The sequence below is a fragment of the Pedobacter nutrimenti genome, from assembly GCF_003208655.1.
Classification (GTDB): Bacteria; Bacteroidota; Bacteroidia; order Sphingobacteriales; family Sphingobacteriaceae; genus Pedobacter; species Pedobacter nutrimenti.
In genome coordinates this window covers 1-57,671 of the sequence record NZ_QKLU01000012.1, presented here as the reverse complement: position 1 = coordinate 57,671, position 57,671 = coordinate 1, and the positions used below count along the sequence as shown (strand labels likewise).

The following is a 57,671-nucleotide window of genomic DNA, read 5'->3' as shown; positions in this document are numbered from 1 at the left end:
TCTGGCTTAATGAAGGAATAACATTTATTCAGATGTTAGTGGTTGAATGCAATGAGCCATACGAATATTTGGAAGAAGCTGCTGTTGAACTCATCCCTTATAAAGTAAAACCGGCGAACGCACCATATTGTTATCCCATCCAGTCACCCGATATTACTTGCGTAATTAATGGCATTCCGCTTATAATGTATATGACTAAAAAAAAATATATCAAAGATGTGTTATAATTATTCCCAGTATCTCGATAAAAAAGACTTAGAAGAAGAGGTGGGGAAAAAGATAATTCCCAACGATCAAACAGGTTTAACATCCTTTTACAATGCAAACGGATTTGATTTTCCAAAGATGCCTATAATCACATCAGAAAATCCAGATTTTATTCAAATTGCGGAATGGGGTTTTATACCGAAATGGACATTTGACCCTGAGGATTCAAAAAGTAAGCAAATTCGGAGTGGGACCCTAAATGCTAAAGCCGAAACCATTTTTGAGAAACCAACCTGGAAAGATTCTGCTGAAGATCTGCATTGCTTAATTTTAACCACTGGTTTTTTTGAACCTCACCATGCTCCAGATGGTTCCTGTATTTATTATTTCATCACAACAAAATCAAGAAAAGTTTTTTCTTTTGGCGGTTTATATAAAAAATGGATCAACAAAAAGACAGGAGAAGAACGAAAAAACTTCACCATTATCACTGTCGAGCCAACACCAATGCTCCGTAGATTACACAACAAAAAACCCAGAATGCCATATATACTTGGACCAGGTGAAGAAAATTTATGGCTAACGAGGGGTAATAATAGACTGGATATAGAAAATTTAACCCGAACTTATATTGATGACGATTTGATCGCTTGGCCTGTATCAAAATTAGCGAATCAAAAGCAAAATGTACCTTCAGTAATAGAACCTATTGAGTTTTCGGACTCTTTATTAATTGCAGAAAATAATTGGATTCTTACAGGTGAAAAGCCGAAATCAGAATTGTAAACTGAACTTCGGCTTTTAAATTTTAGAGATATTGACCTACCTCAATTCATTTGTGCATTTTCAGACCCCTATTAAAATCATGAAAACCCACAGATTAAAATGCTCCTAAATATTTTCCATCAACTCTACAATTGCTGATCAGACAAATGCAGCTTCGGACTATAAGTAGGTTTACATTTGGTTAACCAACCATAAATTAAAAATAAGTCAATGTTACTAAGGTAGCCTAAATTTAGTTTTCAGTGGTAACAACAGTTATAAGTATTTTTGCTTACAATTTTATTCTTATCAATTCATTTAGTCGTGTGGTATAACAAGGCGACAACATCTCATTTTTTAATCTCCATTGCCTTGCAAAGCCCTGTGCACCAAATCTAAGCTTATCGGAACCATAAAGGGCATTAATTTTATCAAGTGCTTGCATAATCTTATTTTGCTTCTGATCGTCGATCTGATAAAACAAGTTTTTTTGGCTCTGCGACTGGGGAACAATATCTGTAACCATGACTCCCGCCTTTTTATAAGAATATCCACTTTTGAAAATGTAACACAAGGCTTGTAATGCAAACTTATTTAATTCAAAGCTGCTGTTTGTTGCAACTGGTAAAACAATAGATTTTGAATTATTATATTGTTTAAGGTCAGTCCTAAAACCATTAGTATTTAAAAAAACAGTAATAACTTTACAACTAGAGTTTTGAGCCCTGAGTTTCATAGCACACCTGGCACTATAATTTGCTACGGCTTCAGCGATTGGTTCATAATCATTCAACATTTTACCGAAACTTCTACTGGTGCAAATACCCTTTTTCGATGGTGGATTTTCTTCCATTGGTATACATGGCTTTCCCCTTAATTCATGCCACATCCTTAACCCCGTGATGGTCATTTTCGTTTTAACCCAATCCGGAGGGAGATTAACGAACTGAAGGGCCGTCTTAATGCCATACTGATTCAACATCATTGCATATCTATTCCCTATACCCCACACATCCTGAACAGGAAAATCCAACAATGCGGCCCTAATCTCGTCCCTGTTCATTAGGGCCATCACACCCTGGAATTTAATCGGATCCTTTTTCGCTATCTTATTAGCAAGTTTAGCAAGCGTTTTAGTGGGGGCAATGCCTATACTAATCGGTATCCCAGTATTTTTAGTGGTTGTTTGAACAATTATCCGGGCATAATCACTCAAATTATAGTGATCGAACCCATCAAACAGTAAAAATGCTTCATCTATGCTATAGATCTCTACATTTGGTGAGAACCTGGATAATGTAGTCATAACACGGTTACTCATATCACCATACAAGGTATAATTGGAAGAAAAAACATGAACCTGTTTTTCCTCAATTAAATCCTTAATTTGGAATGCGGGTACACCCATTGCAATGCCCAATGCTTTAGCCTCATTGGAACGCGCAACAACACACCCGTCATTATTGCTTAGAACAACTACTGGCTTATCAATTAAGGCCGGATTAAAAAGCCTTTGACAGCTGGCGTAAAAATTATTACAATCCGCAATAGCAATCATTTTGTCTCATTTATTATGTAGGTGACTTTCCCCCAAATAATCCCATAATTTGATTCATCTATGAGGATAGGTTTAAAGTCATTATTGAAAGCAATCAAATATGTTTTCCCTTTCTCTTTTTTAAACTGCTTTAATGTAAATCCATCATCCACCCAAGCCACAACAATATTTCCGCTTTCAACCCGCTGCGACTTATCAATTATTGCTAATGATCCATCAAATATTCCAATTTCAATCATCGAAACACCACTGATTCGACCAATAAAAGTACTCGAGGGGTTCTTAATTAGAGTATCATTAAGGTCTATTGCAAGTTCCATATAATCAGCTGCAGGTGATGGAAAACCAGCCTGTATACCCCTTTCAAAATATGGAATTAGCATTTGTGTTTTAAAGTCTGCCGTATAAAGCTGTACTAAATGTTCCATAAAAGTAATTTTGAGATTCAAAATTACTAATTATTTTAGCATTTAATCAACGAAATAATTATTGAAAAATTGAAAGTATTATAATCATAAGGGGTTAAAGGCTTCAAAAATACATTCAAATACCCAATAAACAGGATTGTCTAGATACAAGGGGCACTTTAAATAAATTCCATTTTTGTTGAGTATACTAGATTATCATCATTTAAAACATTCAATTCTTTAATGGCATCGGCAGAGATTTCTTTAAAAGTATTGCAAAGATCGATGGCAAATTCTCTTGATTCCTGGTTTAATTGGTAGTCTTTCTTTAATGGCTCCAGAGCTGCTATTAATAGTTTATTCATTTGTTCGATAGAAAGAATGATTTCCTTATCCCCTTGACGCCTTTTAATTATACATGAATTCCAAAATTCACCCTCAAACATAGAGGGCTTTGTTATCTTATTGCGTTTAATGGCGATTGTCAGAAAATTAAAGGCACCATCGGATAGCTTTAACTTTATACTTAAGCTATAATTATAAGAATATACCATCTTTTGATTATATATTATATGATATTATAAGAAATTAGCCTCAAACTCTGGGGAGTGAAAATATGATCCAGATCAAGGATTTGATATTTTGTGGTATTCATCCAAAAGCATCAAAGCTAGTCTACGTTGAGAAGTATTGTCAAATTTATTGGATCGCGCAATTATGGTCAACTTATCTATTATTACGTTATTACTATCCTTTTCATCAAAACAAGCATCGATGAATTTTTCTAATATATCCCTTTTTTTAAATTGATAAAACGAACAAACCATAACAATTAGGCTTCCGACTACAATAGCAATAACAATATAGGGGTAAAAACTAAAGACCTGCCCAACTTTATCTGCACTAATAATGGCAATTAAATTAATCCCGGCTAAGAAAAGTAGTGGAGCTAATAATTTCTTTATTGTGGGCTTGCTTTTTTTAACTTTTCTAATTGCCTCAAATATTTGATCTTGATTTTTGAAAACTGTTTCCATAAAAATTGAATTTAATTGTGATGACAATTATACCTTTCACATATAAAACAAAAATTTCTAAATGATCTACCAAGTGGATCTGAACTATTAATTAATTTTTGTAATGTAAAATAGGTTTCCTTATCTATGAAGTACTCCCTATTTGTTGGACAGCTATAGATCAAACTTAAGATTATTTACGACACTTTTTTATTGTTCTGATAAAACACCTCATTTGGAGTAAGATCCCCATTGGCCTGATGCCTTCTCTCCTTGTTATAAAATTCGACATACCGTTTTACACCCTGGAATAATTCCATACCACCATTGGGCGGATTCAGGTAAATATACTCCTGCTTTAATGACCTCCAGAAGCGTTCAATGAACACATTGTCCAATGCTCTTCCTTTGCCATCCATGGAAATACTGATCTTGTTTCCTTTCAACACCTTAATAAAAATGGGACTGGTAAACTGTGATCCCTGATCGGTATTGAATATCTCGGGTTTCCCATGCTCTTCTATGGTTTCCAGCAGTACATCCCTGCACCATTCTACCGTCATAGTATTTGAAATGCTCCAGCCAACAATCTTGCGGCTATACACATCAATAATGGCAAACATATACATGAATCCCCGGAACATGGGGATATAAGTGATATCAGCCTGCCAAACCTGTCCCACACGGTCTATTTTTAACCCTTTGAGCAGATACGGGTATTTGTAATGTGCAGCATTTGCTTTGCTCAGGTTCTTCTTAGGATATATCGTGCTGAGGTTCATTACCCGGTATAAACGCCGTACACGTTTGGAATTTACATGATAGCCCAAGTCTTTGTTCAGGTATGCAGTCATCCGTTCCACACCATAAAATGGGCAGTCCAGGAATTTACGGTCAATTACATTCATCATCGATTGATTGAACTGGGATTCGCCTTTAGGCCTGAAATAATACTGGCTACGCTGCAGATCCAGCAACTTACATTGACCAGAAATACTCAGCGCATCATCTTCTGGGGAAATCAGGCTACGCCTTTCAATAATGCTCATTTCCCCAATACTTTTTTTAAGAAATCAACCTGGATCTGAAGTTCTCCAATTTTAGAGTATAATTCCTTTTCCTTGGATTCCTCCTTTTCAACGGCCTTCTCTGACCCAAAAACTGTATCCGCTTTTTCCAGAAATTCCCGTTTCCACGCGGTAATCTGCGTCGGGTGAAGACTATACTTACTGGCAAGCTCTTGTAATGTGCTCGCCTCTCTGATCGATTCAAGCACCACCTTGGTCTTGAATACAGGACTGAATTTTCTACGCTCTTTTTTCATTTTTCGACTGTTAAATTTATGAATTTAATCAGCTGTCCAATATTTGGGGAGTATTATACTATGTTTAGAATAGATGCAATGTCTCCAATTGATTTAGTACCGTTATCAATGAGCATTTTAACTTCCCTGGCTAACTTTAGCCTTTCTTCCTCAATATTCATTTCTGAAGTTTGTGACCTTCTTAGAATTCTTAGATAAGCATAACATGTTGCCTGATTAACACCCATCATTGGAGAACAATAGTTCAATTTTAAATCAGAATTCTGTATTACAACTCTTAACTTTTTATTTAATGAAACTTTAATATCGTCACCTATTTCACTATCTACTAACCTATTATGATTAAGTTGAGTTTCATTCGTATTCCTATCAGACCTTTTTGAAAAGGACTTATTTTCTGATTTTTCCTTGTCAGCTTTAAAATATGCCCTAAGTTCTATCAAAGTTTGTCGTAGACGTGTCTTTACTGTACCCAGCTTTAAATTTAATTCTTCTGAAACTTCTGGAAGTGTAAAACCCTTGAAATAGACTAAATCTAGAATTGTATAATGTTTAAGGTTGAGATCCATTATTACTTTTCTAAATCCAATTAAGTCAACATTCAAACCAGGCATATGTAATGATTCTGAGTAAATGTTTATATCGAGTTCCTGTAACATAAGGGCTTTTTTATATTCCTTACTTCGGCGCAAGTCAATTGCATTGTTTTTGGTAACATTTACTAACCAAGTATAAAATCTCCCTTTTTCGGGATCATAGTTGTCAATGCACTTCCAGACCTTTATAAAGGTGTCCTGGATGAGATCATCTAAAAAATGCTCTCTTACATATTCCTTAACAGCATTTCTTAAAGATTTCGAATATTTTGTAAAAACCTCATCAAAAGCATGATCTTTCCTTTGTTTCAATGCTCTGATTAATTTTGATTCATCCGTTAGCTTGATCACCTTTTCTATCATAGCAAAGATTATTTTGTTCTTGAGGAATCCTTGACATCGATCACATTATGGTGTAAAAGCCATGCTTTAAATGTTTCAGCCTTATCAGCGTCAACTTCATAATGAAGTGTTTTGCCGTTTCTAAGGCGCATAGTAAAAAGGTTGCTGGCTTTTGAAAATAGATCGATTTCAGTACCTGGATATTCAAATCCGTCAAAATTAAGTTCATGAGTAACGTTTTTCATAGTAAATAAGTTAGTTGGTTAAAAAGCCCACCGAAAACGGATGGGCTTTTAGGTAACGGTTTGGTTGGTTGGGCGGACCCGAGATTTTTATTTATTTAAAAAAATATGTCTGTACATAATAATGATTTAGAGCAGCTTACCTTATCACTATGCCATTTAGGGCAGTTAAAACCACTTTTTTCCATCTAAAAAGTAAATATAAAAAAAATACAAGTGTTATATTTGGCTATAACGGTTTTTATTTTTTCAAGGGTGATATTTCATCGATGATTTGTGATGATTTAGACACACTGAAGGTACTTCTGGGAAAGCGAATTCAAGAATTAAGAATGGAAAAGGGGCTGAGCATAAGAAAATTTGCACTGATTGCCGAAGTAGAAGATGCACAACTTATAAACATTGAGAAAGGCCGTGTTGACGTAAAATTACAAACGCTCCAAAAATTTTCTATGGCTTTTGGAGTTGAGGTAGGGGAACTTTTTGATTTTAGACATCTAAAATAAATAGGAAGGGGGCTTGGTCGAAACCTCACCCCCTATTAACGCTCTCTATTCAAATTTAAAGAATAAAAAAAGAGAATTGCAAACAAAAGTGTTATATTTAACTATAACACCTATAATAGTTAAAATTCTTAATCATTAATTTTATATTCGTACATTATTTGAAAACCTAGGCTCGGTTATCAAATTCTTTCTTAAAAAAGCGCTTAGAAATCTAAGTGCTTTTTTTATGATATGAAACTCTTTTTTTGCTATCAGTTTGTTTCCGGATCCGATGGGGAATCGGTCCGCTCCGGAAGAACTTTGATAGCAAAATATTCCCCAGGCCTGGCGCCGGCCATGAAGTTTTGCTATCAAAACCTTGTCCTGGAAGTTCTCCAGCTGATCAATCCTGATAGCAATGAGCCTTAAAAGTTAAAATTTAATTTTTGTGAATTATTATAAATAAGCGAGCCCACGTAATAACGTGGGCTTTGATCGCTTACCTACCTACAAGCTCTCGACCCCAGGTATTTTACTGTACTAACATTTAGTTAGATTTGACATTCAATAGGTAAAGGTAAAAAAAATAGGTGTTATAGTTAACTATAACACCTATTTTTTTACCTTATTCTTTCCTTGTTTCATTGGTTAAACACTGACATTAAACAATTTGACTATAAAATGTTTTACATAATTCTATTTTATTTCGTACATTTGAATGTGAAAAATTCAAAATCACATATCGAAAACAAAAAGCAAGGTAATACCGTTGTTAACCCATTCATAAAGATGATAGAGGATAAAAAGCGTATTTCTGAAGCAATAAAAGAAGGTAAAACCTTATCATCATTAAAGGAAATTGCCTTTGTCAAACCTCTATGATCTCGTAGAAGATAATTCCGGCTTTCAATTTATAAATAATGCCGGTGACGAATACAACGTATATTTCGTTGAGTATTATTTAATAGATCCGAATCATTTACCGGATGGGGTTAAGCCAATTTATACCATTGGTTTTAATTGTGTAAGACAAAATCCAAATGCCAAACAACGTTTTGACAATAAAACAAAAAATACAATATTGAATATTTTCAGGTCTTTTTTTGAAAATCATCCTGAGGATGCTTTTATTTTTATCTGCGATAATTCAGACGAGAGGGAACGACAAAGAAGAATAACCTTTGGTAAGTGGTTCAGAGAAGATAATGAAGATGACAAATTTGAACGTCACCACTCTCATATTGTACACTACGGATCAAACTGGTATAGTTCATTAATAATTTCAAAAGATTGCCCCAATAAAGTTGAATTAATAGACGCTTACCGCTTTACAATTAGACAAATGTTAGAAGCCCTATAACAAATTATAGGGCTTCTTTTTTGCTATCAGTTTGTTTCCGGATCCAATGGGGATCTGGTCCGCTCCAGAAGAACTTTGATAGCAAAATACTCTCTAGGCCTGGTGCCGGCTTCAATATTCTGCTATCAAAACCATGTCCAGGATCCGCTGCAGCTGATCAATCTTGATAGCAATCAATACTTAAATCCAATATTATTACTTTTGTATAAGTGGCCTGTAAAAGATGTTCTTGTTAGGTTTCGCTGAAGCTTATACGCCTTGAATAACTTCCAAATCGAAATTAAAATAAGAATTATAAAAACAATTTGATACAGTGAACCGAAACCAGCCACAATAAAAAAACCAATAATATTCCTAATTAATTTTATAAACGCTTCTCTGATCATATCTCATCCAGGGTTAATCTATCATTTAAAAAAAGGTCTATATATTTATAATCGTTCAAACTATAAAAGTTAAATGAAATTTTACTTTTTGTGTTGAAATACAATTTCATTGAATCCGTCGGATAAATATCGTAGACACCTGTTAATTGGTCTTTAAAATTTATTATGATGTTTGGGTCATTGCTTTTAAGTTCAATCCAGTGAATTTGGCCTTTATTGTTAAACGTCATTCTTAAAGTATCTGCTTTACAATTGATATTTTGATATACAATTTCCCGGTTATTTTTAGAAACAAGGCTGTAATCTCCAAAGTATTCACCCAGATTATTTTCAGTAATCTTATATGCACCCTTTTCTATCATCAAAGGTTTGATCTGGGCCGAAACACGACTACAGTTAAATAGTACAAAAATCAACCAGATCCTACGCATAAGTATTAATTCACGTTGAATGTATGAACAAGTTCAAACAGACCATTTGCATAAAACTTTTGAACCCTTATAGTTACACTTTGACCTACTGTTAATTTAGAAAGATCTAAGTTGTGACCTTCAGGTAATACATAAGACGGCGCCCCATCAATACTAAAACTAGTTACGTTTTTGCCGTCTTCTGTTAACTTCACGCTCGAATCCAACCAAGTATTTAAATCTAAAATTGAATTACCTTTTGTAACACTTGCTGGAGCTTTAGTTAAAGCAAATTTCTCGGCATTTACGGTAATTGTTCTGGTTTCAAGTTTAGTGCCTGGTGTTGTCTGTTTATTATAGTCTTTAATTTTCATGGACTCCTCTTTAGGTTGAACAACTAACGGAAGAACAGTTTTAACTTTCCAATATTCAACAGTAGCTTTAAGAGGATTATTAATAGCATTTGCGGTTGATTGTAACGGAAATATAATTGAAGCACCATTGAAATCACTTGGTAATAATATCTGATCAAGCATATAAGGCTTTCTGGTAATAATTGTCGTAAGCTGTTCACCTACCTGATGAAAATCATAATCCATTAAAATTTCTTTTGCTACTTCAGTTTTCCAATCTTGGTTTGCAATGGGCTTAAGTAACCAAACATAACTGTTTTCAGTAGGGCTATTTCCAATTCTTGAATAAATACCTAAAGAACTGGTATACTTGCCGGCATCAGTTTCTAAAGGAGTATTCGCTAGAGGATTAACATTTACATAATAATTAGCTTTTGAAAACATTTCCTCAAAAGCATATTTAAAATTCGATGGGGCTGGATCAGGCGCAACTTCACTGTCTTTTTTACAACTGACAGCAAAAATAGCGATGAATAAAAAAAGAAGAGTTCTTACGTGTACAATTTTCATAATATGGATTTTTAAGTGTTAATTTTTTGTCTTTTAATCTATACTTCAAATATGGGAAATATTTCGCCATATTTGGCAATAAATAATAAGTATTTTAATTTTTTTTCCCCTCAATACATAATTTTACATCTTAAGTATTGATTATCAACTATTTATTTTTTATTGTTTCTGAACATTTCGAAGATGGACATGGCCTCTTCACGAATTTTAACGTAATTTTTTTCAATTGCATCAGGTGTTGCGTGTGTAGAAAAGGCAGGAATATTGGCAATTTTTTCATCTATTATCTCCCTTTTAACCATTCCATGAAAGTAAGGCTCTTCAGTTCCCATTGTTAATCCGTAGAATTCTCCCGTTTTTAGATTCAAAACATCTTTAGGCCGAACTAGGTCCTTTAACTGGTAGCTTTCATTTTTTGCAAGCGAGTTACCTCCCCCACTCAAACTAGAATTAACAGAGGTGTTTTGAGAATAAGTAACCTTTTCCTCCTTACCAAAAAGTTCTGAAACATATCGGGCAGTTTTGGTACTCCTAGTTCTACCATAGATTTGTGTATTTAAATTATCCATCAAGGTTTGAGATCCCTGGGGACCGTAAAGATCCTCATATTGTGATATACTTTGTGCTAGACATATCACCGAGATACCATAACTTCTACAAACAGCAGGAATATTAGGAAAATTAGGAATGTAGAGCTGAGCTGCTTCATCCATTAAAACGACGCTACGCTTTTTGTTTTCAGAAATCATTTTCTTAATAGCTATAGTCATCATGCAAGAAATAATGGGATTTAAAGCCTCAGAAACCTGTGAATCATTACCTATGATTACATGTTTTGGATTTTTAGGGTCATTTACATTTAGCACAAAATCATTACCAGATAGCACCCAAAAAATATTTTTGGTATTAATAACAGCAAAGGCAGTTTGTAAAGTTGAAAGTACACCAGCAATTTGGTTATCAGCATGTCTTTGGATTGCACTATGAATACTGCTGACTAAACCATCAGTTTCCATATCTGACATCAACATATTAACCAACTCTATAGTATCGCCATTATTGATAATGGCAATTACATGTGGTAATGTACAAAACTGAGGATAATTCTTTTTTAGATACCACATAGTACCAGTTAACAAAGCGGTAGAACTTCTCATCCAAAAATCTGGGTTCTTAATTGATTCAGGCATCAAATTACTTACAAGTGATTTTGAATATTGAGTAGCAAATGTGACCTGCTGAAGTAAACTTTGGTGTAATACGTTCGTTCTATGGGTACGGGTAGGATCCATAAAATTTATGATCCAACAGGTTTTTCTATCTTCATTATTAATTTTACCATCAACCTTTACAAGTTCATGATAGATTTTACTAGCTAAAACGGGAAATTTATAATCAAAGGTGATACTTGCAAAATCTTCTTGGGTCATTTGCTCGATAATGGGGAAGGCTATACTTTCTGTTTTACCAGATCCAGCGGAAGCTATCACACTAATTCCAGCGTTGGGGACTGGAATATTTATATACTTATCATTGACCAGGGGAATGACAAATCCCCCCTCTTTATAAAGTGGATTTTGATCTGATTTAATATCAAAATCGTCCTTTAAACCATTACCAATTGTAACTGTTTTTGCAATAAGTACACAACTGGTGATAACTAGGAAAAAAGATAAAGGATAATTAAATCCTATAAATGGCAAATCAGTAACTAAAATAAAGAATAAACTGGCTGGAATGAAGGAAAGCCATATTAAAACCTTATAAGAAAGACTGCGCCTTTTAGAAATTGTAGAAACAGAATACTTCTTAAATAGATAACAACAGATTAACAATCCTAACACAAAACCAATTCGCAATACAAAACCTATTGCTATTGCTGTAGTATGCGCAAAATTGATTTTCGGTAAATAAGAGCTAAAAAAATTATTATCAAAAAGATAATAATAATACTGTAAGCCAAAAAAGACGGAACATATCCCCAAGAAGGAATAAGCAACATTTGCTTCTTTTTTCATAAAGTAACGGTTTACAAAAAAAATATAACTAATAAACTATTTATTTCGACCTTGATCCTGGGATCTTTGATTCCTTCTTCGACGTAATTTATTTAACAAAAGAGTTATTTCCTGATCCCCTCCTTCTCCCATTGCTCCGCCTAAAGATTTCATTGAACCCATCATGTCGGCCAAAGATACATTATTTTCCTTCTCGAATGGGATTCTATTACTGCCCAGGGCAACAAAAGCAATCGGATCAGCCGGTACTGTTCCTTTCTTAAAACCATTTTCAAGTTTCCAGAAATTTTTTGAAAAGTTATCATGGTATCTTTGATCTGCATAAACATTAAACAACTTTTTAGAATCCAAATAGCCGGATGGGAACGCATATTTTAAGTTCATATGATCAATCCGATGTTGAAACATTTTCCAGCGTTTATCAAACAACGTATGCTGTGACTTGGTAAAATTAAAACTCATATTAAATGATTCACTATTTCTTTCAAAAAACTCAACCCGATTGAAACTATTTCTATTTGAATTATTAAGGGTTCTTTTCATTTCTTTATCACGTCTAGAAACTATGATATGAATGTGCCGGTTATCACCTGGTTTAATTTCGCCACTCATAACAGGGCCATTGTCATAGAAATATTCAATATCTCTTTGTGTTGGTTTGTATTTGAGCAAAAACATATCTTTCTTAACTTCTTTGAAAATATCCAATTTGGATAGCCCTTGCTTTTTTAAATCTGTTATACGCAAACTAATTTTTTCGTCTTTCAATTCATATTCCCGTGTATTATGTATTGCAGCATACCAAACCAGTTCAGGTGCCTCCATTTTAGGAGTATCCTTTATTTTTAAAGGTACCTGTTTCCTGTAATCATCAGTTACTACTTCCCATTCATTTCGTAAGACTGTTTTTTCTCTTTCTATGAAACGTCCATCTGCTTGTTTCTCCTTAACCATCACTTTTACTTGAGATTGACCAAGATGATCAATATGAACTTTGTCCCCTTTGACAACATTTGAATTTTCCATGGTACGTTTTAAATCAATTCCCCAGATATACCTTTCTACATTTTTAGAATCTTTAAATTTTACAAAGAAAGATTCTTTATTTTCCTGATCGAATTTATATTTAGCTGAACCAAAATCAAGTAAAATAACTGGTTCTTTTTTTTGATAATTTTTCTGTTTACTATTAAAATTATTGGAATAATTTTTCATGACTTCACATACAAATTCTTTTAATTTTATTTGATCATTTCCAATATGAAGAAGCTCTTCATTTGATGGAGAAACAACTATTGAATCAAACTTTGATTCATCTTCTTTCAATCCATTTACATTGGAATCAATCTTTTTAATTACCTCATCATGCAGAATATTATCTTCCTTTTCGTTAAAAAAAATACCAATATTTTTATCTGCATTTTCTTTATTCATGTAGTTTATGGCTCTCGCTGAGGATCCTTTATTATCATATATTGCTTTATTACTACTGTTCTTTGGGTCAATAATTTTGGTATGCATTCTATATAATGGAAAATTATTTATAGTATTCTTTTAGTTTATTCCGCTCCTTTTCATCAGAAACTAAAACGTCAATAATTAATCCTAACGTTTTAATATAATATAGTTCCATAAGTTTTGGAAGATCATCTACAGTCGATTTTATAGGATTTAGAATATCTTTTTCTTGGGTTTTTATAAAAGAAATTATCGTATTTCTTACTTCAGTAAGATTCATTTTATTGTCCTTTTCAAGTTTAATTAACTGATTTAGTGTCTTAAAATTAGAGGTAAGTTTCGTGCTTTTAAGACTGGATTCATCAGGAACAAAATTCGTTTTGTGACAAAATTTAACGCACATGGAAATGTATTCAGCAGCAGGAATACCAAATTTTTTTGAATTTAGATCAACTAATTCTGCAACAATCGGTGATAATTTATAGGGTTTTGATTTAATAGTATCCATAATATTAAAGGTAACCTAAATAATATTAGTAATCAATAGATTAGACATAAAATAATTGATAATTAACTATAAATAATTGATAAACAGTTAGAAAACTGTTACCCTCTTGCTATAAAAACCGGTAAACCGCATTACCGAACACAGCAATCGCCATAAAATATCACACTAACCTGTAGCCGAACAAGAATAATGCATAATAGTCCATTCCTAGGCACTAACATTCTTAAAGTATACTAGTATACTTTAAGAATGTTAGTGAAATAATATAATGTATATTTATATACTTTTCTACTTTTACACTTATCATCTGTAAACAAAAAATCTAATATGTTTTCTACTTATAGAATAATATACTTTTCTACTTTTACACTTATCATCTGTAAACGAAAACCTATAATGTTTTCTACTTATAGAATAATATACTTTGCTACTTTTACACTTTGACATTTAGTACACTTAAGTATTAATATACTATTCTACTAATACACTATTAAAAGTAGTTTTAACTAAAGTATATTATTCTATTTATATATAGGTATACATATAGAATTGTATACTATACTACAAATAGATAATTCTATATATATATTAATATACCTTAAAATTTAAAAATCCAAAAGAGGGGCAAACAAACTACGAGAAACTCAAAATTAGTAATCTCAAAATTGACTTTCTAAATGCTAAGGAGTATAAACTAATAAAATTATGATTAAAGTATACTTATTTACTTTTACACATTTATATTTTTCTATAAATACTTTTGTATATTAAAATACTTTTCTATTTTTACACTATTATAAAATAAACCGTTACTTTTATGATTACAAAATTTATCTACTTAGTCACTGTCAAAGAACTTCATCAAAGAGATGCCGATATTGACAGCAATCGGTATGACCTAATAGAACATACTGATGATTTAAAATTGTATTGCTCACAAAGGGGAATAAAATTAGAAGCTCAAATGTTGACCTCTTTAAACAGCAATGGCAAAATAAGAATTAACAACTATACTCATGATTGTTTAATTATAAAAAAGGAGCTTTATAATGTATAAGTCTATAATTATGAAAAAACCAGATCAGTTCCAAACAAGAATAATGCTAAGTGGTAATATGAAAGGGGGAGTAGGTAAATCAAGCTCAACCTTAATTATAGCCTCAGAATTAACCCTAAATTATTTTAAAAAAATAATTGTACTTGATTGTGATGAACAATCCACCATCTCAAAAACCAGGTCAATGGATGCTCAATTATTTCCTAAATGGGCAGCTCCCTATGAAATAGAGAAGACTCCATTGAAAAACGTTATTCAGCGAATAAAAGAGTTGAAATCTAAAAATGAGCATCATTTCATTATTATTGACATGCCCAGGATCACAGAGGATATGAATAATCCCTCGATTTCTTTTGATATTGTTCAATTATTAGCTGTTGTCGATTTTCTTTTTATTCCATTTATAGCTGAAACAATGGCTTTACAAACCACCTCAGATTTTATGCAATATGTAAACGATGTTAAGCAATGGAAAGACGAAAAGGGATATCCATTCAAATACATAGGATTTCACAATAGATGGAAGAATGCTGCTGAGAATAAAGATATTCCAGACTGGGCTAATCATATTAATCTTCCTTTGATGAAAAATCATCTGAATGATTCTACATTAATTTCAAGGCATTATTCCTCTTATTTTAGTTTAACTCAAAGAAAAGGAGGGAAGGAAATCATAAAACCCTTTATGGATGAATTAGTTCAATTTTTAAATAATTAAGATATGTCAAAATCTAGAAACTCACGACTTGATGTGCTGATGAAAGTTGATCCTGTCGAACAAATAAATAGTCCAAATCCTATAATTGAAAAAAATGAAACTGATACCGGGATCAATGAATTGATTGATATTCCCCAGGGAATAGACAAAATAACTACAATCGTTAAAAAAATAGATAAAAAGAACCAAAAAAAATTGGAAGTTAGCAGTGATCCTGTGGAATTTAAAACTTTAAAAATTCAAAAATCGCTCCATAGCAGGTTAAAAAGATTTGTTGCAAATAACGAAGATGAAGCAAAAAACCTCCAATTTTTTGTGGAAGAAACCTTATCCAGGGCACTTGATAGATTTGAACAGAAAAAAAAGGCGGGTAATTAATTACCCGCCTTCGGTTAATTCATTAAAAAATAATATTTTCTTCAATAATTCTTCTGGCGTATATTTCAATAATGTAGCCAAACCCTGAATTTGTTTTGCAGTTAACATACTTGGATTTTCTTCTATTTTATTCCAAGTAGGCTGGGAAACTTTGCACGCTTCATAACAGGCTTTTGCTTTTACACCTCGGTCTTGAAGTTCTTCTTTTAGCCAACCCATTTATAATACTATTTATGTTTTGAATGTCTGGGTAAAGATATTTAATTTTTATTAATTTGATAACAAGGCTAAAATTTGAACCAAAAGCGTTTCATAAAAGTCGAATTAAATTTCAATTCTGATTTAATAAAGTAATTTTAAAAGCTTTTAGAGAACTTAAAATTTCAAAAGCAGTATTTGTGTGTCAATTACGGTTTAATTGCTTTAGATCGTCTTATTTTAGCTTAAATAACAAAAAGAGAATGGGTTTCTTTTCCCCTTTATTAATTTTTGTGTATTACATTGTAATCAGGGTATTTTCTGGATATTGTTTAGTATTACGGTTTAATCTTATTTTTCGTTTTGTTATGATTTTGATTTTAATCTTTTTTGCTCTTAATATTTACTCTATTTAGGAGTATTTATATGGGTATTTCAGATTAATGCCAAATTAAAAAAGAGGCCTTTATACTTCTGAAAAGAGGTTATAAAAAAAAAGCGGGGGGATTTGAGATTAATAGATTTAAGTCTAGGGATTTGAGATTAACATTGAGGGATTTGAGATTAACATTGAGGGATTTGGGATTAACATTGAGGGATTTGAGATTAACATCAAGGGATTTGGGATTAACATCAAGGGATTTGGGATTAATGGAACAGGGATTTGAGATTAATGACAATATATTTGGCTTCGGGGATTTGAGATTAATGAGACTTGATCTGAGATTGGTTTAAGGGATCTGAGATTAATAGACGTCGAAATTAGGGATTTGAGATTAATAAAGGGGAAAAAAAACCCTTCATTAATTTTTATAGCTGTTGTTTGCAAATTAATGAAGGGATTTGAGATTAATGGTATTTAAGCTCAGGGATTTGAGACTAATGGTTTTTGTTGAGAAATTGAAATATCATCTTGTGGTATGTATGTATCTCTGCCGGCACCTTCCAATATAAACTTAATGCATTCATCGTCCGTAGGTTGTGGTTTATTTGTAAAAACTGCTTTGTATGCTGCTTTTATAATTCTGATTTTTTCGTTGGTGTCAATTCCTTCTTTTGACATCCATTTTTGAAACTGACCGGTATCAACTTTTTTACTGTCTTTGTTATAATTTTTCAAATAAAAAGATAAACATTCTTTATGGAGTATGAAAAGAAAGGTAACCTCATTACTATCATTTAAAAGGGCATTATCAAACTTCAATTCGACCCAATAGTCTTCTTTATGTATAGTTTTGGAAAAATACCTGTATTCAAAATTAAGGTTGGTTTTAGTTTTTAGTTTATCTAAAAGTCGAGTAACAACCTTTTTCCTGTCCGTTGGTCTCTGATCCATATTTATCAACGCAGCATCACAAAGATCATCAACAGTAGTGATTAATAATGGATTGTCTTTATCATTATTTTGAGCAGATTGCTTTTTTGCAGACATATTAACATGCAGAGCTTGAATATGAAGCGACTTATTGTTCTTAGCCCCCAATTCGAAGTAATCTTCATGATTCATGCCCCAAAAATTTGAAGCTAATATAGAAGGTAGATTATTATTAATTCTAATTTCATAGGACTTGGCTTCATGGTTTTTACGATTAAAATTATAAGATATACTTTCTAGGAGTTTAACGTCTTTTATTTGAAGTTTTTGAACCCCGTCATTAACATAATCATAAACAGGTGATGAGTAGTTCCAACTTCTAGTTTTCATCATCCAAAGGGTATAATCAAGAACAGAAACTAATTTAACACCATCAATTTCAGGATAATTTTTTGTGCCCTTTGGTAACTCAAAACGTTTACATAAAGTAGCTTTTTCAGTTTTAATACCCTTAGAAATATCATCTAAGGTAAAATTAAGCATACCAAAAAAATTAGATTTATATCTTGTACCAATAAAAATCATTATATCAAGCACAAGTTTTGTTTGTTGGCCAAACTGGGCTTCCAAATTTCTTAATCCTTGTGCGGTCATCATATTTTTATCTAACCTGGTAAATGGGTTATCCAAAAAGCTGAATTTGCTATCTTTTTTTATTACTGAAACTCCATCATTATTTTTCATAGTAATTAAACTATTAAATATTAAAATTTGGTTAATAATTATAAATGATCACAGATATCATAATCTCTGATCAGTTAAAAATGGCAGATCATCGTCACTCATCATCCTGGTTAGATTAGTTGTTTCATTGAATTATCAAATATTTTTGCCATACTCAAAAAATCAACTTTTAAAGCCAATGATAGTTTTTGTACGTCAGAAAGTTTGAAACTTTCAGGATGATTAGATTTTACATTACTAAATTTTGTGCCATTAACCCCTATAATTTCAGCCACATCTTTTTTTGGAATGTGTTTATATAGGGCACTAATCGTAGTAATCTTTCCCTCATTAATCATCATACCGGCAAATTTGAATTTATCTTCTTTTGTTACTTGATTCATCGTATACTATTTTAAAACAACAACCAAATATACTTAAAAGTATAGTATAAATATACTTATGTGAGATATAATTTTAACAAATTACAACTAAAGCCCTTTAGGTATAAGGACGAATTATTCTGCAAGTTAGGAGGACTTAATAATATTTAAGTCCAAAAACTCAATCTGTTTATTTAGTAAATAATTAATTCAAAACAGATAAATCTAAATTTGCTGACTTAGATATTATTATTGAAGTTTCATGAACACAAAACTGATCTGGTTTCTTACTTTCTACAATAGAAAAGTTCAATTTAGGAATAAAGAGGGTAATATCGTCCCATAGGTTTTTTATATCCCAAATTATTGAGGGATACAAAACACATTTAATAGTTCTGATTTTTGTTGTTTTAGGATTCATTTGTAACGGTTTAAAATGAAAAAATTAGGTTAAATCAATTCCAAGATGCTTTAATTCAGCAATAAATTCATCTAAGGTAATGTTTAATTCCCTACAAATTTTTATTGCTTCGGCAAGTGTCATTGTATTTGGTTGTGTTATTCTGTTATAAAATGCTCTGTGACTGGAGTAAAATTTTTCCCAGTCGTGATGAGTAATGTCATAGTTATGAAAAAAATTAGCTAATGGCTTTAAATGACCCTTATTGTCTAATTCTTCCTTATTTTTATAAATATCATCCATTAAATACCTCGGGTTTTGGATGGATAAATATAAGTTTTAAATGCTGCTTACGCAAAACAGAGCAAATCTCATTAAATTTTAATACATGATTAGCACCGGCAAAATGTCTAAACTTCACTATTTCAAAAAATTCGATGGATTGATTAACCAGGCGTTTATCAAAAGAATTTTTTGAAATATAAAGTGCAGTAGCATATAGATGCGCAAAGTCATGAGGTAAAGCAAAATACATGTTGAAACGTTTAAATATTTCATGGTTAGAAATTCTAACCATGAAATGATTTGGAAAATGGAATTATTCAATCAGAGAATCATAAAATGACCTGTTCTCATCAGGGTCAGGAAAGGAAAAACCTAAATAAGTTTTTTCTTTGACGAAATCCATTAATGCTTCTTCAGCTGTTATTCCTTCGTATTGGGCAAATCGCCTAAGTTCATTTCGAACATCATCTATATCATAAGTTAAGATGTCAACTTGATCATTCATTTGTAACGGTATTTTAACGGAGTTTATGAATTATGTGAATTTTTGGTAAACTATTTCCTCGACTTAATCGAATTATATTTTTCCCTTGTTTTTTTGAGATTTGCCAAAGCAAAGTTTAAATCTTCAAGGTATGGGGGCTTACCAGTTCCCATGTATAAAGTGGGTGGCTCACGGCCATTATTCAACTTCTCTATTTCAAGTTCGATCCTTTTAATTTCCCTTGTCAAAGAAGACTTTCTACTTTTTAATTCTTGGAATTTTATAACGGTTTTCATAGAATAAAGATACCAATTTATCGCCATATTTGGCAATAAAAATTTAATTATTTTAATTTTTTCCCCCTTTATTACGTAATACTTTGCTATCAAGAATGATCAGCTGCAGCGCATCCAGGATTAAGTTTTGCTATCAAAATTTTATGGCCGGCACCAAGGCCTGAAGCTATTTTGCTATCAAAGTTATTCTGGTTAAGATCATGAGGGCACACCTGGTACCAAACTTGAAAAGTAAAAGATGACCGGACAAAATCCGGTCATCTTTTAAAATAAAATATATTGTCCCTTTTTATTTGCGCCAACATCTTCAGGGATCGTCACATGTGTTGCATCAGATTTAAAAGAGGATTTTTCTAACCTTTCAATAAAAAAGGTCTGTCCGGGGCCGGTTGTAAAATAAGTTGGTAATTTCCCTGTTCCAAAAGGAATAGTTTTGATATGCCATGATTTATAATGCTCCATACTTAAGGTGTCCATGTGCGCAACTTCACCTGTCATCGTGTTTATAATCATATTAAGAGCTGTCATTTTTGCACATAAAGAATCATTATCAGCACCATAAAAATTTAAGTTTCTATTTATTTTTGCCGCTGCCAATAGCGTACGACCCGAACCACAGGCTGGATCACAAATTGACTGTCCATTAGATAATGTATTAACATGGGTTAAGGCAGCCATCATATTACATAATGGTTCTGGGGTAAAAAACTGACCATTACGACCACCGCTTATGTATTCCATAAATATATCTCCTAATCCATCTTTAAAGTCAACGGAATAATCTGCCCAGGATAAATACATTTCTGCAAACAACTTATATTCTGTATCAGTCGTCCACCTTGTTTCCAAATCCGCAAAATCCTCGGGCTTTTTATTAATATCCAACATCAATAATGAGAAATCGACAAAATCCTGAAATACTGTATAATATGATTGTCGGTTGGCTAATTTCTCAAAACATTTTTTCACATTTTTAAAATGGGGATCGTGATTCTCAATACTATTGTTTTTACTCATTGCAACGGGTTATTTTAATGCTTTTAAATAATTGATTTCCTGATATTTATGTTACATAAAGATACCAATTTGTCGCCATATTTGGCAATAAACTAAAAAGAGATAGAATCTATTTTCCCCTTTATTTCGTCTGCTTTTGCTATCAGGTTTGATCAGCTGGAGAACTTCCAGGACAAGTATTTGATAGCAAAACAATGTTGCCGGCACCAGGCCTGGAGAGTATTTTGCTATCAAAGTCCTTCCGGAGCGGACCAGATCCCCTCCGGATCCAGTAATAAAATGATAGCATGTATGAGTAGGGGGGATGTACTAAGAAAATGTAATTGTTATAAATGGTGTTCAGCAAAAAGCTAATCGAGTAGGAAGGTGGCCATTAGTTGGCCACCTGTCCTCTCACACCACCGTACGTACCGTTCGGTATACGGCGGTTTGTTAAAACATTGACATCTGCGCCTTTTTCTTTAGGTAAAATGAGTCCACGAAGCCGAGGTATCCACGTTTCTTGATCACTTTGTTTGTCATAGTTTTCGTGAGTACCCAACTTTTGGCGATTCGGCAGTAGCTTTTACTTGAGTGTCCATGCTCGTACGCATCCCGCTTAGATGCTCCCAATCTTAGCAGTCCTTTAATTCTAGCAGGCGCGCGCTTCCATGCTTTCCACTGGTGCATCCTTAGCCTGACCCTCACATATCCATCTAGGTTGCCCAAGGCCCTGGTGTTCGCTGTTGCCAGTTGAAAGTAGTTGATCCATCCCTCAATCAGTACTTTTAGATTTTCCAGTACTCGTTTTTCTGATTTCCCGTTGCTACGTTTTGTTAATGCTTTACATTTCCTCTTCACGCGGTTGATCGATGTCCACGGTATTTGGATCATCCAGCTTTGGGTTGGACTTTTCTCGAAAGAGTAACCTAATAGTGTACTTTGTTCACCATAGCTAACCTTTGTTTTCTCCTTGTTCACTTTTAACAGCAGTTTGTCTTCGATGTATCTGGTGATACTCGAGGCAGTTCTTTTGGCCGCCCGCTCACTTTTCAAATAGATGCTGCAATCATCTGCATAACGGATGAATGCATGCCCACGTTTCTCTATCTCCTTATCTAGCTCGTCTAAAACGATATTGGATAACAGTGGACTTAAAGGGCTCCCCTGCGGGGTTCCTGCAGTCCTCACCGTTTCAACACCATCTTTCAATATTCCACTGGTTAGGAATTTTCTGATCAGACTTAGAGTAGGTTTGTCTTTGATGGTCAGGCTTAACCTACTCATCAAACGGTCGTGGTTGACTTTGTCGAAGAATTTCTCCAAGTCCAGTTCCACCACCCATTCTCTCCCACCTTTCAGCAGGCATTGTGCCTGAAGTACCGCTTGGTGGGCGTTTCGCTTAGGTCGGAAACCATAACTGCAGGCAGAGAATTGTTCTTCATAGACGGGGATCATCACCTGGCTTATGGCTTGTTGCAACATTCTGTCGATCACAGTCGGGATACCAAGCATCCGTGTGCCGCCATTGGGCTTAGGTATTTCTACCTCTCTAACTGCCTTTGGGCAGTACTTGCCTTCAAGCAGTTCCATCTTTAATACACGCCAGTTGGAGTTCAGGTATTTCTGAAGTTCCTCTGTTAGCATGCCATCAACACCTGCAGCACCCTTGTTGCGCGCAACCTGCAGCAAGGCCTTCTCGATGTTCTTTCTATCTAAGATGCGCTCTAGTGTAACCATTTTACTTTCCTAATTTCTTTCTTGCACAGGGCGGTTTCTTTGATTGTTGCATTACCGGCACAGCCCCTCTTACTTTAAGTCTTCAGTTTCCAACCTTTACTTGTAAGCATAAGTGTTCCTGCTGTTGACTCCTTATAATAAACAATCATCGTTTTTCGCCATATTTTAACATTCAGTCCTTCTGCTTTTGTGAGACCGTCCCTGTTTTAGGGCTCGTCGCTGGCATACTATGACCTCTGCTGACTCCTGTAGATGCACTATCTCCATCACTGGAATAGTCCGTCTTGTATTAAAACCGCATATACAGGTCTCCCAGGGTAAGGATCATCCGCTTTCCGTTCATCTAACCGCTGTATCTACGTCATCATATTTCGTACAGTATAGGGCTTTTGTTTCTTTTGCAACATCACCCATATGACACCGCCTTGGTATACAGTTCCTGTTCGTCGGTCCGAACTTTTGTCGCCTGCTTCCTTCAGATTCGCAGTCACCCACGACACCCTTGCTCTTGACTAACACTTCCTACTGTAAAGGCGTGCTCGGGACTTTCACCCTATAGCGCATACCCATGCCTGGCACACAAAAAGGGGGCTTTAGCCCCCCGTATTTATTATTGTTCCTTTTCTTTACTAATTGTATTTTTAATCTCCGTAACCCAATCAATGTAACTATAGGCATCTTCTAAATTATGAGGGACACTTCTATCGCCTAGCATCCTATCATGATCAATACCCAAAACGAATATGTTATCCGGGTCATTGATTGGAGATATTAAAATTAAATTATCTGGTGATTTATAATAAACATTTGTAATATGGCTCTTAATAAGATAATTTTTATAAAATATCTCATTAAAATGATCTTTGTGGTCATTGTGAAAATTATTCATAAGTAACGGTTTTAGTAAGCGCCTATTAATAAATAGGCGCTTATGGGAGTTTACAATTCGATTAACTCAGATTCAATGATTTTGTCGCTTGGTTGGGATGAGGTGGTCTGATTGATAGATTTTAAATGCTGTTCAATTTGACGCTCGATAACATAAATCTTCTCTGTCTGACTAGCTTCCCTTTTCTCTTTAGCCTTATTTTGATTCTCTATAATTTCTGATAGACCAATTTGATCAGAATAGGATAAAGCTATTGAACTAACGGCTGAATGATCAAGACCTCCGATGTATTCATTAAAAACACAACTAAGCAATGCCTGTCTGAAAATATAGGTTTTAGCTTTTTTTGGTAAAGCAATCAATTGTTCAAAAAGATCCTTTTCGGAAATTAAATATTGCTTTTTAAATCTTTCTTTAACATCCCACTTAATTTTTTGATACATTGAAATTAGAATTGCATTATTTTCTGCTTCATTTAAATCTGAATCCACTTCAAAATTATCCTTATTGAAATAATCAAGTTCTTTGATTTTTTTTGCCTGAGCGGAATGTATTTTTTCTGCATCGATTTCCAAACCTCGTTTGATCCTTTGTAAATGCCCATCTTTTCTGTCATTTAAAGCCTTTAATACCGGATCAATATTGTTATTCTCAGATAACTGAGTTTTTACAATTTCCTTCTTAAAGAAATGAAAAACTTGACCCTTACTTTTACCGCTAATAAAACAGCCTTTATTTAACTCTGGACTGGAATTTAAAACAGTATGATATTCCTGAACATCTTTTTCATGTTCTAATACGGCCTCTTTGTATTCTTGGAGTTGCTCAATATAGTCTTCATCCAGTTCACCATTTTCAAATTCTTCCGGAATTGGCTCTTCTTCATTAAAAACAGGTAGAGTTACTGTTCTTTCAATAATATCGTACTCATGAATATTTAAATCTTCTGATAGTTGTTTAATAAATTCAATTTGGCTGTTATCCTCATAATATCTTTGCCCCCTTACAATTAGGATATCATCTGGGAGAGACAGAAAGTAATTCTTTTCAAAAGCATCTGTTTTAATATCAAAACACTTTCTGTCTAAGCAGGTGTCTTCACTTTTGTCGGAAAAAAGGGATAAATTACAGGCAGAATTTTTTATACAATTAGTACAGGCTCCAATTCCTTGAACTAAATTTGAATCATCTTTATCAAATTTTGCTTTACTTAACGGAACTTCAATTTGCACTTCAAAAAAAGATTTCAAATTTTTGAAACTTCCAAGATAAACAGGATTGGAAATGATAAAATTCCAATAAAGATTTTGGTTATCTTTCTCTTGTCGTGATAAATAAATAGCATGAGTAATGGGTAATTTATCTTCCAAAAGTGTTTGTTGAAATTCATCAATCAAATTCACTAAAGATAATCTGCCAGCAATAAAACTAGGTGATTTACCTAATTTTAAAGCGACATCATTAACAGATAATCCTTTATCTACCAAAATTTGGTAAGCCGAACAGTCCTCTAAAGGTGAAGTATCTTCCCTTTGTAAGTTTTCAGATATCTGAATATCTAATACCTGTTCATCGCTTAAATCTCTAACTGTTGAACAAATAACAGTAAAACCCGCCAAGATACTGGCTCTGTACCTTCTTTCTCCTGAGACCAGACCATATCTGCCATTATTTTGCATTCTACATAATACCGGATGGATCAATCCATTTGTTTGTAAATTGCTTGCAAGCTCTAAAGTCTTTTCTTCATTAAAATACTTTCGATAGTTGCTGATTACATCAATTAAATCAATGGGTATTAACTTAACTTCATCCGATGTTAAAATTGGAAGGTCAATTGGCTCTAATTGCACCGCCTTTTTCTTTTTTGTTGAACTCATAGTCCTGTTTTTTAATTGGTTATCAATTTCTTTCTTAATATAAAGATACCAATTTATCGCCATATTTGGCAATTGAATTTAAGGAGATAGAATCTATTTTCCCCTTTATTTCATTTGTTTTGCTATCATGAATGATCAGCTGCAGAGGATCCTGGGCAAGATTTTGATAGCAAAACTTGTCGGCCGGTACCAGGTTAGGAGAGGGATTTGCTATCAAAGTTCTTCCGGAGCAAGCCGGATCCCCAGCTGATCCGGAGACAAAGTGATAGCAAACATAATTCAGAATATTCCTTATTTAAAGAAAGGTCCCGAAGGGACCCCCAACCATGAAAATTTGAAAAAAAGAATTTAAGAACCAAGTTGATCTTAGTAAGTTATTGAGGGGGAAAAAAATGCAAATTATTTTAAGGAAAAAACCCATAAAATCCCGTATAATTGCAAACCTTTCTATTGCAAAAGTAACGGTTTTCGGTAGAACGGAGTTTATTAAGCCCTCTTAATTGAGGGCTTTTTTATTTCCCATGCATAATAGAAGTGTATTTGTTTTCTTCTGGACAAATAATTAAATGATCAATAAGCACTATGTTAAAGAAACTACAAGCCTTTTGAAGAGTTTCTGTTATTTTTCGATCCGCATCAGATGGAATAGGATTATTACTAGGATGTGAATGTGCAATACAGAGGCCAGAACAATTTGATAAAAGACCTGCTGCGATAATCCTATTTGTATCAACAATAGTATGGTTAGTTGAACCTTTATTTACTGAATAAGCCCCGATAACATGATTTGCTGTATTTAGATATAAAACTTTAACTTCCTCAAACAATTCAAGTGTAGATTTATCCCAAAGATTATAAAACACATTATATGCATCTTCTATATTGCCAATAAATATTCGTTCATTAAACCTTGTTGGATTGGTAAAAGTAAGTTTGATCTGAGGGATATCATAAAGGAAGGATAGGGGTGTTCTTTGATTCATTTGTAACGGTTTTTATTTACATAAATATACCAATATATCGCCATATTTGGCAATTTACCATCAAGTAGTTTAATCTTATTTCCCCTTTATTTGAATGTTTCATAGCAGCACAGAAAGTAGTAATATAAACCCGGTAGAAACAAAAATGCCCCTTTTCAGGGGCATTGACGAGTAAAGCGGGGCTATCCGGCCCCAAAACGTTCTGACATGTGTTTCCGAATTATCTTCCTAATCCTCCAGCTTTTCTACCATCGAACTCTTTACTATTGGGTAAGTCCTTACTTAAATCAAAACTATTCCTCTTATTTAGATCATCCTGACTTAACTGATTTACTTTTCCCTCTTTGATTTCAAGACTTTCGTCTTTGACCAAACCTAATTTAACTTTAAGATCCTCATTAAAATCCTTACCCCTGGGTTTTTCAATACTAAGGTAATTTTTCATTCCCCGTACATCCAGAACAATGTCCTGGGCTTTATTTAGTTCCATTGTTGCATTAACGAATGTAACTTCATATACACCCTTTTTATCGCTAATTTCTGCTATTTTGGTTTCTACTTGCTGACTTGAAATTCGCCTTAAGTCCTGTAATTTGTCCTCTAAGGATTTAAAAATCTTTAAACCTTCAGTCTGATTATCAAAAACCGCCGTAAATCTTAATCTTGCTGTGTATTTACCCAACAAATCACATTGAACGCTTAGTTTATTATCCTTGGTAATTAATGGCTGGGGCTGAAACTGGTTCATTGGATTCAAAGCCATATCCTCTTTGCTGATTGGTCTATTTAATTGACCCGTCAAATTAATATTGTATCTTCTCCCTGGCCCATCATTATCATTTGCTAATACAACCCCGCTCGGCTGATGTTTTTGAATTAATTCCTGAACAATTGAAATTTGATTTTCTGTCCAATAACCATTAGAGGCAACGTAAACGTTGTGTTCATTACTGATTGATTTATTTTTGAGCATATGAAAGCTCATCAAGTCAATTGCAGTTTCGCCCAAAACAATGTTATCAATTTTTTTGTCTGGCCATATCTTTGAATACCAAACACTATCTTTTTTTGCAGAACCTTCTGCTGCACCACCGAAAAAGATGGAATTTGAATCTGTATTGCTAAAGTTCTTTCTTTCTAAACCAATGATTTCTCCATCCTTGTTGTACATCGGAAAGGCAGTATTTATATAACCCTTATGGTTTTCATTTAAAACACGTCCGAGAAACTCATAAGAGTTCAACACATTTTCATTAAAGCCTCTTGCCTTTAAATAATTCAAATCCGTTAACGGTAAAAGATTGAAATGCTTTACCATTGATACCGCCCTATTTTCTATAGAGGACGAATTAATATTGATTGCCCTAATCTGGGGCTCCTTTTCCTTAAGGTTTTCGAGTTTTAAAAAACCACTTAAATGTTTATCAATTTCGATATAACTAGTAGTTTGTTTTCTATTCATAACAAATTTCCAAATTGGACCTTTATCCTTAGCATCATTTGGATTTGTATAATAGTACTGTTGAGTTTCTTTATTTCTGCGAACAATTATAGTATCCAGGGAAACACCTGCACTATCTTTTGTTTGCAACACTATAGCTTGTTTGGAAGATTTCTTGACATCTACCTGGTATCCATATTCACGTTGTTGCGCAAACGTAACTAGGTCGATATCGCGTGGATAAATATTCCTTATCCTGTCCAGCAATTTTTCATGCTCATCGGGTGAGAGCGGAAAGTTATTTTGGTTAGCCTTACTTTCCGGGGTACGATTTAGATCAGACATTATTTAATAGGTTAAGAACATGGTTTAAATTTTTAATCACGAGTTCGCAACACAAAACAACAATTATTTTTGCATAAATAAAAAAATATTTTGCTTTTTGTATTATTTGTCATACTTTCGGGGCGTTATACGTTTTCAAATGAAGAAAAATTGGGTAATTTCTTTCTGCATTATAACATCAAGCATATTGTATGCCGGATGCCTTATTCTATTTAAAATAAACCCCTTTAACGACTTTAAAGCCCTATTAATAGGGGGGAATATTAATTTTTTTTCTCTTATATCTCCTTTCATATTCATTACTGTTTTATACTATGCAATAATACTGCCGAAAACTCTTATTAAGTCTTTACCTAAGAAAAAGAAAAAGATATTTAATAAAAACATAAATAATATTGGCTTTTCAAAACAAAATATACCTAATAATTCTCCACAAGTTCCCGTTTTGGGTAATTTTAATCCTGATGACTATTTAGAATACGAAGACCCGGAACAACTTCATAGACTAAGTAAAGTTGTAAAGGTTCAAAAAGACGAAACCTTAGATAGCGATTATACCAGTATTAATTATCATAATCCAATAGAAGAAAGAACAAGAGAACTAGAGGTTACCCGAAAGGGATACATCTCATCAATTGAACAGCAAAATCCGGTAAACGCAACAACAAATGTAAGTAAAAATCAAGCAAAAGTGATGACACTATTGCCTGAAGAAAAGGCGCTTGAACCAGAAATGATGTCAATCATCGGTGAGATCAATCCAGGTAAAGAGAAACCCCTTGTGGAAGTTGATAGCACACAATCTTTTAATTCAAGATTAATTGATTACACCGAAAAAATAACCCAGGCAGAAAATCAAAAACTGGAGGAATTAATCATTGAAAACGACGAACTAATTTCTGATATCGACGCTCTTTCGGTCGTAGAAGGATTAGAAGATGGTAACTCTTTGTTTATTGATAAAGAGATTATGAATAGAAAAAAGCAGACATTTTCCATGCTTGATTCATTAAATGAGGCTGTAGACTTGGACTCCATTATTGGAGGAAAAACAGAATAGCCGACCCAAAATGCTTATTGAAAACCGTTAAATACAATTAGAATGAAAGTAAATCTTAAAGACGAAAGCACCCTTAGAAAATTAAGGGTGCTTTTATTAATCTGCGCAGCAATCCTGCTTTTTTATGATCCAACTTATGCTCAGGGAGCAACAGTTGGTAAGTTAAACACACTTAAAGGTATAATTCAAGGTATCATCAATGTGATTTTTCTCATTGGCGTATCGTGGGGGGCAGTAAGAACTGCAATGGCTTTAATTGGGCATAAAGAAGGTGGTTTGACTTATTTGCTTTATCTGATCATTGCCATTGTCGTTTGGGTATCTATTAATTACTTTATGACAGACGCTGGGGTACAGGGTGCATCTGGTGTAGGAGGAAAATAAGCATGAATCGCCATGTTTATAAAATAGTTGAGAAGAAAGGAAGGGTGCTAGGACTTCCTATGATAGAATTAGGGTTGTGCCTGATGTTCTTTGTTGCAGTTTTCATCATTCTTGCAATGGCAGGAATGTTTTTCAGGGTAAATCCGAAATTGCATGTCCTGAATATATTGGTTACTATCCTTCTTATAATTCTAATCAAAATTGTAAACAGAAAAAAACATCCTTCCTTTCTTCTTTCCTATACCAGCTACAAATTGTTGCAACCAAGAAAAATTATCCTAAAAGAACCTGAAGATGTTAAATCAAAGAAAAGTAAACTCCGGTATTGAATATAGTCCCGTTTACACCTACGAAGATAATCTGTCAATTATGAATGATGGTTGTATTTCCATTGGTTATAAAGTAGGGGGCATAGAATATGATCAGCTGACCTCAAATCAAATTGAGAAAATCAATGAAACTTTAGTACAATCTATAAAATCATTGCCAATAGGCTCAATAATACATAAAACTGACATTTATTACAATGTAATCTTTGAGGCCGAAAAACAGAATAAATTATATTTCACCAATAAGCTGAATGACCATTTAGAAGGTCGCAAAATGCTCTTTCATAAAGGGTTTATATTCTTAAGTTTACCACAAACAAAAAACAAGGTAAGTAAGGTAAATGCCCTCACATCTGCACTTTCGGCATCAGTTAAAGATCATTTTAGTGTTTTGCAAAATCCATTTCGTGATATTGAAACCCGCAAAATTGAAGCCCTTAGAATTGCTCGATCATTCCCCAAAAATTTTGCCGGACTTTTCGGAATTACAATAAACCAGCTATCGGAAACTGAGCTTAGGAGTTTTGGCAGAATGTACGGGAATCAAGAGTTCGTTAGGGAGCAAAAATCTTTCAACAGAACTATTACGGCAGATCCATCAACAGTCTATATTGGGGAAAAAGGACAGCAATTTATTACTATGAATGGTCAGGGTCTAAGTATCTCTGATGAAGTAAGAAATGAGGTTAATATTATTAGTCCCTTTGCACAGGCGCTTGGTCATGACCTTTATTTCCCTCATGCGGTTCATACCGTTATCCGGATTAATGATACAAAGAAAGAACTTTCATCTTTGGATCTATCTGTAAAGCTAAACAGAAACATGGATATCGCCGGGAACCAAGAAAACCAATTAATTGCCGCTGAAACCCAAGATATGACAAGGGAGTTAAGGGAAAAAGGTACCCCTATGGTATCTCTAAAACTTACAGTACAAGTTTCAGATATAAATCCCGCTATAAGACAGAAGCAAATAGATGAGGCTTTAACCGCATTTCGGGAATTGAACGGGGCAGAAGCATATGTAGAAACCTTTGATCCACTGCAAACTTTTATGTCGTTTTATCCGGGAAATGCAGGACAATGCTATAACTATTTAGATATGCCTGCAGATAACGCTGCTTGCTATTTAAACTGGACAACAAATTATAGAACGGATAAAAAGGGAATCCTTTTAATGGATAGGATGAGAAACCCTCTTTTAATTAACTTTCTAAGTGAAAAGTTAAACAATAGAAATGGACTTTTCGTAGGACCAACCGGTTCTGGAAAATCACATTTTGCAGGAAATTTAATGTTGCAATACTACGAGCAAGGGGTAAGGCAAATTGTCATAGATAACGGGGGTACGTATAAAAACCTAATTAAACATAGCCTTAATGAGAAATACTTTGAATACGACTATGAAACCCCAATTAAGTTAAATCCATTCAATATTGAAAGAAATAAGGACACTGGTAGATACGATTTAAGGATCGGAGATAAATTGCAATATCTCATCTCCTTATTAACAATTATTTGGCAGGGCACAAAAACCACTGAGGTTTCTGACAACCCACAAAATTCAGTTTTTGAAAAACTAATTCCAAGGTTTTATAGCTCATTGCAACAGGATGAGGTGGCAACTATTACAAAATTTTGGTGTTGGTTGGATGAATTTGTCTCTACAAACGAAAAAGAGAAGGAAAAAAACAGAGATTATCGACAAATGGCCGGATCCTTCAATTTTGAGCAATTTTTGTTGACAATCGAGAAGTTTACAGAAAAGGGCATGTATGGGGATATATTCAATAGTGAAGTTGATGAAGATATAAGTGATTATCAGCTTTGCTGTTTTGACATGGCAAAAATTAAATCAAATGCGACTATATATCCTGTAATTGGCCTGGTAATAACTCAGCTCGCTTTGGATATGATACGTAAGTACCCGGACGATTATAAAATTTTATGGATAGATGAAGCCTGGTCCCTTCTTGAGGGTTTGGAATCATTTATTGAATTAAAATACCGGACTATCCGTAAAAACAAGGGCTCAGTTTTCATTATTACCCAATCTTCTGATGATGTCCATAAATCCTCTATCAAGGCTGCTATTTTAGGAAACTCCGCCATTCATGTTATTCTTGATCATTCAGGGGCACAAAAGGAAAATGCTGTTGATCTATTAAGGGAACACCTGGGTTATACAGATCAGGAAATTGATAAAATCAAATCAATACAAAGGGATCCAGATAATCACTGGAGAGAACTTTTGATAAAGTTGGGTGATACGACAAAAGTATTTGTATCGGAGGTGTGTCCGGAAATGGGTGCAGCTCTATCGTCTAATCCTGATGAGCGAAATCAATTGAACCGGTTAATAAACCGGTACAACGGGAATACAAAAGCGGCAATTAATCAATTTGTGGCGGATAAAAAAGAAGCGGCATGACAATACTAACAATAAACCCTGGGTTAATGGGGGAAGTAAAAGTCTATGCCCAGGTGGTGACAAATGCATGTCAAATGTACATCATCCCGATTGCCGTATTATTAACAATGGCTCAAAGTGTATTTGGCGCACTATTTAGCTCAAACGATATGCGTATCGATTTTTCGCCTATTTTTCGGGGAATGCTGTTGGTTTGTTTTCTTGCAGGATATCCGGAGCTTGTCGACCTTTTAGGAGGTGCCTTGGATGAATTTTCAGCATTAATCGCCTCAAAATCTGCTGTAACAGATGCCCTGAATAAATACCAGGAAGCGAATGTAAACAACACCAGCTGGTTTGATTTTTCAATTATGAAATGGGTAGCAAGTTATTTCCAGGAAAATGGGGTAGCTGTTATACGTTTAATTGTTATGTCCTTACGTGATGTGATGTATGCATTTCTTTTCATTTCTGGACCTATTGCATTAAGCCTAAGCATAATTGCACCATTTAGAAATTTATTATTTAAATGGCTTCAAAGCTTTATTACAATACAATTTTGGGCATTAACCTTGGGTTTGGTAGATCATCTTTCAAAATTCTTTATAACTCATTATTCAGCTGTGGATGTCACCAATACATCAATGAATACAATTACCCACACAGATCTGACGGGTTACATCGTAACCAACGTTGTCTGTGTCATCATGTACCTTATTGTACCCTGGTTAACTAGCCTTTATGCTGGCGGTTCCCAGGCGGGCATGTTTATGTCAAAAGTTGTTGGAGTTGGTGCGGCTCTAGCAATGCCGGCAATAAAAATGGCAACAGCAGCAAAAGGGGTTGCTGGGGCCTCAGGGATGGGGGGACTAAGTACTGCAGCACAAACCCCCGCTGCTACTGCTGGTACAACACCTTATGCTAGGACTTCAACAGGATTCTCATATAGTAAAAAAAATCTACAAGAGTAAAAAACCAATTATGGATACAGTAAAGAACTTTTCAAAAACATACGACACCATGCGTATGATAACTATAGTAGCGATTTGTGTATTAGCTTTTACAAACCTCGCATGGACTTATTTCTATTACTTAAAAGATGAGGAGGTAGGCAAAAAAGTAATTGTCGTTACAGATTTTGGGTCATTCAGTGCAAAAACGAAAAAAGACGAAACGATTGATCAATTTGAGGCAAGAAACTTCGTAGAAGTTTTTATGCAAAATATGTTTGCTCATGACGGATCATCTTTTAAAAGAAATGTTGAAGCGGCCTTAAATATGATTAATAAAAAGGACGGAATGCAGATATATTCTGATTTCAAGACAGGTCAAGTATTGGAAACTTATGTGAAATATGATAGCCGTTCAAGAATCGAAATTGACAGCATTAAGTTAGACATGGATGTACGTCCTCTATCAGGAAAAGTTTATGCAAAGCAATTTACAGTTTATGCCGGAAAAGAATTAATGCAACCAATTGCTGCAAAATTTTCTTTGGATAGAATTGACAGATCACCCAAAAAGCCGTACGGTTTATTAATCAATTCTTTCTCCTTCATTAATTATAACCCTACACAAACAGAAGTTGATCCAAATGTGATACTTGAAAAGCAAAGAATAAAACAATTAGAAGCCGATAGCATCATTAACACAAAATAGAATGAAAACAATTTTAAGCCTAACCTTAGTTCTGTTTTGGATACAGACGTACTCCCAAACCAAAAAAGACACGATCTATGTAAACCTGAAACAGACCACATATGTAGTTTGCAAAGACAGTATTGATTGGTTTGAGGTAGGATCAAAAGAATATGCAGGTAAAATTATGGGGAATACTTTCTTTCTAAAGCCCCTTAAGATGGGAGCCGGTACGACTTCTCTTTTAATCAAATCAGGGGATTCGCATATCTATAAAACTGTCGTTTATTCAGACCAACTTTCAAAAACGTTATATGATTTACGAATGGATCCCGAGGTCCACCAAGTAAATAAAACAGTTTCGCCTAAAACACCGAAAAAGGTAAAAGATCCAAGTCCACAGGACAACGAGGATCAGGCCGACACATTAAAAATTAAAAGGCAGGATAAGGTGTTTTATACGAATGCCTTAATGAAATTTATGGAAATTGCTGATCCATATAAAAGTATTGCAGTGTCCAAAGATCGTGTTGTACTTTCTTTAGGCAATGCAAAAATTTCTGGCAACGATGTATACCTAAAGTATAATGTTTCAAATTATTCCGGGCATCGACTAAATCTAGATCAAATTGAAATTATATACATCAATCAATCGGGTCATTTGCTAGGATCAAATACAGCTTTTGATACGCCTATACAAAGTATTGCAGAAAAGACAGTAAAATATGTTGATCCTTCTCAAAGAAGTGTAATAGGCTTTGTAATCCCTCTGGAGAATTTAGGCACAAAAGGGAAAATTTTCATAAGAATAAAAGAAACCCAAGGCAAATTGCTTGTTCTGGAAGTACCTATGTCACTTTTTCAAAAAAATTAACATGAAACAACAGGAAGAAGAATTATTCGATCATGAAGAAGATTACTTTGATGACGATCAAGACCAAATCAAGGGGGAAAAAAAGAGAAATTTTAAACTCCTTTTGCCATTGATATTATTAATGGGAGTTCTTTTACTTTTTGGAGGATATTACTATTACTTAAAATTGTCCGGGAGTCTTGTGACTAATACACCAGTTGCTACAATCCCAGAACCAACAGATAGTACTATTGTGGGGGCAGATAATTTAGATCAGGTTGCATTAGCAGATGCTCAACTTGTTAAACAGGAAAAGGATGCGACCATGCCTAAATCAGAACCAAAAGCCGAGGAAGTAACTAGAGTTGATTTTTCAGTTAAATCAAAAAAACAAGAGCCGGCGGTTAAAAATGAACCAATATTAGAAACACCAAAAAGGCCAATTTTAAACCAACCATCGGACAAAGGAATTGTATCCCCGAAACTCAATACAACACATCAAAAAAGAAGCAAAACAAAAAAAACCGATTTTGTCGTAACCACCAAATCAAACCCAAATTCATTAAATGAAGATCCATTCAATATTGTTGTTGGTCAAAAAAAGGCAGGTCAAAATTCATCCAAAAACGAGAATACCAAAACAACTTCTGGAAATAACTATAATGAATATTTAAGACAATATAGTTCATCAGCTCAGGATGAAGAACCGGTACCTGGTACCATAAATGGAAAACAAAAAATAGTTCCAGGTCAAACCATTGGTATACGAACTCAAAAAGATTTTATTATCAAAGGACAAACGATAAAAGCCGGATCAGTTATCTATGGCTTACCTATTATAGACAATGGTCGGGTTGCAATTAAGATAAACAATATCAAAAACGGCAATTCTCTAGTCAGAACAAATATACAAGTGCTGGGAGAAGACATGAATGAAGGTGTGCAGTATATTTTGAAAGGTACAACTGATTATTCCGGAACCAAAGGTCAGGTAATAGATGCTGCTACCTCGCAAATGGGGGTCATTGGCTCTTTAATTGGAAGTGTTGGAAGGACAACGAATAAAGCAAGAGAGCCAGAATATTGGTTGCCGGATGGCAAAAAAGTCTACTTATCAATCAATTAATAACAAATAAACTCCGTTAAAAAACCGTTACACATGAAAAATTTTCTTTTAATCATTTTACTGGCCCTGCCTGGGCTGGTCAGGGCGCAATTTGCCGTTGTAGATGTATCTCCGGATAAAAAAATATTCCAGGTAAAGAATATTGCGAACCAAGTACAACAGCTCGCTGCTGCTGCGAAACAAAATGAAACCCTAATAAACGCATATCAAACTGCATTAAAAACAAAACAGGATATCAGTGATATGCTCCGGCTACAGGATGAAGCACGACGGGCACTACTCACCGTCCGCAATATTAAAGATCTTAATTGGTCTGATATGAGCAATGTTTTTTCAAGGGTTGCGGGTGTTTCCTTAGATTACTCAGGTCTAATACCCTCCAGTACTCAGGGGGATGCCTCGCGCATTTTTACGAAGGGTTCGGGTTTTGGATCAGGAGCAACTAATATATTTTACAAAGCCTCAGGAAGAACAACAAGTAAAAATATAACCTCAGAGGATCTAGCAATAAGAACACAAAGTTCTTTCAATACTCAACTTTCCCTTGATGATGCTTCTTCTGTAAGAAAATTACAGGTTGCGTCTTATTACGACGATATGGCTGAAGATCTTATTAAAAAGTCGGTTCAGCTATCTGCAGCCATTAATTCAGAGGGAAAATTGTCTATGTCATCAGCTGAACGATTAGCACTTCAAAAAAATTGCAATGAAGCTATAATGCAATCAGTAGACTTAAGACTGAAAGCTGACGAATTAAGAAAAACTGCCTTGGTTAAAACAACCGCACAAAAAGAGCAAACCAGGAGGGAATCATTACAGCTGATGAGAAAAGAGTTAGCCAATTATGAATCCAAAACCAATAGTTACGGCTATTTAGGAAAGTAGAAGATGAAGAATGTTTTCACTCTTGCTTTTCTTCTAATCGTCTCTATAACTGTAAAGGGGCAATTTGGAGGTAAAACCGGACTAGGTTCGGTATGGCACTATCCAGGTCAAATAGGCCTAGAATTAGGGATAAAGAGATCACCAATCGGGTGGTCGTATGGAGTTTCCGGATCACAATACATTCAGAGCAATACCTACTTAAAGGGTACTCTATTTTATGATGACGGGAATTTTAGAAGGGTATCTCAGCAGTCTGTAGGCCTTACAGCAATGTATTTCTATTCCCCTTATTCTTTACAGGAAACCGTCTTCTTTAACATTGGAGCCGGTGTTACTGGTAATTATGACCGTATTTCAAGGTTTTGGCCAAAAACAACCGGAGCTTTCAATTATGGGGCTGTGGTAGGCTTAGAGGTTGAAGCTGCTGTGGCCGATTACTTAATGATTACAGGATCCGGAACCCAGAGATTCCTATTTAAGGAAGCCTATGGAAATAAACGTTTCGAAATAGGAATTGGGGTTAAATATTTAATTAATTAATATGAAGAAGATATTTCTTTTACTCATAACTTGTTTATGTTTTCAACTGAGCAATGCCCAATCGCCTTATTTTTATTCTAAGGCTTTAGGAGCAAATCTTGTTTCAGATTACAGTAACTATTACCTAGCTAATAATCTTCCGGATAATGGTCCAAAGGGAGTTTTGGGAGTAACATTTCTCGAATTCTTAGCTAAAGGGCATATAATGGCCCAAGAAATTGTCGGCGGCAAAATTAGACAACATTATTATGGGATTTCGTTCGCTTCAACCAATGATAATGCTGCATTTACTATATCAGGTCCACAGACCGTATCTCTTTCTCATGTTGTTGGATCTTATAATGGAAAATTTGACTGGGCAATATCTTTTAACAGATTCAAACCACTTATTGTTCAATATAGCCCTAATCGGATTCAGAGTAACAAATATTTAAATGTTACCATAGAATATGCTGTTATTGATGTAGATGCGAATGGCGTTGGCGATTTTCCAACAAGCTATTCTTTCAATATGAAGATCTTTTCTGATGCCATGACCTTCCCTGCGACATTACCATCCAAAACATCATCCACAAATCCCAGATATTATCTTTTTGGTGAAGGAGACCGGACTGACGTTATTTCTGGTCCCGGTGCTTATTTTGAACCCGCAAGCTATAACCCGCCTGGACTTCCACCAGGTTACTACCCGGCAGGATATTATTTTGATCCGTCAAAAGCAAACTTAGGTGATAATGTTATTTCATATTCCAAATACACCCTAAATGATGCAGGCCCAACAGTTATTACCAAAACAATAAATGTATGTAATGCCCCCCCAATTGCACCCATAATTTCCACTGATGCTTCTTCTGTATGTTCCGGTTCCTTAACAAAACTAACTGCTAATGGCAGCAACATAATTTGGTCAAATGGGGCTGAAGGAAATGAAATTATGGTTGGACCTGGCACTTATTATGCAAATTCAACTAACGCTTGTGGAAGTTCTCCAACATCAAATCAAATAACCATTACTGCAAGATCAATTGCTTCAGCTCCTTCCATTAGTGCAAGCGGTAATACTAACTTGTGTAATGGTTCGACCGTAATTCTTACTGCAACAGGTTCAAATATTACCTGGTCGAATGGGCAAACCGGGAACTCTATTACCGTAAATTCTGCGGGTAATTATTATGCCGTAAGTACTAATGAATGTGGTACCTCTTCCGCTTCAAATACGATTACTATAACTACCGGCTCTGTACCTACACCCCCAACAATAAGTGCAAACGGCAGTACAAACTTATGTAATGGCAGATCAGTAACCCTTTCTGCAACAGGATCGAATATTACCTGGTCAAATGGACAAACCGGGAACTCTATTAGCGTAAATTCTGCGGGTAGTTATTATGCAGTTAGTAGCAATGACTGTGGAAACTCAGCAAACTCAAACGTCATTACCGTAAATACAGGAAATACACCTACTGCACCTACTGTTAGTGCAAGTGGTTCAACGGCCCTGTGCAATGGTGCGACCGTAACCCTTACTGCAACAGGTTCAAATATTACCTGGTCAAATGGACAAACCGGGAACTCTATTACCGTAAATTCTGCGGGCAATTATTATGTAACTACCTCAAATTCATGCGGTACTTCGATTGCATCAAACACTATATCAGTAACCACCAACAGCACTCCAACAGCACCAGCAATTTCAATATCCGGAGACCTGTGCAATGGTTCGGCTATTTTATCTTCAAATGACGGAATGCCTGTAAACTGGTATTTAAATAATACTTTTCAAATCACCAGTATTACAATTCCCGGTTCCCCTGGTACTTATTATGCGACTCGTTCAAATACTTGCGGGGAATCTACCTCTAGTAATTCCATTATAGCGGAATATAACAAACCAGAAGCTCCAACATCCTTTACACTAAGTATCGGAATGCCTGACTGTGGCCAAAATTTCGGAACAATTACAGTTAATAATGTTACAGCCCCTCCAGGAACGACAATACAATATGCTGTTAATGGTATAACAAACTGGCAAACATCAAATTCATTTTCAATAGCACCAGGGACTTATGATGTTATGGTTAGAGCAGTAAAGGGTACATGCGTTTCTGATCCCAAAACGATACAGGGAACAATTATAAGAAACGATGCTCCGGCAACTCCTGTCATTGAATCTTTATTTCAACCGTCTTGTACTACTCCTACCGGTTCAATAACTCTTTCGTATGTTAACGGTGCGTCCTACTCAAAGGATAATGGACAAAATTACCAAGAAAGTAATAGTTTTACAGGTTTAACCCCCGGTAATTATGTGTTTAAAATTAAAAATGCCGTTGGTTGCGAGAGTAACCAACTGTCACAAACAATTACAACACCACCGACTAAGCCAAGTCCACCGGTTGTAAATTCAATAACTCATCCGAACTGTACTACTTCTACAGGAACTATAAACATTAATATAATTCCAGGAGCAAAATACTCCATAGATTATGGTTTAACTTATCAAACAAGTAATATTTTTTCAAATTTAAGTCCTGGGACTTACGTGCTGAGAATTCAAACATCTAATGGATGTGAAAGTAGTGGATCCTCAGTCACAATAAACAATCAACCGGATTTACCAGGCAAACCTGTAATTTCCAGCGTAACAAAGCCCACATGTGACAACCCAACAGGCTCTTTTTCTGTCGAAATGGGAGCGATGGGACTTCAATATGGAATTCATGGGGTACGTTCATGGCAATTTTCCAATGTATTTGATAATCTTCCACCAGGTGAATATAGGGTTGCAATTAGAACACTTGAAGGCTGCGAAAGTTCAGAAACACTAGTAAGTTTACCCACTCCTACAGCTCAAAAACCGAATGCTCCAGTCTTATCAAGTTCTGGCGGTAGCTTGTGTAATGGTGCGTCTATTACCTTAACAACATCAGGAGTAAATCTGAAATGGTATAAAGATCAAGTTTTAGTTGCCCAAAACGTTACTTCTCTTGTAGTAAATCAAGGGGGTACCTTTTATGTAACCCAAACAAACTCCTGTGGCACATCAGATAACTCCAATCAAATTCAAATTGCTGCCCCCTCAACTACTCCTGGAAAACCAAGTATGCAAATTCTTAGTGGATCAAAAGATCTGTGTAACGGAGGGAGTGTACAATTTCAAGTAAGTGCTATAGGCCGAGTGCTTATTTACAAAGACGGGAACCTTATTCTTAATGGAAATGACACTTATTCATTTTCAATCAATTCAGAAGGAATTTATAAAGCCAAGGTTCAAAATGATTGTGGTGAAAGTGATTTCTCAGACCCCATCACAGTAACTGTAACCAATTTAACAACACCAAAAATAACTTCTAACTCCACTATGATTTTTTCAAATGAAAATATAACCATTAAATCAGACATTCCCGGTAATACGGAATGGTTTAAAGACGGTGTAAGCTTGGGCATAAGTAATGAAACTTTGATAATTAATGAACCAGGCATCTATAAGTCAAGAAGAGTATCGGCTAATGGATGTACCTCCCCATTTAGCAACGAAATCGTAATTACGAAGTATTCTATTCCTCCCGTAATTACAACTCCAACGGATCCCGATGTAAAAGTTGATCCTCCCGATAGCAATGGAAATAGGAATATGTATTTCTGCCAGGGTAAAATTGTAACCCTGACCGCTCCAACAGCAGATGCATACACTTGGTTAAAGGATGGGGCTGCAATACCAGGTCAAACAAGTAAAACAATTTCTATTTCTTCTGAAGGAACATATTCAGTCCGTATTGTAAAAGACGGAAACACTTTTACGACTCCATACTTCAAAGTCACAGTGTGGACCAAACCGAATCAACCATCTATAAATTACTAAAAACCGTTACATAAAATGAAAAATCTAAGAAACACGATTTCAGCAATGATCTTGCTTTTAGCACTTGGTAACAAGGCAACCGCACAAACAAGTCCTGATGCAAATACAACAGTTATTTGTAGTGGAACAAGCAAAACACTTACCTCCTCGGTAGATGGCTCATCCTATCAATGGTACAAGGATGGCCAATTAATTTCAGCAGCAAAATCTAAAACTTATGATGCAGCAACACCAGGGGATTATGTTGTGGTTGCAATAAATGAACATGGTTGCGCCTCCGATGCATCACCAGCAGTAAAAGTTTTAGGTGTTCCGGATGCAACGCCAACAATAACAGCTTTGAATAATAACTCCTGTTTTACAAGTGGTAACAATGTTGAGTTAACAGGGTCTGGAATACCAACCACAAGTATCAACGGCTTAAGCTACAGATATGAATGGCGTAAAACTGGTTCAAACACAGTAATTAGCAATGCAAGTAAGATTACTTTAAATACTGTATCACAATCCGGATCATATACTTTAACCATAGTACCGGTTTGGTCTGGGGCCGATTTAACCTGTTCAAAGACTTCAGCAGAAACGACAGTAACAATTAATCCGTTTGCGGCAAAACCAACAATTGCCACCAATATCGGAAATTATGCAAGTGACGATGAGAAAAAAGCGGGAGTAGTTTGTGAAAGGAATGATGTTACGCTGACCGCATCTGTGGCAAGTTCAGATCCAAATTTAACGACTACAGTAACTTATCAGTGGTTAAAGGATGGTGCGCCAATTTCTGGACAAACAACCAATGTACTCAAACTGACTAACGTAAGCTCAGCTAATTCCGGATTATACACGGTAACAGCAACTACTACAACTGGATGTACAGCAACCTCTGATGCAGTCACAATAGATGTAAAAGCTCGTCCGGCCAAGCCTTCAATTCAATACTAGGTAAAAACAAATTATGAAATTTAAAATCAGTTATGTACTATTCTTGCTTCTGTATATTACAGGAGCAAGAACCAGTCAGGCACAGACAACTTCCAGCAAAATTATTTGTGCTGGTTCTTCGACTGTTTTGCTTGGCCCCACCAGCCCTGGTGTCAAATGGTTTAAAGATGGGAAACTGATTGCAACAACTAGGGATATTACTGTTAATACAGCGGGGGAATATGTCGTTGTAGCTATAAGTCAACATGGCTGCGAAAGCGACGCTTCAGATCCAGTAAATGTCATAATTTCTAATCCTCCAGAGGCACCAAAAGTCATTCTAGTTCAACCAAACTGTGTATTGTCTACAGGAACCATAACTATCGAAAATGCGTTGGATAATAACACATATTCGATAAATGGAGGTAGTTATGATAAAAAATCTGTTTTCTCAGATCTTCCAGCTGGAACTTACACTTTGATCGCCAAAAATGAGAATGGATGCACATCAACTTCGACTATTGTTAATCTTATTCGAGATCAGCCAAGTGGCGACTTTACTTATTCAAGTAACCAGGTATCATTTGGTGGCGCTATTACTTTTACGAGTGGAGTTCCTGGAGCAATAAGTTATGAGTGGAATTTTGGTGACGGTGGAATATCTTATGAAGCCAATCCTAAACATTATTTTTATAAGGAGGGAACTTTTACAATTACTCTGAAAGTACAAACTTCTGGTGGTTGCAATTTTACCGTAACTAAGAATAATTTAATAAAAGTTGGCCAAGATACCAGCACCCCAAATATTCCGGTGATCATACCCCCATCTGGTATTGATAATTCACCTTTACGTTTTTTCGCATATCCAAATCCATTTAAGGATAAATTCTATGTATCCGTGAGTTCAGAGATAAATCAAAACATCAGGATAGAACTAATAGATATGCGCGGAAACAGGGTGTATAGTAAAGATTACCTTGTTAATCCTGGAAATAATACAGTTGCAATAGAAAAATTACCTGCTATGGCCCAGGGGGTATATACTCTTAGGGTATCTGGTCAGGGAATAAAAAATTCAATTAATCTCTTAAAAATTTAAATTCATGAAAAGAAGCTTTTTCATAATCTTAATCGCAACCGGCATAGTAGCCGGTTGCGATAAAAGGGAGGATTACTTTGTAAAAAATGCACTACCACCTGATATTGGTATTCAAAGGGGAGACCAATTGTTTCTCAATTTGTCAGATTCAGTAAAGGTCATCAGAGCAGACCAAAAGTATTATCCAATTGAACTTAAATTAGGTTCAGTAAATTCTGAAATCAACTCATTAACATACCAAATAACACAGGGGAAAGGTGAGATTGAATACCGAGAAAAACCAATTAGCGGTAACAGTTTACCATCAGAGTACAATACGGTTATTGTTAAGTATATACCTGAAAGTTTAGGTCAACATCAAATTCAATTTACTGCAACAAATAGATTTGGAGCAAAGCAAATCTTAAATACTAGGATTTTATTCTTTAATAACATACCGCCAATTGCAGCTCTTAAAATTGATCCGACAGATAATCCAAAAGAATTCATCATAAATGGTGAAGGGAGTACCTCTGGAGACGCAAAGTTCGGGGGTTATCTTGTCAAATACGCCATTAAAGTTAATGACCAGGAATTTATCCTCAAAAGCCCAAAAATGCACTATATATTCCCTCAATCAGGAGAATACACCATAACCCTCAAGGTTTATGATAATGATGGTGCCTCAAATGAAGTTCAGCAAAAATTAATTGTGAAGGAATAATGGGAAGAAAAATCATTATAATATCGCTCAGCATAATAATGATATCATTATTATGCAATGCACAAAGTAACATTATACCGGTTTCAGTTCCATTTCTCAACCTGGTTCCTGATGCTAGATCAGCAGGTATGGGGGAAATTGGAGTAGCTACGCCTGCTGATGCGTATTCGGCCTATTGGAATCCAGGAAAAACGACTTTTACTGATTCAGAAGGGGCAATTTCAGCTTCTTATTCCCCTTATTTAAGAGCTTTGAATAAAGGGATGGACTTTTTGAATTTATCCGGTTATATAAAACCCCAGTATAATAAGGCCATTGGCTATTATGCGAGGTATCTGAGTATGGGGGAAACCATTTATCGTAATGATCAAGGTATCGAAAAAGGGTTAAAAAGGCCTTTTGATTTAACAATTGGGGGTACCTACAGTATCCGGATTTCAGAGGGTTTAGGCATTGGAGCGGGAGTAAAATATATTCATTCAAGCGTTACGACTATAGGAGAATCAGAACAATTAGAAATTAGCAGTGCTAATGCTTTATCTTTTGATTTAGGTATTTACTACGAAAAATACATCCAAGACACGAAACTTGCCTATGGCCTGTCTTTGAACAATATCGGGACAAAGATTAAATACGCGAATACAATTCCAGGCTTTCAACCTATGAATTTAAAAATAGGGGGGTCTGCCAACTTCTTAGCTGGAGTAAATGGATCCTTAACAATTGGAGCTGACATCACCAAACCCCTTACCCCAACGCCTCCTCAAATTGACGAAAATGGAAATATAACAAAGGGTAGTTCTATGGAAAAAAGTGTGGTAAAAGCTATTTTTTCCTCTTTTACTGATGCTCCTGGTGGAATTACGGAGACCATTCAAGGTTTGACCTACGGTATCGGTGCTGAATATGATTACATGCAGCAATTTTTTTTCCGTTGTGGATTAGTTTACGAACACAAGAATAAAGGGGAGAAAAGATACGGAACACTGGGGGCTGGGTTTAAATACCATAATTTTCAACTGGACGGTGCATACTATCTTCCATTCGATTCATTTTCTCCATTTAAGAACTCTATGAAATTGACCTTATCATTTAATATTGAATAATGCCACTTAAACTGTTACAGATGAAAAATTCAATGCTTTATGTCATGTTGTTATTGATTACAATAACCTCGGCATGCAATACACGATCCTACAATACAAGACAAACAAGAGCAACTTCCTCAAAGGATCTGGTTGCTCCCCCTGGGATGATTTATGTTCCTGCAGGGAATGTAACAATGGGTACTCCTGGACAAAATGGAGATTCAACAAATATGAAAAAATATAGGTTGAGTGCTTTCTATATGGACAAAACATCGATTACAAATAAACAATACCGTCAGTTCGTTTATTGGGTTCGGGATTCAATAGCAATCACTGATTACCTAAATAATAAGTCCTATTTCCAACGAATGAGAACGAAAGACACCAGTGCAAAGGCAAACATAAACTGGGATAAAGTAGGGGATGGAAGATCTATCTGGAGATCAAAAAACTATAAAATTATCGACAAATTAAGGCCAATGTATAACCAGGGCGATGATAATCAATCTGGTAATGGCGAATTGAATAAAAAGATTCTAAATTTTAGATATGAAACCTCATCAGCAGATAAATCAAAATCAGGTTACAGTGTAATCAAGGAAGTTGTCAACGTATGGCCGGATGAGAATGTTTGGGATCGTGATTTCCCAAACTCTCAAAACGACTTAATGGTTAAGAGTTATTTCACAAATCCTTCTTTTGATGATTATCCTGTTGTTGGTGTTACCTGGAAACAAGCACGTGCATTTGCTGCTTGGCGGTCAAAGGTTTGGAAAGCTTACAATTATAAAATGAAAAATCCAAAGTTGATAAGTCTAACGATGGATCTACCAACCGAAGCCCAAAGAGCATATGTTTCGATACCCTCTGTGATCACGAATGAAGTAAGCATTAAAGATTCAGTCTCTAAAAAGAAAATAAAAATAAAAAAAGTGATCAATCCATTGCAAAGCGGTGATAGTGCTTTTACTTATACTATGCCCGTTACCTATCTACCACCTAATAAATTTGGCTTATACAACACAGTAGGAAACGTCTCTGAATGGACCTTGAATACCTATACTTTATCGTGGGAAGCTTTTGTACATAAAATTAATCCTGTTCTATTATATGATGCAAAGGATTCAGATCCGGAAACCCTTAAAAGAAAAGTTATAGCTGGTTCTAGCTGGAAAGACCAAGCGACTCAAAACATTCCTGAACGACAACCTGAAATACAGGATGAGGCGAAATCGTATATCGGGTTCCGATGCGTTATGCCGGCCCCAGATTTTAATCCTGGAAAATCCAATTTCAAAACCATAAACAAAAACAGTAAATAACCTTTAAAAAGCAATAAAATGTCAAAAAATAACATAAAATTCCCAGTTCAAAAATTTGTATCCTTTAGTGCCGCTATTATTATAGCTGGCTTGGCAGCAAAAATAAGTCATTTTCCAGGTTCAGATTACGTGATGCTTACTGGCTTTGTAGCTGAAATAATCATGTTTATTATTTTGGGTATCACCTACAAAGAGCCGAAAACACAAATTAGTGGTTCTCCGGTAAATGAACGTTTTATCTCAGATTTACAAATAACAATGGCTGAGTTAAATAAAACCCTTGAAATCTTAGCAAACAATACTGAACTGAACTCAAAAATTAATACTGCCCTGGTCAATGAAATAGGTATAAAAGGCATTGCTGAGGCACTTTCAAAACCAAATGAACTTTCCAGTCTAAATGTTCAGGAATTACAGGTTATGATAGATAGGACCGGTAACAATATGAATGTTCTAAACAAAGGATTCATAACACTTCATAATGTCGTAGAGGACTTGTCTACAAGATATAGCAAACAAATTAACGCATTCAAATCTAATTAAGATGGCGGAATTAAACGAAACACCCAGACAGACGTTTATTTCAATAGCTTATATAATTGTTTTAGGGCTATTTTTTATAAGTACTTCAGAAAGTGTACTAAATTCCTTCAAAAAAATGAGGGACACATTTGATCAGGCACGCCAAACTGAAGAAAATAGCGTCAAAAATCTTTACAGCACCTTTGAGAAAACAAAATTAAAGGAAGAACCAACCAGGGCAACGCCAATTTATGAACGAGCCAAAAAAGTAAGTTCGCAAGTTTTAGTATTGCAAAATTATTTGCAGGATTTAAAAGTAGAACTTGAATCCGGAGGTGGTGGTCTTAATGAAAATGATGGTGACGTTAATAAAAAGGACAACTTTGATATATCACCCAGGATTATGATCAAAGGTGGAAAAGCGAAAGAATTAAAGCTAAAAATTAATGAGTTTGAAAGCTCTATTAAATCATTACTAGATGATTCCGAAAGAAGTAAGATAAATATCACATTAATTCAAGAACCTGGTAAACAGAAATCTGGTGCCAGGGTTACCTGGGAAGAAGAAAATTTTGGGGAGGGGATACCGCTAACGGCTGCATTAACAAACCTATCCAGGATACAAACAAATTTAATTGCTACTGAAGCAAATATAATTAAGAGTATTCTAGGAAACATGGATAAAGCTGTCGTAAACCTAGATCAATTTTCCGCAGTTGCTGTTGCGCCCTCAAGTTACATTATACAAGGGCAGCCATATAAAGCTGAAGTGTTTTTAACCGCCTCTGATTCTAAATCGAGTCCAAACATTTCAGTAAATGGAAATTCATTAGTTGTTCAAAATGGTAAGGGCATATACTCCATAAGTTCCGCAACAGAGGGTATACATCGTTGGTCTGGGCTTATAAAAGTTAAACAAACGGATGGTACTTTCAAGGAATATAGGACAGCGGAACAGCAATTTCAAGTATCAAGACCATCAGCGGTTGTAAATGCTAAAAAAATGAATGTACTCTATATAGGTGTTGAAAATCCAATAAATGTATCAGCCCCAGGGATTCCTAAAGAAAAAATAAAGGTGAATATGACGGGTGGATCCTTGCACGGTTCAAATGGTGAGTACATTGTTAAAGTTAACTCACCTGGCTTAGTTAAAATAAATGTCAGCGCTGAATTATCTGGTCGTTCACAACAGATCTCGTCATCTGAATTTAGAGTAAAAAGGATTCCGGATCCAAGAGCCAAATTTGGAGGAAAAACGGGCGGAGTACTTCCTACAGTTGCAATAAAATCTCAGGATAAGATATTCGCAAATCTTGAGGGCTTTGATTTTGATGCAAAGTTCACCATTACCAGGTTTACACTTATAATTATGAAGCCTGGAGATAATGCAACGGTACTTCATGCCACAGGAAACGCTATGACCGGACAAATGAGGTCGGCCATAGCAAATATTTCACCAGGTTCAAGGGTCATCTTTGATAATATTCAAGCAACAGGACCCGACAATCTAACTCACCAATTGGACCCAATTGCCCTTACAGCAAATTAAACTTTAAGACCATTTAACATGAAAAAAATAATTATAACAACGCTATCAATTGCGATTACTAGCATTTGCTTTGGACAAAACCTCGAAAATCCTAAAGACGGATATTTTTTATCAAAAGATTTCAAAAATGCTAAACCTACACCATATACGGAATTAAAATCAAGTGATGTTGGATCTGTTAGAAGAATTTGGAGGGATATTGATTTAACAAAACCAGAAAACAAATTCTTTCAATCATCACAATCTAGATTAATTGACATACTTCTGGATGGTGTTATGCAGGAAAAACTTGTGGCTTATAGTGCGACAACAACTAAAGATAACCCAAGTGGAGATGCTTTTATTACCCCTTTATCCATTAAGGATGCATTAGCAAAGTTTTCAGATAGTGTGTCGGTACCTGTTTATGATGACAATGGGAATGAAGTTAAAAGGGTTATGAAACAAAATGATTTTAACCCAGATGCAATAACAAAGTTCAGATTAAAAGAAGATTGGATTTTCAATAAAAAAACAGGTGTAGTTGAACCAAGAATAATAGGGATAGCCCCATTAATCAGAATTGAGGCTGCTGGAGAAACAATAAATGAACAACCCGCCTTTTGGTTAAATTTCCCAGAGGCAAGAAATATATTGGCAACCATTCCGGTAACCGCAAGTTATACAACAGACTATAGCTATGATGATATATTCATTCTTAGGAAATTTAAAAGTATAATCATCAAAGAGGCATCCCCAGACAACCTTCGTTTGGTAGACTATGTTAAAAATGGGGATCTTCAGGCTGAGTCGGATAGAATTGAAACATCCTTAAAAACCGAAAAATCTGGATCCAGAATTCAATAAAATATAATTTCTCAAATGCTCACCCTTCGGGTGAGCATAATCATCCTTCTTATAAACCCTAATTATGATAAGAATAATCTTATTAATGGCTATGCTATTACCTTTATCATTGAGTATTAAAGGTCAGAATTACAAAACAATTTCTGGAAAGGTAGTTGATTCGGCAAAGCAACCGATAAGCTTTGCGACAATCAAATTATCAACTAAATCAGGCTCTACCTCAATTATAACTGACAATGAAGGAATTTTTGTTTTTAAAAATATTAATACGGGTTTCTTTGATATTAATATTAAAATGATTGGATATAAAAGCATCACAACATCGTTTAATTATCAAGGGGAAAAGAAATTAATAGTTATTCCAACGACAACTTTAAAAGAAGAATCAAGACAATTAAACGATGTTGTTATTATTGGAAGAAAAAAAATAGAATTGAAAGAAGATACCATCCAGTTTAATACGGACCAAATTAAAGTTGGGAGGGGAAAGTATGCAGCTGATGTAATTAAAAGCATTCCAGGAACAATCATTACCCCCAATGGACAGTTGATGTATCTAGGAATACCAATAGAAAAGATTAAAATAAACGGTAAAGACTATCTCGATGGTGATCTACAAACCATTGGAAACATATTCCCTTTATCTTTAATTGATAATGTACAAATCATAAATGATTATGGGGATTTGGCAAATATCACCGGTAACAAACGTGGTTCTGCAAATAAAATAATAAACATAAACTTAAAGGATGGGTTTAAGAATGGAATATTCGGATCAGCTTTGTTAAGTGGCGGCAATCTTGACAGGTATCAAGCTGAAATTTCCTCGACTTTACAATTAAAAGAGCAACAATTTACAGTCCTGGGTGGTATCAACAATACTAATTTAATTAAAGGATCTAATGGTGTCTCTGGTTTAACTGAGAATTCCGATGGTCTAAATACAACCACATCTACTGCCATAAATTACCGCAATAACCATTCAGAAAGTTTAATCCTTTATGGTAGTGTCCAACTTAGAAATCAAGAACAGCATTCGAGCCAAAATATATTTAGGGAAACATATTATCCGAATTATTCAATTTATAATACAGAATCCCGAAGCAACGCTAATAAGACAAAATCAAAAAGGATCTCCTTTAACGTAGAATATAAATTTTCAAAAAATGATTTTTTAAAAATATCACCTCAATTAGAGTCTGATAATTTATCGAATCTAGGAGATGGAATTATCGAAACAAATAATATGAACTTAATATCCAACTTTAGAAATCATTCATTGAACAATAGTGATATTCCAAAGTTTGGGGGCTCAATTTTGTATAATCATCGATTTCAGAAAATCGGAAGAAATTTATCAGTAAACTTCAATTCACAAAAGAGCAAAGAAAATATATACCGAGAAATAATGAATAATCAAATTGTTAATCCTGAATTAAGTCCGGGACAAATAACAAATTCAGAAATGCATCAAAATATTACAAACTTGAATTTAAGTTACATTGAACCTGTGGCAAAACACTCTTTTTTTGATTTTTCTATCTCATTAAATCACACTTCTAAAATTAATCAAATAAAAACAGACTTGTATGATTTAAACAATGCTCCATTGCCGGTCGAAAAAAGTTTACACGAGAGATTTTCAAGCGATTTTTCTAATCAAACTATAAATGGTGGCTACCGGTATCAAAATAAGAACTTCTCAGCGTCTATCGGATTCAATATTATAAATAGCGTTCTCAAAGGCAAAGCCTCAAATAAAGAGCTTAAAACGGCCAATAATAAGACAGATTATGCACCAAATGTTAGATTAAATTATTATTTAAGTAAAACTAAAACCATCACACTTGAATATTCAGGTAACAGTGCAAGTCCTGAAATTGAACAGCTAATGCCCATTAGAGATATTCAGAATGTGCAAAACATAATTATTGGCAATGCAGATTTGCGACCTGAATTTAGAAATAATTATAAGCTATATTATAACACTATGAACATCGAAACCGGAAGTTCTGCTTTTTTTGGATTCGAATATAATACTGTAAATAATAAGATCATTCAAGATCGATTCAGTAACCAGGAAACATTGGTGCAAACTACAAGTTATAAGAATGTTGACGGATTCAGGTCATTTAGGGTATTTTATTCGATTACTAAAGCTATCAATGAAAGTAAATTCCTGTTGAACCTAAATGGATCTTCAGACCAATCAAATAACATTTCCATTCTTAATGATGTAAAAAGCAACGGTAGTAATTGGCTCTTCAATCAACAAATCCAGTTGAGGACAGTTTTTGGAAACCAATTTGAAAATCAAATCTCCATTGATTATTCATTAAATAAAAGTAGATATCCTGGAAATAACAATGCATCTACTTCTTCAAGTATACGAACAGGAACCAATGGCGCGCTCGGACTGAGCAAAAACCTTGCATTGGGTTATGATATCTACAAACAATTTAATTCTGGTTATACCGGCATTTCTAATACAAATCCCCTTATTATTAATTTGAATGTTGAGCTATCCTTTTTGAAAAACAAATCGGCAAGTATAAAAATGTCAGGCATGGATTTACTCAACCAAAATATAGGAGTTTACCGTGATGTAATGTCAAATACAATTAGTAATTATAAATCTGAGCGCTTAAGTCGGTATTTCCTTCTAACATTAAAATATAGCTTTCAGAAGACAGATTTAAAATAGTTGCTATCAGTTTGTCTCCGGATCAGCTGGGGATCCGGCATGCTCCGGAAGAACTTTGATAGCAAATCCCTCTCCAGGCCTGGTGCCGGCCGACAAGTTTTGCTATCAAAATCTTGCCGAGGATCTGCTGCAGCTGATCAATCTTGATAGCAAATGAATCCTTAAGCACAAAAAAAAGAGTTTTAACAGATTTATAAGCCTGATAAACAAAAAAGAGGATGTATCATTATTAAAAAAATGATCATCCTCTTCTTTTTTGCGTATCAGTGTCCAAGTACAGTATTTTCTTGGTTTTCCATTTTTGAGTTAATTTTTTGACAAAAAGTACAAAAAACAGCTTTTCTAAGCTGCTTTTTTCCTTAAGTTTTGTGCAATTGCTAATAATCCCCATTCTATCTCGACTTTTTGCTTACCTCTGAGCATGAAGCGGCGGAACCCGTGGTTCTGTTTGATATTCGCGAAGACTGGTTCAACATCATAACATCTTTTCTTTCGATGCCTAATTCCTTGTTCGCTATTGAGCATTTCATGTGCTCTTTGTTTTTGGTTTTTGAGATCTACATTAACCTCTATAATCCGATTGGTTTTTGACTTGTGACAGGCGCCATTCAGTGGACAGTTGTTGCAATTTTTTGCCTGGTATTTTCTTGAGGTTTGTTCAAAGCCACTTGAAGTGATTTTTTTAACATTCCCCTGGTATTCCATTTCCTGCCCCATTGGACAGATGTAGACATCCTTAACTGTATTGTAGAAAAGCTTACCAGCTGCAAAAGGATATTTTTTGTTGTAATGTCCATCCTGCTCTTTGTCGAACATATTATACTTTACAAAGGCTTCAATCTCTTTTTTCTCTAACAAGCTGTAGTTCTCCTGGGAGCCATAACCGGCATCTGCCGTTAATGTTTTGGGTGCCTGTCCAAAGCTGTCTTCGTGTTGCTGCAGATGTGATTTTAAAGTTAACGTATCGCTAGGATTTGGGTGGATGGTGTAATTGACAATAAATTGATTTGAGGTGGAGATCTGAACATTATAAGCAGGTTTAAGTTGACCATTTAGCATGTGATCCTCTTTTAAACGCATAAAAGTCGCATCCGTATCGGTCTTGCTGTAACTGTTCCTCTCTCCAAGAATAGCCTCCTGCTGTTCATATTTTTCGATATTCGGCGGATAGTTCTTGGTCAGGTATCTTAGCTTAGCCTTGGTTTTCTTATCTACCTGATCATTGTTCGCCAATACTTCGTTCAGCTTTTTAACAGCAGCATTAATGCTCTCTGTACTGACAGTTTTAGCTGTAGGTGGTTCTGGGAGAAGATCCTCAACTGTGGCCACACTCTGGGCATAATCCCAGATGTCTGCCAGTTGCTTTTTCATCTTTTCTTTGTTGGTCGCAATGGCCTTTTTCCAGACAAATGTGTATTTATTGGCATTAGCCTCGATCTTGGTACCATCGGTATAAACCTCTTCAATACTAAGCAGCCCTTCTGCTGCAAGATATTTAACCACTTCCTCAAACACACTTCTAAGGGCATGTTTTAACCTAACTCCACGAAACCGATTGATCGTGTTGTGATCAGGTTTACTCATGCCGCTCAACCACATAAAAGGAACATTTTCCCTACAAGCTATTGCAAGTTTGCGACTGGAATAGGTATTGGTCACATAACCATAAACCAAAACTTTTAATAGCAGGATTGGGTGATAGTTGGACGCGCCACGAATGTGATAAGCTTCCAGCAGAGGTCCAACATTAATGGCATTGATCACTTTATCTACAATCCGGACGGTATGGTCAGCTGGGATGAGTTCTTCAAAGGTGGGTGGAAAAGCCATAAGCTGATCCCGATTATAGGGTTTGAAAACAGGTTTTTTTGAGGCCATGTTTTATTCATTTTTATAGCTTAAATGTATGAAAATCAAATACTTAATACAAATAAAAACAGAAAAATATATACCTAAAACACTATGGACCAGAGAGTAAGAAAAGTATTAAATCAAAAAGAGGACATATCATGATTTATGATACATCCTCTTTTGCTTTATTGAATAAGCATGTTTATTTCCCCTTCAATACCTCACCTGTGATAGTCAAAATCTTTATTGGTGTATCAGCATTGGTATTAACTTGAATCGTTTTATTAAAGGGTCCGGTCGTGGCAGCATTATAAGAAACTTTAATAAACCCACTTTTACCAGGTTTCACTGGTACTTTAGTAAAATCCACCGCGGTACATCCACATGTGGGTTTAACATCAGATATTATCAATGGGGTTTTGCCATTATTGATAAATTCAAAAGTTTTTTCAACAGGAACTCCCTGAGAGATTTTTCCATAAGATATGGTTTCCTGATTAAATTTCAATCCTGGCCCTTTAATTTGGGCATTTGCAAATAAGTGGATAACAGCCAGTAGGCACAATAGAGTTGTCTTTTTCATTAGTAACGGTTTATGGTTTCTTTATCTAGTGTTTTAACAAAGTTATTAAATGATTCTGTAGCTCTAAAATATGAAGTTACTTGCCCTTTAATTCGTCTTAATTCATTTTTTAAATCTTGAACTTCCTGGGTAAGTTCTTTATTTTTTTCAAGGATAGAAACATGTTTTACAATCATTATATCAAATGCTTTTTGAGCAGCACTTACATTTAATACCTTCATGCATTTTCGTAATTGCTCCTCCTGAATCTCATCAAATCTTATTGTTTTTACTCCCATTGCTTTAAATCTTTGTATTTCAAATGTACAAAGTTTCGCCATATTTGGCAATAATAAAATAAATTAAATAGATGTTATTTCCCCTCTATTATTCTGCAATTTCAACTTCAATATTATGTGTATGTTATAAGGAGAAGAAAAGTATAGGTTTCAGGTAAAAATCAGTCGGAATCAGTTTTAGGAAGAATGCTTCTTTTAGAAGGGAGTGTCTAAATTTAGATAAACGATATAGAATGATTACTTAAATCTTCTATTAAGGATTCCATGCTTACATTCAAATGTTCAGCTAATCGGATCCCTTCAATAAGTAACATTGTCTTTGGATTTTTGTTCCTGTAATAAAATGTACGAGGACTTGAATAAATAATATGACTTTCTGGATATTTAATGCCTTTTGAAGATAAATATATCGCCAATGGTTGAGTCGCTTTCCTTAAATCAACCTCAACTTTTTTATAACCTCTTCCCATTAAAATTTAGTTTGATGATTTATAAATGTAAATGTACATGTTTTCGCCATATTTGGCAACAGAATCCTTAATGATAACATAAATTATAAAACAGAAACAACCGTTGCTATCAGTTTATCTCCGGATCCGCTGGGGATTAGGTCCGCTCCGGAAGAACTTTGATAGCAAAATAGTCACCTGGTATTGTGACGGCCATGAAATTTTGCTATCAAAAACTTGTCCTGGAAGTTCTCCAGGTGGACACTATTGATAGCAACAAAATGTCATACTTTTAGCGATGCCCTATTTTAGGATTCATTAACCCCAAAATGTATCGTTGCAGCGTTGGATAAATCATAAGAATTACAAAAACCGAAATAGTGGAAAAAGGTCTTTTTAAACTATGATCATGTAGATCATAAAAGTCAGAATATATGACAAAATAGATTGCACATAATGCAGCAATACCAAATCCAAATAGTTCTTTCCAGAATCGGGGTAATCCTTTTAAGAATGTACCCATTATTAAGCAACAAAGGATTAAAAAAGAAATAACTCTAAATTCGGTTGTTAGTTGATTGAAATTCTTGATAATTTCCATGTTTAGGATTCGATATTTAATTTTTTCAAAATGCTAATTATAAGATAATGGGCTAATTCATCTGAGCCTCTATTTTTTCCAATATTTTTTCAATCCTATCAAACAAAGGAGTCATACTCCAATGATCCGAACTTTGCATAGCAATTATTAATGCCCGTTTAATGTCGTCAACTTCCTTATCATCAAAATTCAATTCCATATTATATATCTTATAAATTTTGCTTTAAATCTGAAGATCTCAAAGAAAATTGATCCTTATTTACTGGCATATTTTCCCTTAAAAGCTCCGGATAATTTGCCTTGACCATCTCATTTATGTTACTATACATTGCACTTTTACAGTACAAACCATTAAGATAATTCCTATTTACTGAATTAGAAATTAATGAAAACCTCAAACTTATAGATGGAAAATTCCTATTAACTTGATCCATCAACCAGCCCACACAAACATGGTTATCTTTTTTATGACACCCAAAAACACTCCCAATAAAATCGGCATCTTTATCTAAGAGATTCTCAAATTCTTCTTTGCACCATTTTTGATTTTCTGAATCTTTCCTATATGGGCAATCTTTACACGGTTGTTTTCTTTTATAGTTCATAATCAAATTGAATCAGATATATATCGAATATGATTCATAATGATTTGTTATCATTATTATCAATGGTTTCTTGGTTTGCTTAAATTCCATACGAAAACTTATTTTTAAATCCTTCATCAAGTTCTTTAAATGAACTGAATTTTTTTGTCAGAGAAACAAAGGTTTTAATCTTAGTTTCAGTTTCATTCCAAGGAAATTGATATACCATGGTTTCGTTATCATATCGAACAGTTAATAAAATTGGTAATTTATGTTTTAGACTATTTTCATAACCTACAATTTTATTACAGATTGTATTTCTTTCTACCTCCAAAACATCCGAAAATCTAAGCAATCCTGCTAGTTTTTGAATTTGAGAGACGCGCAATCCAAAAGAAGAAGGCCTTTTTTTAAACTTTGGCCTCTTTTTATACTTTTTATTGATTAAAAGGTCGCTCAGCAATTGGTCTTCAGTGTAGTCTTTGTATCGCTCTTTAATAAAGGACATGGCGAACAAAGGTGTTTTCTTCCAAATTCTTCTAACAAACCTTTTCCTACGATTTAATGCGATCCCATTTGCTTTTTTATAAGCAAACTCTGCTGAGATAATAAACTCTTTATTTTCTTGCTTACAATTAATTGCAGCTCTAAATATAACTTGATTAACAATTGTGTTTGAATTTTCAAGTCCTTTAAACAGGGTTGGGTAAGTTAGAATATTAAAATTACTCTTCAAAAATGTGATTAAATCATTAGGGCTCAAGCAAGCTATTCCTGTATTTAATGCTAAACTCGTTGTTTTTACTATCATCTTTCTTAACTAAGCCTAAGTGCTTTATTAACATAAATATACTCTATATAGAGCAAAAAAACAAGTTTATTTTATCTTTTTTATCACAATTTCGTACCCAATCATAGCAAGGAATTTTGTTAATTTATCCAGGTGATTAAACAATATTTTCCTG

Annotated in this window: 60 protein-coding genes (1 of these 60 running past the window's edge); 28 read left to right on the top strand and 32 right to left on the bottom strand. The window is 34.6% G+C overall.

Going from position 1 to position 57,671, the window contains the following annotated elements:
- A protein-coding gene (locus tag B0O44_RS24430; RefSeq protein WP_110834736.1) for a hypothetical protein crosses the window boundary here: on the top strand, nucleotides 1-227 show its 3' portion. Its footprint begins 52 nt before the window's first position; 227 of the gene's 279 nt are visible here — the last part of the coding sequence; its start codon lies beyond the left edge, outside the window; its stop codon occupies nucleotides 225-227.
- Entirely contained in the window at nucleotides 217-993 is a 777-nt protein-coding gene (locus B0O44_RS24425) for an SOS response-associated peptidase (RefSeq protein WP_110834735.1), read from the top strand. Before B0O44_RS24430 ends, B0O44_RS24425 begins: the two co-directional genes overlap by 11 nt.
- A 271-nt stretch (nucleotides 994-1,264) precedes the next feature.
- Here B0O44_RS24425 and B0O44_RS24420 read toward each other — a convergent pair whose 3' ends face one another.
- The 8 genes from B0O44_RS24420 to B0O44_RS24385 all read right to left on the bottom strand — a co-directional run bounded on the left by B0O44_RS24420 (nucleotide 1,265) and on the right by B0O44_RS24385 (nucleotide 6,460).
- Nucleotides 1,265-2,530, bottom strand: a complete 1,266-nt coding sequence (locus B0O44_RS24420) for a Y-family DNA polymerase (RefSeq protein WP_146229902.1) — start codon at nucleotides 2,528-2,530, stop codon at nucleotides 1,265-1,267.
- Nucleotides 2,527-2,958, bottom strand: a complete 432-nt coding sequence (locus B0O44_RS24415; protein ID WP_110834734.1) for a LexA family protein — start codon at nucleotides 2,956-2,958, stop codon at nucleotides 2,527-2,529. The genes B0O44_RS24420 and B0O44_RS24415 overlap by 4 nt, the downstream gene beginning before the upstream one ends.
- A 158-nt stretch (nucleotides 2,959-3,116) precedes the next feature.
- Nucleotides 3,117-3,491 (bottom strand): hypothetical protein, encoded by a 375-nt coding sequence (locus tag B0O44_RS24410; RefSeq protein WP_110834733.1) that lies wholly within the window; start codon nucleotides 3,489-3,491, stop codon nucleotides 3,117-3,119.
- 72 nt (nucleotides 3,492-3,563) lie between these two features.
- Nucleotides 3,564-3,974, bottom strand: coding sequence for a hypothetical protein (locus B0O44_RS24405; protein WP_110834732.1), 411 nt, complete (start codon nucleotides 3,972-3,974; stop codon nucleotides 3,564-3,566).
- Nucleotides 3,975-4,150: 176 nt separating this feature from the next.
- On the bottom strand, nucleotides 4,151-5,002 hold the full coding sequence (locus B0O44_RS24400) for an IS3 family transposase (RefSeq protein ID WP_110834731.1): 852 nt from the start codon (nucleotides 5,000-5,002) through the stop codon (nucleotides 4,151-4,153).
- On the bottom strand, nucleotides 4,999-5,277 hold the full coding sequence (locus B0O44_RS24395; RefSeq protein ID WP_110834730.1) for a transposase: 279 nt from the start codon (nucleotides 5,275-5,277) through the stop codon (nucleotides 4,999-5,001). The genes B0O44_RS24400 and B0O44_RS24395 overlap by 4 nt, the downstream gene beginning before the upstream one ends.
- A 53-nt stretch (nucleotides 5,278-5,330) precedes the next feature.
- A complete protein-coding gene (locus tag B0O44_RS24390; protein ID WP_110834729.1) occupies nucleotides 5,331-6,236 on the bottom strand; it encodes an RNA polymerase sigma factor in 906 nt (301 codons plus the stop codon).
- A gap of 8 nt (nucleotides 6,237-6,244) precedes the next feature.
- On the bottom strand, nucleotides 6,245-6,460 hold the full coding sequence (locus B0O44_RS24385) for a hypothetical protein (RefSeq protein WP_110834728.1): 216 nt from the start codon (nucleotides 6,458-6,460) through the stop codon (nucleotides 6,245-6,247).
- Nucleotides 6,461-6,609: 149 nt separating this feature from the next.
- Here B0O44_RS24385 and B0O44_RS24380 point away from each other — a divergent pair, with 149 nt between their 5' ends.
- The 3 genes from B0O44_RS24380 (at nucleotide 6,610) to B0O44_RS24370 (ending at nucleotide 8,302) form a co-directional block, all read left to right on the top strand.
- Nucleotides 6,610-6,963 (top strand): helix-turn-helix domain-containing protein, encoded by a 354-nt coding sequence (locus B0O44_RS24380; RefSeq protein ID WP_110834727.1) that lies wholly within the window; start codon nucleotides 6,610-6,612, stop codon nucleotides 6,961-6,963.
- A gap of 231 nt (nucleotides 6,964-7,194) precedes the next feature.
- Nucleotides 7,195-7,371: a hypothetical protein gene (locus B0O44_RS25045; protein WP_170123406.1), complete on the top strand. Its 177-nt coding sequence runs from the start codon at nucleotides 7,195-7,197 to the stop codon at nucleotides 7,369-7,371.
- A gap of 436 nt (nucleotides 7,372-7,807) precedes the next feature.
- Nucleotides 7,808-8,302: a DUF6169 family protein gene (locus B0O44_RS24370; protein ID WP_110834725.1), complete on the top strand. Its 495-nt coding sequence runs from the start codon at nucleotides 7,808-7,810 to the stop codon at nucleotides 8,300-8,302.
- A gap of 382 nt (nucleotides 8,303-8,684) precedes the next feature.
- Here the strand turns inward: B0O44_RS24370 and B0O44_RS24360 are convergent, their stop codons facing one another.
- The 5 genes from B0O44_RS24360 to B0O44_RS24340 all read right to left on the bottom strand — a co-directional run bounded on the left by B0O44_RS24360 (nucleotide 8,685) and on the right by B0O44_RS24340 (nucleotide 14,005).
- The gene (locus B0O44_RS24360; RefSeq protein ID WP_110834723.1) at nucleotides 8,685-9,119 is read right to left on the bottom strand and encodes a hypothetical protein; all 435 of its coding nucleotides are present in this window, start codon (nucleotides 9,117-9,119) and stop codon (nucleotides 8,685-8,687) included.
- Between the two features lie 5 nt (nucleotides 9,120-9,124).
- A complete protein-coding gene (locus B0O44_RS24355) occupies nucleotides 9,125-10,021 on the bottom strand; it encodes a hypothetical protein (protein WP_110834722.1) in 897 nt (298 codons plus the stop codon).
- Between the two features lie 152 nt (nucleotides 10,022-10,173).
- Nucleotides 10,174-12,039 (bottom strand): type IV secretory system conjugative DNA transfer family protein, encoded by a 1,866-nt coding sequence (locus B0O44_RS24350; RefSeq protein ID WP_110834721.1) that lies wholly within the window; start codon nucleotides 12,037-12,039, stop codon nucleotides 10,174-10,176.
- A 36-nt stretch (nucleotides 12,040-12,075) separates the two neighbouring features.
- Complete coding sequence (locus tag B0O44_RS24345; RefSeq protein WP_110834720.1) at nucleotides 12,076-13,560, bottom strand: DUF5712 family protein; 1,485 nt, start codon at nucleotides 13,558-13,560, stop codon at nucleotides 12,076-12,078.
- A gap of 16 nt (nucleotides 13,561-13,576) precedes the next feature.
- Complete coding sequence (locus B0O44_RS24340) at nucleotides 13,577-14,005, bottom strand: hypothetical protein (protein WP_110834719.1); 429 nt, start codon at nucleotides 14,003-14,005, stop codon at nucleotides 13,577-13,579.
- Between the two features lie 817 nt (nucleotides 14,006-14,822).
- Here B0O44_RS24340 and B0O44_RS24335 point away from each other — a divergent pair.
- Genes B0O44_RS24335 through B0O44_RS24325 form a run of 3 tightly spaced genes read left to right on the top strand, consistent with a single transcriptional unit; the run spans nucleotide 14,823 to nucleotide 16,158 of the window.
- On the top strand, nucleotides 14,823-15,062 hold the full coding sequence (locus tag B0O44_RS24335) for a hypothetical protein (RefSeq protein ID WP_110834718.1): 240 nt from the start codon (nucleotides 14,823-14,825) through the stop codon (nucleotides 15,060-15,062).
- Between the two features lie 10 nt (nucleotides 15,063-15,072).
- Entirely contained in the window at nucleotides 15,073-15,780 is a 708-nt protein-coding gene (locus B0O44_RS24330; protein WP_170123405.1) for a ParA family protein, read from the top strand.
- A 3-nt stretch (nucleotides 15,781-15,783) separates the two neighbouring features.
- On the top strand, nucleotides 15,784-16,158 hold the full coding sequence (locus tag B0O44_RS24325) for a hypothetical protein (RefSeq protein WP_110834716.1): 375 nt from the start codon (nucleotides 15,784-15,786) through the stop codon (nucleotides 16,156-16,158).
- Here the strand turns inward: B0O44_RS24325 and B0O44_RS24320 are convergent, their stop codons facing one another.
- Nucleotides 16,159-16,377, bottom strand: coding sequence for a helix-turn-helix domain-containing protein (locus B0O44_RS24320; RefSeq protein ID WP_110834715.1), 219 nt, complete (start codon nucleotides 16,375-16,377; stop codon nucleotides 16,159-16,161).
- 516 nt (nucleotides 16,378-16,893) lie between these two features.
- On the opposite strand from B0O44_RS24320, the gene B0O44_RS24895 reads away from it, so the two are divergent.
- A complete protein-coding gene (locus B0O44_RS24895) occupies nucleotides 16,894-17,091 on the top strand; it encodes a hypothetical protein (protein ID WP_146229899.1) in 198 nt (65 codons plus the stop codon).
- Nucleotides 17,092-17,221: 130 nt separating this feature from the next.
- Here B0O44_RS24895 and B0O44_RS24315 read toward each other — a convergent pair whose 3' ends face one another.
- From B0O44_RS24315 to B0O44_RS24260, 12 genes are all read right to left on the bottom strand, one after another.
- Nucleotides 17,222-18,415: a hypothetical protein gene (locus B0O44_RS24315; protein ID WP_110834714.1), complete on the bottom strand. Its 1,194-nt coding sequence runs from the start codon at nucleotides 18,413-18,415 to the stop codon at nucleotides 17,222-17,224.
- 110 nt (nucleotides 18,416-18,525) lie between these two features.
- Nucleotides 18,526-18,798: a hypothetical protein gene (locus tag B0O44_RS24310; RefSeq protein ID WP_110834713.1), complete on the bottom strand. Its 273-nt coding sequence runs from the start codon at nucleotides 18,796-18,798 to the stop codon at nucleotides 18,526-18,528.
- Nucleotides 18,799-19,222: 424 nt separating this feature from the next.
- Nucleotides 19,223-19,480: a hypothetical protein gene (locus B0O44_RS24305; RefSeq protein WP_110834712.1), complete on the bottom strand. Its 258-nt coding sequence runs from the start codon at nucleotides 19,478-19,480 to the stop codon at nucleotides 19,223-19,225.
- Nucleotides 19,473-19,712 (bottom strand): hypothetical protein, encoded by a 240-nt coding sequence (locus B0O44_RS24300; protein WP_146229898.1) that lies wholly within the window; start codon nucleotides 19,710-19,712, stop codon nucleotides 19,473-19,475. Before B0O44_RS24300 ends, B0O44_RS24305 begins: the two co-directional genes overlap by 8 nt.
- Nucleotides 19,713-19,775: 63 nt before the next feature.
- Nucleotides 19,776-19,967 carry a hypothetical protein gene (locus B0O44_RS24295; RefSeq protein ID WP_110834710.1) on the bottom strand — a complete coding sequence of 64 codons (192 nt, stop codon included), beginning with the start codon at nucleotides 19,965-19,967 and terminating at the stop codon, nucleotides 19,776-19,778.
- A 50-nt stretch (nucleotides 19,968-20,017) separates the two neighbouring features.
- The gene (locus tag B0O44_RS24290) at nucleotides 20,018-20,242 is read right to left on the bottom strand and encodes a hypothetical protein (protein WP_110834709.1); all 225 of its coding nucleotides are present in this window, start codon (nucleotides 20,240-20,242) and stop codon (nucleotides 20,018-20,020) included.
- Between the two features lie 264 nt (nucleotides 20,243-20,506).
- Nucleotides 20,507-21,259 carry an N-6 DNA methylase gene (locus B0O44_RS24285; RefSeq protein ID WP_110834708.1) on the bottom strand — a complete coding sequence of 251 codons (753 nt, stop codon included), beginning with the start codon at nucleotides 21,257-21,259 and terminating at the stop codon, nucleotides 20,507-20,509.
- A gap of 432 nt (nucleotides 21,260-21,691) precedes the next feature.
- Nucleotides 21,692-22,978 (bottom strand): group II intron reverse transcriptase/maturase, encoded by a 1,287-nt coding sequence (gene ltrA / locus B0O44_RS24280; protein ID WP_110834707.1) that lies wholly within the window; start codon nucleotides 22,976-22,978, stop codon nucleotides 21,692-21,694.
- 610 nt (nucleotides 22,979-23,588) lie between these two features.
- Nucleotides 23,589-23,867, bottom strand: coding sequence for a hypothetical protein (locus B0O44_RS24275; protein WP_110834706.1), 279 nt, complete (start codon nucleotides 23,865-23,867; stop codon nucleotides 23,589-23,591).
- Between the two features lie 50 nt (nucleotides 23,868-23,917).
- On the bottom strand, nucleotides 23,918-25,747 hold the full coding sequence (locus B0O44_RS24270) for a ParB/RepB/Spo0J family partition protein (protein ID WP_170123404.1): 1,830 nt from the start codon (nucleotides 25,745-25,747) through the stop codon (nucleotides 23,918-23,920).
- 512 nt (nucleotides 25,748-26,259) lie between these two features.
- A complete protein-coding gene (locus B0O44_RS24265) occupies nucleotides 26,260-26,730 on the bottom strand; it encodes a JAB domain-containing protein (RefSeq protein WP_110834704.1) in 471 nt (156 codons plus the stop codon).
- Nucleotides 26,731-26,950: 220 nt separating this feature from the next.
- Nucleotides 26,951-28,516 (bottom strand): toprim domain-containing protein, encoded by a 1,566-nt coding sequence (locus B0O44_RS24260; protein WP_110834703.1) that lies wholly within the window; start codon nucleotides 28,514-28,516, stop codon nucleotides 26,951-26,953.
- A gap of 139 nt (nucleotides 28,517-28,655) precedes the next feature.
- Between B0O44_RS24260 and B0O44_RS24255 the strand changes: the two genes are divergently transcribed.
- The 19 genes from B0O44_RS24255 to B0O44_RS24160 all read left to right on the top strand — a co-directional run bounded on the left by B0O44_RS24255 (nucleotide 28,656) and on the right by B0O44_RS24160 (nucleotide 52,360).
- Nucleotides 28,656-29,576 carry a hypothetical protein gene (locus B0O44_RS24255; RefSeq protein WP_110834702.1) on the top strand — a complete coding sequence of 307 codons (921 nt, stop codon included), beginning with the start codon at nucleotides 28,656-28,658 and terminating at the stop codon, nucleotides 29,574-29,576.
- 42 nt (nucleotides 29,577-29,618) lie between these two features.
- Nucleotides 29,619-29,960 (top strand): hypothetical protein, encoded by a 342-nt coding sequence (locus tag B0O44_RS24250; RefSeq protein WP_110834701.1) that lies wholly within the window; start codon nucleotides 29,619-29,621, stop codon nucleotides 29,958-29,960.
- 294 nt (nucleotides 29,961-30,254) lie between these two features.
- Nucleotides 30,255-32,720, top strand: a complete 2,466-nt coding sequence (locus tag B0O44_RS24240; protein WP_110834699.1) for a VirB4 family type IV secretion system protein — start codon at nucleotides 30,255-30,257, stop codon at nucleotides 32,718-32,720.
- A complete protein-coding gene (locus B0O44_RS24235) occupies nucleotides 32,717-33,670 on the top strand; it encodes a hypothetical protein (RefSeq protein WP_110834698.1) in 954 nt (317 codons plus the stop codon). Before B0O44_RS24240 ends, B0O44_RS24235 begins: the two co-directional genes overlap by 4 nt.
- A gap of 10 nt (nucleotides 33,671-33,680) precedes the next feature.
- Nucleotides 33,681-34,358: a hypothetical protein gene (locus tag B0O44_RS24230; protein ID WP_146229897.1), complete on the top strand. Its 678-nt coding sequence runs from the start codon at nucleotides 33,681-33,683 to the stop codon at nucleotides 34,356-34,358.
- Between the two features lies 1 nt (nucleotide 34,359).
- Nucleotides 34,360-35,211 (top strand): hypothetical protein, encoded by an 852-nt coding sequence (locus tag B0O44_RS24225; protein ID WP_110834696.1) that lies wholly within the window; start codon nucleotides 34,360-34,362, stop codon nucleotides 35,209-35,211.
- A gap of 1 nt (nucleotide 35,212) precedes the next feature.
- Entirely contained in the window at nucleotides 35,213-36,316 is a 1,104-nt protein-coding gene (traM, locus tag B0O44_RS24220; protein WP_110834695.1) for a conjugative transposon protein TraM, read from the top strand.
- A 33-nt stretch (nucleotides 36,317-36,349) separates the two neighbouring features.
- On the top strand, nucleotides 36,350-37,201 hold the full coding sequence (locus B0O44_RS24215; protein WP_110834694.1) for a hypothetical protein: 852 nt from the start codon (nucleotides 36,350-36,352) through the stop codon (nucleotides 37,199-37,201).
- Nucleotides 37,202-37,204: 3 nt separating this feature from the next.
- A complete protein-coding gene (locus tag B0O44_RS24210) occupies nucleotides 37,205-37,741 on the top strand; it encodes a conjugal transfer protein TraO (RefSeq protein ID WP_110834693.1) in 537 nt (178 codons plus the stop codon).
- Between the two features lies 1 nt (nucleotide 37,742).
- On the top strand, nucleotides 37,743-41,603 hold the full coding sequence (locus B0O44_RS24205; RefSeq protein ID WP_110834692.1) for a hypothetical protein: 3,861 nt from the start codon (nucleotides 37,743-37,745) through the stop codon (nucleotides 41,601-41,603).
- A gap of 15 nt (nucleotides 41,604-41,618) precedes the next feature.
- The gene (locus B0O44_RS24200) at nucleotides 41,619-42,545 is read left to right on the top strand and encodes an immunoglobulin domain-containing protein (RefSeq protein WP_110834691.1); all 927 of its coding nucleotides are present in this window, start codon (nucleotides 41,619-41,621) and stop codon (nucleotides 42,543-42,545) included.
- Nucleotides 42,546-42,558: 13 nt separating this feature from the next.
- Nucleotides 42,559-43,623: a PKD domain-containing protein gene (locus B0O44_RS24195; RefSeq protein WP_110834690.1), complete on the top strand. Its 1,065-nt coding sequence runs from the start codon at nucleotides 42,559-42,561 to the stop codon at nucleotides 43,621-43,623.
- A 4-nt stretch (nucleotides 43,624-43,627) separates the two neighbouring features.
- Nucleotides 43,628-44,326, top strand: a complete 699-nt coding sequence (locus tag B0O44_RS24190; protein ID WP_110834689.1) for a PKD domain-containing protein — start codon at nucleotides 43,628-43,630, stop codon at nucleotides 44,324-44,326.
- Nucleotides 44,326-45,432, top strand: a complete 1,107-nt coding sequence (gene porV, locus B0O44_RS24185; protein WP_110834688.1) for a type IX secretion system outer membrane channel protein PorV — start codon at nucleotides 44,326-44,328, stop codon at nucleotides 45,430-45,432. The genes B0O44_RS24190 and porV overlap by 1 nt, the downstream gene beginning before the upstream one ends.
- 20 nt (nucleotides 45,433-45,452) lie before the next feature.
- A complete protein-coding gene (locus tag B0O44_RS24180) occupies nucleotides 45,453-46,736 on the top strand; it encodes an SUMF1/EgtB/PvdO family nonheme iron enzyme (RefSeq protein ID WP_170123403.1) in 1,284 nt (427 codons plus the stop codon).
- An 18-nt stretch (nucleotides 46,737-46,754) separates the two neighbouring features.
- Entirely contained in the window at nucleotides 46,755-47,279 is a 525-nt protein-coding gene (locus B0O44_RS24175; protein ID WP_110834686.1) for a GldL-related protein, read from the top strand.
- A gap of 1 nt (nucleotide 47,280) precedes the next feature.
- Entirely contained in the window at nucleotides 47,281-48,810 is a 1,530-nt protein-coding gene (gene porM / locus B0O44_RS24170) for a type IX secretion system motor protein PorM/GldM (RefSeq protein ID WP_110834685.1), read from the top strand.
- Nucleotides 48,811-48,828: 18 nt separating this feature from the next.
- Nucleotides 48,829-49,656, top strand: coding sequence for a type IX secretion system ring subunit PorN/GldN (porN, locus tag B0O44_RS24165; protein WP_110834684.1), 828 nt, complete (start codon nucleotides 48,829-48,831; stop codon nucleotides 49,654-49,656).
- A 64-nt stretch (nucleotides 49,657-49,720) separates the two neighbouring features.
- On the top strand, nucleotides 49,721-52,360 hold the full coding sequence (locus B0O44_RS24160) for an outer membrane beta-barrel protein (protein ID WP_110834683.1): 2,640 nt from the start codon (nucleotides 49,721-49,723) through the stop codon (nucleotides 52,358-52,360).
- A 342-nt stretch (nucleotides 52,361-52,702) separates the two neighbouring features.
- Here B0O44_RS24160 and B0O44_RS24155 read toward each other — a convergent pair whose 3' ends face one another.
- The 6 genes from B0O44_RS24155 to B0O44_RS24125 form a co-directional block, all read right to left on the bottom strand.
- Nucleotides 52,703-54,238 carry an IS1182 family transposase gene (locus B0O44_RS24155; protein ID WP_110834682.1) on the bottom strand — a complete coding sequence of 512 codons (1,536 nt, stop codon included), beginning with the start codon at nucleotides 54,236-54,238 and terminating at the stop codon, nucleotides 52,703-52,705.
- A gap of 175 nt (nucleotides 54,239-54,413) precedes the next feature.
- Nucleotides 54,414-54,794 (bottom strand): DUF1573 domain-containing protein, encoded by a 381-nt coding sequence (locus B0O44_RS24150; RefSeq protein WP_110834681.1) that lies wholly within the window; start codon nucleotides 54,792-54,794, stop codon nucleotides 54,414-54,416.
- Entirely contained in the window at nucleotides 54,794-55,114 is a 321-nt protein-coding gene (locus B0O44_RS24145) for a hypothetical protein (RefSeq protein ID WP_110834680.1), read from the bottom strand. Before B0O44_RS24145 ends, B0O44_RS24150 begins: the two co-directional genes overlap by 1 nt.
- 173 nt (nucleotides 55,115-55,287) lie before the next feature.
- Nucleotides 55,288-55,542, bottom strand: a complete 255-nt coding sequence (locus tag B0O44_RS24140; RefSeq protein ID WP_110834679.1) for a hypothetical protein — start codon at nucleotides 55,540-55,542, stop codon at nucleotides 55,288-55,290.
- Between the two features lie 789 nt (nucleotides 55,543-56,331).
- The gene (locus B0O44_RS24130; RefSeq protein WP_110834677.1) at nucleotides 56,332-56,727 is read right to left on the bottom strand and encodes a DUF6283 family protein; all 396 of its coding nucleotides are present in this window, start codon (nucleotides 56,725-56,727) and stop codon (nucleotides 56,332-56,334) included.
- Nucleotides 56,728-56,806: 79 nt separating this feature from the next.
- The gene (locus B0O44_RS24125; protein ID WP_110834676.1) at nucleotides 56,807-57,517 is read right to left on the bottom strand and encodes a hypothetical protein; all 711 of its coding nucleotides are present in this window, start codon (nucleotides 57,515-57,517) and stop codon (nucleotides 56,807-56,809) included.
- Nucleotides 57,518-57,671 lie beyond the last annotated feature (154 nt).

Coding starts and splice junctions, on each gene's coding strand:
- B0O44_RS24425 (WP_110834735.1), top strand. CDS start 217: ATGTGTTATAATTATTCCCAGTATCTCGATAAAAAAGACTTAGAAGAA.
- B0O44_RS24420 (WP_146229902.1), bottom strand. CDS start 2,530: ATGATTGCTATTGCGGATTGTAATAATTTTTACGCCAGCTGTCAAAGG.
- B0O44_RS24415 (WP_110834734.1), bottom strand. CDS start 2,958: ATGGAACATTTAGTACAGCTTTATACGGCAGACTTTAAAACACAAATG.
- B0O44_RS24410 (WP_110834733.1), bottom strand. CDS start 3,491: ATGGTATATTCTTATAATTATAGCTTAAGTATAAAGTTAAAGCTATCC.
- B0O44_RS24405 (WP_110834732.1), bottom strand. CDS start 3,974: ATGGAAACAGTTTTCAAAAATCAAGATCAAATATTTGAGGCAATTAGA.
- B0O44_RS24400 (WP_110834731.1), bottom strand. CDS start 5,002: ATGAGCATTATTGAAAGGCGTAGCCTGATTTCCCCAGAAGATGATGCG.
- B0O44_RS24395 (WP_110834730.1), bottom strand. CDS start 5,277: ATGAAAAAAGAGCGTAGAAAATTCAGTCCTGTATTCAAGACCAAGGTG.
- B0O44_RS24390 (WP_110834729.1), bottom strand. CDS start 6,236: ATGATAGAAAAGGTGATCAAGCTAACGGATGAATCAAAATTAATCAGA.
- B0O44_RS24385 (WP_110834728.1), bottom strand. CDS start 6,460: ATGAAAAACGTTACTCATGAACTTAATTTTGACGGATTTGAATATCCA.
- B0O44_RS24380 (WP_110834727.1), top strand. CDS start 6,610: ATGCCATTTAGGGCAGTTAAAACCACTTTTTTCCATCTAAAAAGTAAA.
- B0O44_RS25045 (WP_170123406.1), top strand. CDS start 7,195: ATGAAACTCTTTTTTTGCTATCAGTTTGTTTCCGGATCCGATGGGGAA.
- B0O44_RS24360 (WP_110834723.1), bottom strand. CDS start 9,119: ATGCGTAGGATCTGGTTGATTTTTGTACTATTTAACTGTAGTCGTGTT.
- B0O44_RS24355 (WP_110834722.1), bottom strand. CDS start 10,021: ATGAAAATTGTACACGTAAGAACTCTTCTTTTTTTATTCATCGCTATT.
- B0O44_RS24350 (WP_110834721.1), bottom strand. CDS start 12,039: ATGAAAAAAGAAGCAAATGTTGCTTATTCCTTCTTGGGGATATGTTCC.
- B0O44_RS24345 (WP_110834720.1), bottom strand. CDS start 13,560: ATGCATACCAAAATTATTGACCCAAAGAACAGTAGTAATAAAGCAATA.
- B0O44_RS24340 (WP_110834719.1), bottom strand. CDS start 14,005: ATGGATACTATTAAATCAAAACCCTATAAATTATCACCGATTGTTGCA.
- B0O44_RS24335 (WP_110834718.1), top strand. CDS start 14,823: ATGATTACAAAATTTATCTACTTAGTCACTGTCAAAGAACTTCATCAA.
- B0O44_RS24330 (WP_170123405.1), top strand. CDS start 15,073: ATGAAAAAACCAGATCAGTTCCAAACAAGAATAATGCTAAGTGGTAAT.
- B0O44_RS24325 (WP_110834716.1), top strand. CDS start 15,784: ATGTCAAAATCTAGAAACTCACGACTTGATGTGCTGATGAAAGTTGAT.
- B0O44_RS24320 (WP_110834715.1), bottom strand. CDS start 16,377: ATGGGTTGGCTAAAAGAAGAACTTCAAGACCGAGGTGTAAAAGCAAAA.
- B0O44_RS24315 (WP_110834714.1), bottom strand. CDS start 18,415: ATGAAAAATAATGATGGAGTTTCAGTAATAAAAAAAGATAGCAAATTC.
- B0O44_RS24310 (WP_110834713.1), bottom strand. CDS start 18,798: ATGAATCAAGTAACAAAAGAAGATAAATTCAAATTTGCCGGTATGATG.
- B0O44_RS24305 (WP_110834712.1), bottom strand. CDS start 19,480: ATGGATGATATTTATAAAAATAAGGAAGAATTAGACAATAAGGGTCAT.
- B0O44_RS24300 (WP_146229898.1), bottom strand. CDS start 19,712: ATGTATTTTGCTTTACCTCATGACTTTGCGCATCTATATGCTACTGCA.
- B0O44_RS24295 (WP_110834710.1), bottom strand. CDS start 19,967: ATGAATGATCAAGTTGACATCTTAACTTATGATATAGATGATGTTCGA.
- B0O44_RS24290 (WP_110834709.1), bottom strand. CDS start 20,242: ATGAAAACCGTTATAAAATTCCAAGAATTAAAAAGTAGAAAGTCTTCT.
- B0O44_RS24285 (WP_110834708.1), bottom strand. CDS start 21,259: ATGAGTAAAAACAATAGTATTGAGAATCACGATCCCCATTTTAAAAAT.
- ltrA (WP_110834707.1), bottom strand. CDS start 22,978: ATGGTTACACTAGAGCGCATCTTAGATAGAAAGAACATCGAGAAGGCC.
- B0O44_RS24275 (WP_110834706.1), bottom strand. CDS start 23,867: ATGAATAATTTTCACAATGACCACAAAGATCATTTTAATGAGATATTT.
- B0O44_RS24270 (WP_170123404.1), bottom strand. CDS start 25,747: ATGAGTTCAACAAAAAAGAAAAAGGCGGTGCAATTAGAGCCAATTGAC.
- B0O44_RS24265 (WP_110834704.1), bottom strand. CDS start 26,730: ATGAATCAAAGAACACCCCTATCCTTCCTTTATGATATCCCTCAGATC.
- B0O44_RS24260 (WP_110834703.1), bottom strand. CDS start 28,516: ATGTCTGATCTAAATCGTACCCCGGAAAGTAAGGCTAACCAAAATAAC.
- B0O44_RS24255 (WP_110834702.1), top strand. CDS start 28,656: ATGAAGAAAAATTGGGTAATTTCTTTCTGCATTATAACATCAAGCATA.
- B0O44_RS24250 (WP_110834701.1), top strand. CDS start 29,619: ATGAAAGTAAATCTTAAAGACGAAAGCACCCTTAGAAAATTAAGGGTG.
- B0O44_RS24240 (WP_110834699.1), top strand. CDS start 30,255: ATGTTAAATCAAAGAAAAGTAAACTCCGGTATTGAATATAGTCCCGTT.
- B0O44_RS24235 (WP_110834698.1), top strand. CDS start 32,717: ATGACAATACTAACAATAAACCCTGGGTTAATGGGGGAAGTAAAAGTC.
- B0O44_RS24230 (WP_146229897.1), top strand. CDS start 33,681: ATGGATACAGTAAAGAACTTTTCAAAAACATACGACACCATGCGTATG.
- B0O44_RS24225 (WP_110834696.1), top strand. CDS start 34,360: ATGAAAACAATTTTAAGCCTAACCTTAGTTCTGTTTTGGATACAGACG.
- traM (WP_110834695.1), top strand. CDS start 35,213: ATGAAACAACAGGAAGAAGAATTATTCGATCATGAAGAAGATTACTTT.
- B0O44_RS24215 (WP_110834694.1), top strand. CDS start 36,350: ATGAAAAATTTTCTTTTAATCATTTTACTGGCCCTGCCTGGGCTGGTC.
- B0O44_RS24210 (WP_110834693.1), top strand. CDS start 37,205: ATGAAGAATGTTTTCACTCTTGCTTTTCTTCTAATCGTCTCTATAACT.
- B0O44_RS24205 (WP_110834692.1), top strand. CDS start 37,743: ATGAAGAAGATATTTCTTTTACTCATAACTTGTTTATGTTTTCAACTG.
- B0O44_RS24200 (WP_110834691.1), top strand. CDS start 41,619: ATGAAAAATCTAAGAAACACGATTTCAGCAATGATCTTGCTTTTAGCA.
- B0O44_RS24195 (WP_110834690.1), top strand. CDS start 42,559: ATGAAATTTAAAATCAGTTATGTACTATTCTTGCTTCTGTATATTACA.
- B0O44_RS24190 (WP_110834689.1), top strand. CDS start 43,628: ATGAAAAGAAGCTTTTTCATAATCTTAATCGCAACCGGCATAGTAGCC.
- porV (WP_110834688.1), top strand. CDS start 44,326: ATGGGAAGAAAAATCATTATAATATCGCTCAGCATAATAATGATATCA.
- B0O44_RS24180 (WP_170123403.1), top strand. CDS start 45,453: ATGAAAAATTCAATGCTTTATGTCATGTTGTTATTGATTACAATAACC.
- B0O44_RS24175 (WP_110834686.1), top strand. CDS start 46,755: ATGTCAAAAAATAACATAAAATTCCCAGTTCAAAAATTTGTATCCTTT.
- porM (WP_110834685.1), top strand. CDS start 47,281: ATGGCGGAATTAAACGAAACACCCAGACAGACGTTTATTTCAATAGCT.
- porN (WP_110834684.1), top strand. CDS start 48,829: ATGAAAAAAATAATTATAACAACGCTATCAATTGCGATTACTAGCATT.
- B0O44_RS24160 (WP_110834683.1), top strand. CDS start 49,721: ATGATAAGAATAATCTTATTAATGGCTATGCTATTACCTTTATCATTG.
- B0O44_RS24155 (WP_110834682.1), bottom strand. CDS start 54,238: ATGGCCTCAAAAAAACCTGTTTTCAAACCCTATAATCGGGATCAGCTT.
- B0O44_RS24150 (WP_110834681.1), bottom strand. CDS start 54,794: ATGAAAAAGACAACTCTATTGTGCCTACTGGCTGTTATCCACTTATTT.
- B0O44_RS24145 (WP_110834680.1), bottom strand. CDS start 55,114: ATGGCGAAACTTTGTACATTTGAAATACAAAGATTTAAAGCAATGGGA.
- B0O44_RS24140 (WP_110834679.1), bottom strand. CDS start 55,542: ATGGGAAGAGGTTATAAAAAAGTTGAGGTTGATTTAAGGAAAGCGACT.
- B0O44_RS24130 (WP_110834677.1), bottom strand. CDS start 56,727: ATGAACTATAAAAGAAAACAACCGTGTAAAGATTGCCCATATAGGAAA.
- B0O44_RS24125 (WP_110834676.1), bottom strand. CDS start 57,517: ATGATAGTAAAAACAACGAGTTTAGCATTAAATACAGGAATAGCTTGC.